The organism is Burkholderia sp. RF4-BP95, from assembly GCF_001521985.1.
Lineage (GTDB): Bacteria > Pseudomonadota > Gammaproteobacteria > Burkholderiales > Burkholderiaceae > Burkholderia > Burkholderia diffusa.
This window is the reverse complement of record NZ_LOSX01000049.1, coordinates 1-56,873: the sequence shown is the minus strand read 5'-3', so window position 1 is coordinate 56,873 and position 56,873 is coordinate 1. Positions and strand designations below refer to the sequence as shown.

Sequence of the window (56,873 nt, the reverse complement as noted above, 5' to 3'; positions counted from 1 at the left end):
GATCGTGATGGCGACATGGTCGGGGTTCTTGAATGCCGGTGCGCTTCGCTCGAAGGTGGCGTCGTCGAAGTTCCATTTCGGAGAGGCTTGTCTCCAGATGAGTTTGACGAAGTCGAGTGTGTATTTCTCGTAGCCCGCGCGCCCGCGATCCGTTGCGAAATAGAACTGATACCACCACTGCAACTCGCCCTCCGGTGGCAGCGGCTTCTTTCCCGCCTCCTGATTGCCGATCAGGTAGCCGCTCACCGATACCAGGCCTTTGCATCGCTGCGGCCATAGCACGGCGATGATGTCGGCGGTACGCGCGCCCCAGTCGAACGCGCCGAAGACGGCCTTCTGGATGTTGAGTGCATCCATCAGCGCGATGATGTCGAGCGCGACGGCCGTTGGCTGACCGTTGCGCATGGTCTGGTCCGACAGGAAGGACGTCGTGCCGTAACCGCGCAGATAAGGGACGATCACCCGGTATCCCTTCGCGCCGAGCGCCGGTGCAACGTCGACGAAGCTGTGTATGTCATACGGCCAGCCATGTAGCAGGATGACGGGTGGTCCGTCGGCCGGACCGACCTCGGCGTAGCCGATGTTTAGGAGCCCCGCATTCACCTGCTTGATCGACGTGAACGACGTACGAGCGCCCGGGTGGATTCGCGGAATCGATGGAGTTTTCGAAGATGGATTCTGGGCCTGCGCGGATCGCAGCACTTCGAATTGCGCCGCAACGAGCGCACCGGCCGCCATGCGCGCGAAGCCACGCCGACGTGAGTCAAACTCTTGTGGCATTTTCTTCTCCCTGGTCGATTCGGCTAACGGACGAACGGCTGGACGAGTGTGCCTTCGCAAAATCTTAGTCGATTGGAAAAAGGTTGCAAGCTCAATCGAAACGAACACAAACCCTTCACGATTGCAGGACGCAAGATGGCAATGCGGGTGTCTCATACAAGCGATGCAAGGTGAATTGCGCCATCACCGTCACTGTGCCTGTTCGGATGCTCTTGAATCATCTCAACAATCCGGTACGAGCCGTTACACGTACGACAAACACTCGATAATAGGCAGCTACGCCAAGGCGGCCCCGAACGCCAGAGCGCTAAGGGGCGGTGCGACGAACTGAACTCTGTCGACACGGCTTTGCCCCTGATTGAGAGGGTGTCCTAGTGACCGAGTGTAGCCATCATTCCGGACGAATAGCGCTCGCCAGCTGCAGCGCCGAACGGAGCGGCTGCATCCAGGGCGTTCATCTCGTCCTGGGTCAGCGTGATAGCGACTGCGGCGACGTTCTCTTCGAGATACCTGATGCGTCGCGTTCCCGGAATGGGCACCGTTCCGGTACTCGTCACCCATGCAAGGGCGAGCTGAGACGGCATGACGCCCTTTGCTTCAGCGATCTCGGCGATGCGGTCGACCAACAGTAGATTGGACTGGAGGTTATCTCCGAGGAAGCGTGGATCGAACCGGCGGAAGTCGGTCGGATGCAGGTTGTCCAGATGCTTCAGCGCACCGGTCAAGAAGCCCCGGCCGAGCGGCGAGTAGGAGACAAAACCGATTCCCAGCTCTCGGACGGTCGCCAGCACATCGTTGTGCTCGACGCTACGCTCGAACAGGGAATATTCCATTTGGACGGCCGTGAGCGGATGAACCGCGTGGGCTTTCCGGATCGTCTTTGCCGATGCCTCGGAAAGGCCGAGGTAGCGTATCTTGCCTTCGTGCACGAGGTCGGCCAGCGCGCCGATCGTCACTTCGATCGGCGTTGCTGGATCGATGCGATGCAGGTAGACGAGGTCGATGACGTCGGTCCTCAGGCGTCGCAGCGATCCTTCGACCGACTTTCGGATATCCGACGGATCGCCCGTGACCAAGGGCTTTTCACCTTCCATGGCGAGCTTGCCGTGCTCGGTGAAGCGAAATCCTGCCTTGGTCGACAGGATGACCTTGTCGCGCTTGCCCATAAAGGCCTTGCCGAGAAGCTCCTCGTTCATGAATGGGCCGTAGACCTCCGCCGTATCGAAGAACGTCACACCGAGGTCGAGGGCTCGCATGAGGGTTGCAAGGCCTTCCTGCTCGTCGCAGGGCCCGTAGGTCGTGCTCATTCCCATGCACCCAAGGCCTTGCGCGCTGACCGCCATGCCTTGGCTGCCGAGTGATACCGTTCGCATGTTCTTTTCTCCTGGCTATGTTGCCTCAGTGGTTAGTGACAAGGCGCGACTGGTTGTCCCGAGTCGCATCGAATTTGCTCAATCCAGCGTCGCGCCCGTCAGTTGTTCGCTGAGCTGCCACAAACGGCCGGCGGAGATGGGGTCGATGGCACGGGGCCTGACGCCGTGCATTTCAGCGCTCCCGTCGCTGGGAAGCGCGATGGCGATGTCGCAATCGGCGCAGTAGACGCCGCCCATGCCGGCCAGCTGAGGGCTCGTCGCGCACCACACGGAGGTGGCCGCCCCCTGCTCGGGCGTCTTCTTGTTGTTTTCCGGATCAATGACCGGCTTGCCCTCGGCATCGAAGATCTGGCTCGCCTCGATCTCGGCGGGCAGCATGTGGCGGGCTAGCGGAGTGGCAATGCCACCGGGATGGACGGCGAATGCGCGCACGTTCCGGTGGCGGCCAATTGAATCCAGCGCGACAGCGAACAAGGCGTTCGCGGTTTTGGCCTGGCCGTAGGCTATCCATCGGTCGTATTCACGCCGCTCGAAGTGAGGGTCGTGAAAATCGATACCGGCGCGGCGATGTCCGTAGGAGCTGAGCGCTACGACGCGAGCCCCCTCCGCGTGCACGAGTGCGGGCCATAGCCGGCAGGTGAGTTGGAAATGGCCGAGGTGGTTGGCCGCGAACTGCATTTCGTAGCCGCGCGCATCGCGTGTCAGCGGTGCGGCCATGACTCCAGCGTTGTTGACAAGAATGTCCAGCTTGTCCGTCAGCGACAGTACGCGACTGGCGAATCGGTCTATCGCTGCAGGCTCCAGCAGGTCCATCGCTTCCACGATGACGTCAGGCATGGTCGCGAGGGCTGCTTTAGCCTTGGCTGTATCGCGGGCCGGCACGATGACCCTGGCGCCTGCGGAACGGAATGCGCGGACGGTCTCGATTCCGATACCTGAAGCGCCGCCGGTTACCACGACGGTCTTGCCCGTAAGGTTGATGCCACGGATCACCTCGTCGGCGGTCGAGGCGGGGCCGAAGCCTGAACCGATCGGTTTTTGAGGCGTGTGCGTCATACGGTTTCCTCGTTCAATTCTGCGTTTGGGACGCTCCATTGAATCGCAGGGACCGTTCGCGGTGGTAGCGCAATGCCGCCAATTTCTTGCACAATCCTGTCAATTGGTGTTTCCGGAACGGGGGCAATGCCCTGAGGCGTTTGGAGGCAGGCTTGGACCACTTGTACGAACTTCGCGCGCTGGTCGAGCGCCATGGCCAGGAAAGCCCGACCGAAACCGCCGTTGGCGGGCTGACGCTTTATGTCGAGACGGATCCCTCCGTGGTCACCTACGTGGTCCACCGGCCGGTTTTGGCCCTAATCCTGGGCGGCGCAAAACGGACGGTGCTGGGAGGCCGGATATTCGACATCGTGCCGGGCGACTACGTAGCCGTGTCCGTGGACCTGCCAGCGACAGGGCAGGTCACCCAGGCGCCATACTCCGCCGTCACGCTGGACCTGGACTTAGGCATGCTCGCGAGCTTGATCGCCGAGCCCACGGCGCCTCAGGGGGGCGCCGCCGGCGTGGAGGTCAACCACGCTGGGCCCGATTTGCTTGATGCGATGTGGAGATTGGTCAGGTTGCTCGACCGGCCGGAGGACATTGCAGTCCTTGCGCCCATGATCCGGCGCGAGGTGTTCTGGCGGATTCTGCAAAGCCCGTGTGGCCCCATGGTCCGTCAGATTGCCATGGCGGACAGTCGCCTCTCGCAGGTGAGCCGTGCCATCACATGGCTGCGCACCAATTTTTCGGAGTCGGTGCGGGTCGAACGCTTGGCCGCGTTGGCAGGGATGAGCGCAGTTTCTTTCCACCGCCATTTCAAGGCGGCAACCGCCATGAGCCCGCTTCAATATCAAAAGCAAATCCGCCTCCAGACCGCTCGCGCCCGACTTTTGGCGCAACAAGGAGATGTCGCAGGCGTCGGCTTTAGCGTGGGCTATGAAAGCCCGAGTCAATTCAGCCGTGAATACGCACGCCAATTTGGAGTGTCTCCCGCGCGTGACATGGCCCGTTTCCACGGGGCAGGAGCGCGCTCCCAATGCGTTGCAGACTAGCGATGCCGTTTCTCTCGTTCGACGCTCCCCCAGGGGGCGTCTGGCCCGCAACGAACACCCATCGATAATCAAATTTGCAACGCGTGGAATGACGGTGACGATCTGATATCCGCCATTGGAACGCCAAGCGGTCGACCGGCAGCAAGGGCGCGCCAACCGACCACCACGCAAATCCACGAAGACCCAAATATTTCGTCCATCCCGCGACGGATTTCCCGCCAGCCACCGTTAAACACGGGTACGCATCGCGAGAGCCCCCGTCATGGACCATCCGAACGACATCTCACCGGCCGCCATCGCGCTGAACCGTTTCGGTCTCGGCGCGCGGCCTGACGAAGCACCGCCTGCCGATCCGAAGGCCGCGCTGGTCGCCCAGTTCGACCGCTACGACCCGAGGCCGGCCGCATGGGCCGGCGAACCCGACGCGGTCACGCTCGCCACGCGCTTTGCGACGACCCGCAACGCGATGACGAGCGACGACGCGGCGGCCAGGCGTGCGACCGAGCAGTCGATCCGCCGCGACGGCTACGACGCATATCGCAGCGCGGTCGCCGCACGACTGAACGGCGCGCTCGTCACGCCCGCGCCGTTCGTCGAGCGTCTGGTGCATTTCTGGGCGAACCATTTCGCGGTGTCGGTCGACAAGGGGCAGGTGGCCGCGTACGCGGGCGCATTCGAGCGCGATGCGATCCGCCCGCACGTGCTCGGCCGCTTCGAGGACATGCTCGTCGCAGTCGAGCAGCATCCCGCGATGCAGCTGTTCCTCGACCAGGCGCGCTCGGTCGGCCCCGACAGCCCGGCCGCGCTGCGCGCCGAAGCCCGCAATCCGGCGGCGCGACGCGGCCTCAACGAGAACCTCGCGCGCGAAATCATGGAACTGCATACGCTCGGCGTACGGACCGGCTACACCCAAGCGGACGTGACGGAATTCGCGCGCGCGCTGACCGGCTGGAGCATCGCGGGCGGACGCGGGCCGCAGCCCGGCGATGCGGCGCCGGGCGCTTTCGTGTTCCGTCCGAAGCTGCACGAACCGGGCGCCCGCACGGTGATGGGACGCACGTATGGCCAGCAGGGCGAAGCGCAGGCACGCGCGATCCTGGCCGACCTGGCACGTTCGCCGGCGACGGGCCGGCATATCGCGTTCCAGCTCGCCCGCCATTTCGTCGCCGACAATCCGCCGCCCGCGCTCACCGACCGGCTCGCCCGCGCATTCGAGACGAGCGGCGGCGATTTGCCGACCGTCTATCGTGCGCTGGTCGATGCGCCCGATGCGTGGTCGCCGGTCAATCGCAAGTTCAAGACGCCGTGGGAGTGGGCCGTGTCGTCGCTGCGCGGGCTCGGTTGGCGCGACACGGGCGACCTGAAGGCCGCGCCGCTGCTCGCGCAGCTCGGCCAGCCGGTATGGCGGCCCGGGTCGCCGGCAGGTTACGACGACGTTGCCGCGAGCTGGGCCGCGCCCGACGCGCTGGTGCGCCGCGTCGAGATCGCGCAGCGGCTGGCTGCACGCACGGGCGACCGGCTCGACCCGCGCACGCTCGGCAATACGCTGCTGGCCGGCTCGCTGAGCGCGCCGACGGCGACCGCGCTGTCGCGTGCCGAAAGCGCGACCACATCGCTCGCGCTGCTGCTCGTGTCGCCCGATTTCCAACGGAGATGAACATGGCCCGATCCTTGACCCGTCGACATTTCCTGAGTGTCGCCGCGGCCGGTGCGGGCGCGATCCTCGTCGCGCCGCGCATCGTGTTCGCGAACGTCGAAACCGACCGGCGCTTCGTATTCGTGATCCAGCGTGGCGCCGCCGACGGGCTGAACATCGTCGTCCCGTATGCGGAGCCGGCGTATGCGTCGCTGCGCGGCCCGCTGGCGATCGACGCCGCAGCGGCGACACGCATCGACGGCACGTTCGCGCTCCATCCGTCGCTCGTGCAGACGGCGCAGATGTTTCGCGACAAGCAGGCGCTGTTCGTCCACGCGATCGCGTCGCCGTATCGCGACCGCTCGCATTTCGACGGCCAGAACGTGCTGGAGACGGGCGGGCGCGCGCCGTACCAGGTGAGGGACGGCTGGCTGAACCGGCTCGCCGCGATGTTGCCGGCGACGCGCGACCGCGCGATCGCGTTCGCGCCGACGGTGCCGCTCGCGTTGCGCGGCAGCGTGCAGGCCGCGTCGTATGCGGCGTCCGGTCTGCCGGCCGCGCCGGACGACCTGCTCGCGCGCGTGTCGGCGCTTTACGAGGCCGACGCGCAGCTCGGGCCGCTGTGGCAGTCGGCGATGGCCGCGCGGGGCCTCGCCGGCGATGCGCATGCGCGCCAGGATCCGGCGGGCGTCGGCAAGCTTGCGGCGACGTTTCTCGCGCGCGACGACGGCCCGCGGATCGCGATGATCGAGACGGGCGGCTGGGACACGCACAGCGCGCAGAACGCGCGGCTCGCGAATCAGTTGAAGGCACTCGACACGATGCTCGCCGCGTTGCGCGACGGACTCGGGCCCGTGTGGCAGCAGACCACGGTGCTCGTCGCGACCGAGTTCGGCCGCACCGCCGCCGCGAACGGCACGGGCGGCACCGATCACGGGCAGGCGTCGGTCGCGATGCTGGCGGGCGGGGCGGTCGCGGGCGGGCGCGTGATCGCCGACTGGCCCGGCTTGCGGCCGGGCGACCTGTATGAAGGGCGCGACCTGAAGCCGACCGCGTCGCTCGATGCGCTGATCGCGGGCGCGGCCGCCGAAAGCCTGCGGCTCGATCCCGGCCATACCGCGGCCACGCTGTTCGCGCAAAGCGGCGCGACGCGGCCGATGACGGGCCTCGTTCGCGGAACCGCGTGACGCGCGGCAGGCGCGCGCCCGCATCCGCTAGCCGATGACATATGACACAACAGGGAGAATCGATGATGAAGATCCGATCCGTATCGCTTGCCGTGGTGGCGACGATGAGTGCCGTGCTGATGTCCGCCTGCGTGGTGGAACCGGCTCGGCCGCCGCAGCCCGCGCCGGTCGTCGAGGTGGCGCCGCCGCCGCCCGCGCCCGGTTATCGCTGGGCGAAGGGCCATTACCGCTGGGCCGGCAACCACTGGGCGTGGGTGCCCGGACATTGGGTGGCCGTGTATTGAAGCGCGCGCACGGCGCGTCGCTCACCAACCGATCCGATGCTTCTCCTCGGTTTCGCTGTGCCGCCAGTCGTCGTCCGCGTGCAGATACTGGCTCGTCGTCGTCAGCGACACGTGCCCGAGGTTGTCGCGCACGAGCCGCAGGTCGACGCGGCCATCGGCCATGTGCGAACCCGCACTGTGGCGCAGCCAGTGCGCGGATGCCTGTTCGAGCACGCGCGCCTGTTCCTCGCCTCCATTCCCTTGCGCACGCAACCGATCGGCCGCGAACCGGAACACCTGCTTCACGATCCGGTGCAGCGCCGCGCGCGTGAGCGGCTTGCGCGTGCGATTGGCCGGCAGCACGAGCGGCGTGGATTCGCCGTCGGCCGGCTGCGCGGGCAGGCCATGCGCGCGCCGGTAGCGCGCGAGCTCGGCCATCATCTCGGCGGTGGCCGGCACGAGCCGCTGCCGGCCGCCTTTGCCGGTCACGTCGAGCCACCAGCGGTCGCGCCCGTTCGCATCGCGCCGTGCAAAGAAGTGTCCCATCGTGGTGTCGGCTGCTTCGGTGATGCGCAGCCCGCCGAGATACAGCAGCGTGAACACCCAGCGCGCGCGATCCGCATGGAGGGCGGCGCGCGCGTCGTCGCGCGGCATCGCGGCGATCGCGTCCTTGACCGCCTGCCACAGCGGCGGCCCGAGATGGCGCGTGACGCGCGGCGCGGGCCGTCGTTGCCGCTGCCGGGACAGCGCGAGCGGATTGCCGGCGAGATAGCCGGCCTGCACGAGCCACGAGAACATCACGTTCAGGATCACCATCGCCTGCCGCTGGCTGGCCGCCGACAGCGGGCCGTAGAACGGCCGCCAGCGCGGGTCGCCGCGCGGATGCTTGCGGCCGCCGTTCGCGCACCAGAGTTCGGCCGGCGTGGGCGCGAGCAGGAACTGCCGGTAGCCGACGAGATCCTCGTGCGTGAGCGACGACAGCGGTTTGCCGCACGCGATCACGGCCCACAGCAGCAGGCGTTCGGCTTCCTTGCGGTAATTCTGGAACGTGGTGGGCGTATCGACGAAGCGTGCGAGCCACGCGCGCACGGCGTCGAGATCATGCGTCGCGGCGATCTGCGGATGCGCGCTGGTCGAGCGGTTGGTGCCCGCGCGTCCGTCGAGCGCGGCCGGCACGGTCAGCGTATCGATCGGCTGCGGCCGCAGCGCGACGCCGGACGGAACGGGTGAGGTCATGCGAAGAGGGGGCGCGGCTCGCCGATGACCGGGCGGGCGCACGCGGCGCGATGAAGCGTACGAGGAAGCGTCGATGGTAATACACGATCGTCATTTGGCGAAACGCAACGAGTGTCCAGTTGGCGCTTATACCGTCTACATCGGTCGTTCAGGCGCGAACCATTTCCTGCTTTCCGGTGTCAGCAGCAGTACTGCGGCGATGAGAAGCAGCGCATGGATCAATCCGAATCGATAGTGCTGATAGCCGTAGAAGAGCGATGACACGTTCAGCGTCAAAGTGACGATAAGCCGCCATGTTTCGCGCACCTCACCCCAGCGACAACACGCTGTTCAGCAACGTCCGCACCAGCGTCGCCTGCCGCGTGACGCCCGTCTTCGAAAAGATCGCGCGCAGATGCGAGCGCGCGGTGTTCTTGCTGATGTCGAGCTCGTCGGCGGCTTCCTCGAGCGTCGATCCGTTGACGAGCGCGAGCGCCAGGGCGGTCTCGGCCGGCGTGAGGTCGAACAGCTTGCGCACGATGTCGTGCGACGCCTGCGACTTGCGTTCGCCATCGCGGATGAAGATCGCGCACGCGGGCCGGCGCGGATTGTCCTCCGACCATTCGCTGAGCGGGACCGTGCGAATCAGCACGCCGAGCGGCGGCTTGCCGGACGGGCGCGGCACGGCGATCGCCTGCGCGACCGTCGGCGCGCCGCCCGCGCGCTCCGCGAGCACTTGCCGGATCAGCTTCTGCAGCTTGCGGTTCTCCAGCGGATACGCGGCCTCGAGCGTGCCGCCGCGCACGCGCAGGCCGTCGCATTCGGCGAAGATCTCGTCCGCGACGGAGTTGGTCTTCATGATCGTGCCGCGCTCGTCGAGGATCGCGGTCGCGACGAGCATGCGGTCGATCGTGCTCGCGTACAGCATGCGCTCCGATTCGACCATCCCGAACTTCGCATGCAGGCGCACCGCGCGCTTCAGGTGCGGCAGCAGCGCGTTGCAGACGGCCTTGTCGGTCACGGAGAACGCGCGGCCGTGATGCGAGCGGCACACGCGGAACCGGCATTCGATCCCGTCGGGCGTGCGCAGGTCCGCACCCATCAGGTAGCCGACGTCGAACGGCTCGAGAAACTCGCGATACATCGCGCTGCCGCGCCACACGCCGACGCCGAGCAGCTCGTCGACGGTGACGACGCGATCGCTCGGCAGGTTCACGAACGGATCGAGCGCGTAATAGTAGTTGTTGTACGAGGCGACGCCCGGCAGCGGCGCGCCGTGCCCGGACGCATTGATCATCAGCCCCGTGTGACCGCTGGCGGGCCAGCGCAGGATCATCGTCACGTAGTTCGCGTCCAGGTGCGCGCGGATCCGTTCGAGGGCACCGCCCCATGGCACGTCCTCCAGCGGGCCTTCGTAGATGGTCGCGAGCAGCGCGTCGAACTGCTCGAGCGTCAGGCTCGATCGGGCAAGGCTCGGGGGAAGGGCCGGGGGCGCCGTGGTCATCGGGGGTGTCTCCTGTTGCCGCCGCCGGGTCGCGGTGCGCCGGGCGTGCGGGTGCGTGCACGGGCGTATCCGGACCGCCGGCGGCGGCGCGCAGCGGCCTGCACCGGAATACGGTAGCGCGCCGGCGCACGCGCGACATCGCACGAATGAGGGTGGCGGCACGCCGTTGTAAGCAATTCGTGAACTTTCCCGAAACGCCGTTCGTCTAATCGGCCCGCCAACGCTTCCCGAGGAACACCCGATGATTCGCAAGACCAGAACGCTGCTCGGCGCGGCCATGATCGCAGGCAGCACGCTGCTCGCCGGATGCCAGACCGACGCGGCCGCGACGGACGCGCGCGCGGCCCGCCCGGCCGACGGCCGGCCCGTGACCCGGACCGTGTATGTCGCGCCGCAGGCGGCGCGCTGCACGGGCGTCGCGCCGATGGACTGCCTGCAGGTGCGCAGCAGCCCGGCGGAGCCGTGGAGCCTGTGGTACGCCGGTATCGAGGGCTTTGCGTACCAGCCCGGCTATCAATATGTGCTGGAAGTCGACGAATACCGCGTCGCGCAGCCGCCGGCCGACGGTTCGTCGATCCGCTGGGTGCTCAAGCGGGTCGTCGAGCGCCGTCAGGTGAACTGACGGCCGGCCGTGCCCGCCCGTGGCGCCGCTTACGCGGACGGGCGCGGCGCGACCGGCCTCGGCGGCGCGGCGGCATCGATCCGCCGGAACACGACGGACGACAGCAGCGTGACCGAGCCCATGCAGACGAACGAAAGCACGAAGCCGTTCGCCATCGAGCCCCAATGCGCGGCGAACAGGTTCACGAGCCCGCCGCCGATCGACACGCCGAGCCCCATCGCCAGCATCTGCATCATCGTGAACAGGCTGTTGCCGCTGCCGGCGTCGGCGTGCGACAGGCCCTTCAGCGTCACGGCGTTCATCGCGGCGAACTGCATCGAGTTCGCGGCGCCGAACACGATCAGCAACGCAATCTCCAGTGCCGGCGCGGGCCGTGCCGAGACCAGCGCGAACCCCGCGATCGCGCAGCCGACGATCCCCGTGTTCACGACCAGGAACGTCGCATAGCCGAAGCGTTTCGCGAGCGGCGCGATCCAGCGCTTCGCGATCACGCCGGCGATCGCGGCCGGCAGCATCATCATCCCCGACCGCAGCGGCGTATAGCCGAGCTGCACCTGCATCAGCAGCGGCAGCATGAACGGCACGGCGCTCGTCCCGATCCGGCACAGCAGGTTGCCGAGCAGCCCCGCACCGAAGTTCGGCTCGCGGAACAATCCGAGCCGGAACAGCGGCTGCGCACGGCGCCGCGCATGGGGCAGGTACGCGAGCGCGCTCGCCACGCCCAGCACGGCGAGCCCGATCGCCCAGCCGCTGCGGTGCGCGGGCATCGGCGGATCGATCGCGAGCGACAGCGCGATCATCGCGACCGACAGCAGCGCGCAGCCGACGAAGTCGAACGGCGGCGGCCGCATCGCCTGATCGTGCGGCAGGAAGCGCTGCACCGCGAGGAAGCCGACCATGCCGACCGGCACGTTGACGATGAACACCCAGTGCCAGGAAATCGCCTGCGTGAGCCAGCCGCCGAGCGTCGGCCCGACGATCGGGCCGAGCTGCGCGGCGATCGACACGAACGCGATCGCCGCGACGTACCGTTCTCCCGGCACGCGGCGCAACACCGCGAGCCGCCCGATCGGCAGCAGCATCGAGCCGCCGATGCCCTGCACGGCGCGCGCGACGACGAGCTGGCCGAGCGTGTGCGACGCCGCGCAGCCGATCGACGCGAGCGAGAACACCAGGATGGCAAGCGAGAACACGCGGCGCGTGCCGAACCGGTCGGCGAGCCAGCCGGACGCCGGCGTGAGCATCGCCATCGTCAGCGTGTAGACGACCACGACCGGCTGCATCGCGAGCGGCGACGCATGCAGGCTTTGCGCGATCGACGGCAGCGCGGTGTTGACGATCGTCGTGTCGAGCGACTGCATGAAGAACGCGGCGGCGACGATCCACAGCAGCGCGGAGTGTGAGGGTTCGCGGGACATGACGAAACGGCAAGTGCGGCGACCGGCGCGGAGGCGACGTGACGGGCGACGCGGCCCGGCAGGCTCGCGCCGGCGCACGGCCGGTCTTCAAGCGTTCGATGGTACCGATTCCGGTGGCCATCGGGAAGCTGCCCGAGGGCATTGACCGTCATCGAACGTGCCGATGAAGCGGCGGGACGCTCGATCCCGTCTGGCTCATGACCCGACACCGACCGTTCCCGCGGCATCCGGCCGGGTTCCCGCCGGCCGGATCGCGTGGCACGCGCGCCACACGTGGCCGCGTCACGCGGCGCGTTTCTGCGAAATCACCAGCAGCGCGCCGTTGCGGTCTTCCAGCACCGCGCGGTATTCGTGCGGCCCCGCCTGCACCGGCACGCGCACCGACGCGCCGGCCTTCACGACCCGCGCCATCGCCGCGTACAGGTCGTCGTCCTCGTCCACGCGCAGCGTAAGCGCCGCGCGTTCGACGATCTGCTCGTCGCCGGCCACCAGCGCGATCGTCAGCGGGCCGCCGTCGAGCGCGCAATAGCGGTCGCCGTCGCGGAACTTCACGTTCAGGCCGAGCCCGTCGACGAACAGCGGCAAGGCCGTGTCGATGTCGTCGACCGGGTACAGCAGCATCGATACCTTCATTCCCTCTCTCCCTCGTCGTGGTGTGTACGGCCGCACCGGGCCGTCGTTCGATGCTAGCGCGCGGTGCCGGCCGCGACGCAGTCTGTTCGGATGACGGTGAAACCCCTCTGTCCCCGCATGCATGCCGTTACTCCAAACAGACGATGCCCGTGCGGGCCCGCGCGCCGACACTCCCATCCGTGGACCGTCGCTATTCGTCCGTATCGTGCGGGCGGCTGCACGACCCCGACTCGTCCAACATACATGGAGACGCACGCAATGAAGTTTTCCCTCATCTACGAAGCCCAGACCACCGACGCATCGCGCGAGGGCGACCACCGGGTGTTCAAGGAGACGGTCGAGCAGGCGCTGCTGGCCGAGCAGGTCGGTTTCGACACGATCTGGTGCGTGGAGCACACGTCGCTGACCAACTATGCGCACATGAGCGCGCCGGAAACCTTCCTTGCGTACCTGGCCGGGCGCACGACGCGCATCGGCCTCGGTCACGGCGTCGTGTGCCTGCCGCCGGCGATGAACCATCCGATCAAGGTGGCCGAGCGCGTCGCGCTGCTCGACATCCTGTCGGGCGGCCGCGTGCATTTCGGCGTCGGCAAGGGCGGCAGCCAGCAGGAAGCGGGCGCGTTCGGCTACGACCTCAACGAACTGCAGCCGATGATCGACGAGTCGATGTACCTGGTGCCGAAGATGTTCGTGCAGGACGAGATCGAGCACGACGGCACGTACATCAAGATTCCGAAGCGTCCGATCCACCCGAAGCCGTTCCAGGATCCGCATCCGCCGATGTATCTCGCCTGCACGAACACCGACGCGCTGCTGCGTGCCGGCCAGCGCGGGATGGGCGCGCTGGTGCTCGGCTTCGGCGGCCCCGACGAAGTCGCGAAGAAGAACGCGATCTATCGCGAGGCATGGGCGAACCGCAAGCCGGAAGACCAGGTCGGCTTCCGCCCGACCCAGCACCTCGCGGCGCTGTGCCCGACGGTCGTGATGGCCGACGGCCAGAAGGCCCGCAAGATCGGCATCCGCGGCCAGCGCTACTTCATGGAATCGCTCGCGTACTGGTACACGGGCGGCGAGCGTCCGGACCCGGCGAAGTGGGGCGACGACCTCGTGCAGGCCGACACCGGCGAGATGGTGATCCGTTCGCGCTTCGCGTCGGAGGAAGTCGTCGTGAACTTCGCCGATCCGGCGCTCGCGATGATGAACCCGAACCACGCGTACGGCACGGTGGACGACTGCATCGGCTACGTGGGCCGCCTGCAGGAGGCGGGCGTCGACGAAGTGCTGTTCCTCTGCCAGATGGGCACGGTGCCGCACGACGCGCAGATGGAGACGATCCGCAACATCGGCGAGCACGTGATCCCGTTCTTCAACAAGGAGAAGGAGCGCGCCTGCGCGTAAGGCGGGCCGGGCCGCACCGCGCCCGTCGTCCCTTCGGACGATGCGGCGCGGCCGCGCGAGCCCGAGCATCGTCGGCAGGAGCCCTCGCTCGCGGCGCCGGCCGCGACGAACCACTTAGAGAGAGACCGGGATGAGCGCCGCCGCGCGCGCCCCGTATCACAGGAGACATTCGTGCACCGCGACAACGATTCGAACGCACTGGCCGCCACCCTGATCGCCCGGGCCGAGGCGCTGGCGCCGACGCTTGCCGGCCGGGCCGCGCAGGCGGAAGCGCAGGGCCGCATCCCGGCCGAGACGATCGCCGACATGCAGGCCGCCGGCTTCTTCAAGGTGCTGCAGCCGAAGCGCTACGGCGGCTACGAGCTCGATCCGCAGACCTTCTTCGACATCCAGATGGCGCTCGCGCGCGGCTGCATGTCGACGGCATGGGTGTACGGCGTCGTCGGCGTGCACAACTGGCAGCTCGCGCTGTTCGACGAACGCGCGCAGCAGGACGTGTGGGGCACGGATCCCGCGACGCTGATCGCGTCGACCTACATGCCGGTCGGCCGCGTGACGCCGGTCGAAGGCGGCTTCCGCCTGTCCGGCCACTGGAAGTTCTCGAGCGGCAGCGAACTGTGCGAATGGGTGTTCCTCGGTGCGCTGGTGCCGGCAGCCGAGGCCGGCCAGCCGCCGGAATACCGCACGTTCCTGCTGCCGAAATCCGACTACCGGATCCAGCAGGACTGGGACGTGCTCGGCCTGCGCGCGACCGGCAGCCACGACATCGTCGTCGACGACGCGTTCGTGCCCGCGTATCGCACGCACAAGGCGCTCGACGGGATGATGGGCACGAGCCCGGGCCTGGCCGTCAACGACGCGCCGCTGTTCAAGCTGCCGTTCGCGCAGATCTTCGTGCGCGCGGTGTGCACGTCGTGCATCGGCGCGCTGCAGGGCGCGCTCGACGATTTCACCGGCTACGCTGCCACGCGCGTGTCGGCCAACAGCGGCGCGAAGACGACCGACGATCCGGGCGCGCAGAACGCGTGCGCCAACGCGGCCGTCGCGATCGACGAGATGAAGGTGCTGCTCAAGCGCAATTTCGCAGAACTGATGGCGTCGGTGACGGGCGGGCCGGCCGTGTCGATCGAGCGCCGCGTGCATTTCCGCTACCAGTCCGCGCAGGTCGCCGAGCGCTGCGCGCAGGCCGCGAACGCGCTGCTGCGCTATGCGGGCGGCAACGGCATCTATCACCGCAATCCGCTGGTGCGCCGTTTCCTCGACCTGCACGCGGCCCGCGCGCACTACGCGAACAACGTGGACCGCTTCGGCCAGAACCTCGGCGCCGTGATGCTCGGCCGCGAGAACACGGACTACTTCATCTGACGAGGCCACGATGAACGACACGCAAGCGCAGCAATACGTGTTCGACGTCGTGGTCGTCGGCTCGGGCGCGGGCGCGCTGCTCGCGGCATGCCGCGCGACCGACCGCGGGCTGTCCGTCGTCGTGATCGAGAAGACGGCGCTGTACGGCGGCACGTCGGCGATCTCCGGCGGCGGCATCTGGATACCGTGCAACCACCACATCGCGGAACTCGGCGCGACCGATACGCGCGAGGCCGCGCGCCGCTATCTCGATGCGTGCACGGCCGGCGCATCGTCGCGCGAGCGGCTCGACGCGTATCTCGACCAGGCGCCCGCGATGTTGCGTTACCTCGAAACGAAGACGCCCGTGCGCTACCAGGCGCTGCCGAAGTACGCGGACTATTTCCAGAAGCTGCCGGGCGCGATGCCGGGCTATCGCGCGCTCGATCCGCTGCCGTTCGACGGTGCGCTGCTCGGCGACGAGCTCGACCGGCTGCGTCCGCCGTCGCCCGGCACGCTGATCGGCGGCCGCGTGGCCGTGACGTCCAAGGAAGCGCACACGCTGTTCTCGCGCGGGCCGGGCTTCATGAAGCTCGCGATCGCGCAATTCGGCCGCTACTGGCTCGATGTCGGCGTGCGTCGCCGCACGCGGCGCGACCGGCGCCTGACGCTCGGCAATGCGTTGATCGGCGGGCTGCGCCGCGCGCTGCTCGAGCGCAACGTGCCCGTCTGGCTCGACACGCCGATGCGCGACCTGCTCGACGTCGACGGCCGCGTGACGGGCGTGCGCGCGCAGCGCTTCGGACAGCCGGTGACGATCGTCGCGCGGCGCGGCGTGATCCTCGGCGCGGGCGGTTTCGAGCGCAACCAGCCGATGCGCGAACGCTACCTTCCGCAACCGACGCAGATGCATTGGAGCGCGACGCCGCCGGCCAACACCGGCGACGCGATCGCCGAAGGCCACCGGCTCGGCGGCGCGCTCGCGCTGATGGAACACGTCTGGGGCGCGCCGACGGTCGGCGTCGCGGGCGAGGAGAAGCAGCGCGCGCTGTTCGTCGAACGCAACCTGCCGGGCTGCGTGATCGTCAACGGCCTCGGCAAGCGCTTCGTCAACGAAGCCGCGCCGTATTCCGAATTCGTGCCGGCGATGTATCGCGACCATGCGCGCACCGGCGCGTGCGTGCCGGCGTGGATGGTGTTCGACGCGCGCTTTCGCCGCAAGTATCCGTGCGGTCCGATCATGCCGGCGCCGATGATGCCCGATTCGCGGATTCCGGACGCGTTTCGCGACGTGCTCGTGAAGGCCGACACGATCGATGCGCTCGCCGCGCGGATCGGCGTCGATGCGGCCGGGCTGCACGACACGCTGCGCGACATGGCGCGTTACGCGTCAACCGGTATCGACGAGGCGTTCGGCAAGGGCGACAACCTGTTCGACACGTATTACGGCGATCCGAGGAACCAGCCGAATCCGTGTCTCGGGCCGGTCGACGAGGCGCCGTTCTATGCGGTGAGGATCGACGCGGGCGACATCGGCACGAAGGGCGGGCTCGTTACCGACGCGCACGCGCGCGTGCTGCGCGCCGACGGCGCGCCGGTCGACGGCCTGTACGCGATCGGCAACACCAGTGCATCGGTGATGGGCGCGAGCTACCCCGGCGCGGGCTCGACGCTTGGTCCGGCGATGACCTTCGGGTTCATCGCCGCCGACCACCTGGCCGCGCAAGCGGCCGACGCCGGCGGCCGGTCGGACCGGCCGTCCACGACTGAACTTGACGGAGTCCAATGATGAGCGATCTCACTACCCATCCGCTGCGCACCGACATGCTGCTGGCGATGCGCCGCCTCGCGCGCTCCGTCACGGTCATCAGCAGCGCGCACGACGGCCGGCGCTACTCGATGTCCGCGACGGCGGTCGATTCGTTGTCGACCGAGCCGCCGTCGCTGCTGATCTGCATCAACCGCAATGCGTCGCTGTATCCGCCGCTCGACGCGGGCGCGCCGTTCTGCGTGAACGTGCTGTCGGCACGTCACGAAGGCATCGCGATCGACTGCAGCGGCCGCCTGAAGGGCGAGGCGCGCTTCACGACGGGCGAGTGGCGCACGTCGCCGCTCGGCGTCCCGTATCTGCACGATTCGCAGGCGAGCCTCGTGTGCGAGCAGGACGGCCGTTTCGAATACGGCACGCATACGGTGTTCATCGGGCGAATCCGCGAAGTGTTGATGAGCGGCGACGTCGATCCGCTCGTCTATCTCGACGGCGCATATACGACGCCGGGCGCGCCCGCGAACCGCGCGGCCGCGTGACGGCCGCGCGCTTTACCGCATCGGAAAGAGACGACTCATGACACGCAGACTGAACCGCAATATCGCAAACGATGCGAACACAACGATCATGCGAGCGCTTGCGCAGTTGATCGGCGCTGCGGCAACGCAAGTGCCGAACGCGTTCGCATGCATCGCGCCGGCGCTCGCGTCGAACCCGGCACGGATCCGCGCGGGCGAAACCGGCCGGGATGCGGCCGGTGCGGCATGAGGAGACGGCGATGAGCGATTCCCGTTTTCACCGGCTGACCGTTGCCGACGTCATTGCCGAAAGCGACGACGCATGCTCGTTCGTGTTCGACGTGCCCGCCGCGTTGCGCGATGCGTTCGCGTACCGGCCCGGCCAGTTCCTGACGCTGAACGTGCCGTGCGCCGATGCGACCGTCGCGCGCTGTTACTCGCTGTCGAGCGCGCCGGGCATCGACGCGGCACCGAAGATCACCGTCAAGCGCGTGCGCGACGGCCGTGCGTCGAACTGGCTGTGCGACCGCATCCGTGCGGGCGATGCGCTCGACGTGCTGCCGCCGGCCGGCGTGTTCACGCCGCGCACGCTCGACGGCGACCTGCTGCTGTTCGCGGGCGGCAGCGGCATCACGCCGGTGCTGTCGATCCTGAAATCGGCGCTCGTGCACGGCCGCGGGATGCTGACGCTGATCTATGCGAACCGCGACGAGCGCTCGGTGATTTTCCGCGACGAACTGCAGCAGCTCGCGCACCGCCATCCGGGCCGCCTGCGCGTGATCCACTGGCTCGACAGCGTGCAGGGCGTGCCGCAGCAGCGGCATCTCGAGGAACTCGCGCGGCCGTTCAGCCAGCAGGAAACGTTCATCTGCGGGCCGGCGATGTTCATGGAGAACGCGCTGGCCGCGATGCTCGGCCTCGGGCTGCCGCGCGCACGCGTGCATGTCGAGCGCTTCGCGTCGCTGCCCGACGCACCGGTGCAGGGCGACGCGGCGGCATCGTCCGCAGCGACTTCCGAGGCCGACTCCGGCGATGGCGCGGCGATCGAGACGGTGCTCGACGGCGAGGCGTTCGAATTCGACAGCGCGCCCGGCGAAACGCTGCTCGACGCGATGCTGCGCGCCGGCCTGCCCGCGCCGAATTCCTGCCGGATGGGGCAGTGCGGCGCGTGCATGTGCCGCGTCGAACGCGGGGAGGTGGCGCTCGACGATAACCACGTGCTCGACGACGACGAGATCGCGGCCGGCTGGACGCTCGCCTGCCGCGCGCGGCCCGCGAGCGACGCGCTGCGCGTGGTGTTCCCCGATTGAGCCGTGGCGCGCCGGCGGCGCGCGCGGCAACCCTGTTGCGATGCCTATGACGATGGACAACGAAATCCTCACCACGCCCGCGCTGATCGCGCGGGCTGCCGCGCGCCACGGCGCGCATCCGGCGATCGAGTCGGAGCATGGCCGGCTGACCTATGCGGAACTCGACGCGGCGCGTCTCGAGGCGGCGCGCGCGCTGCTCGCGAGCGGCATCGACGCGGGCGACCGGATCGCCGTATGGGCGCCGAACCTGCCGCAATGGATCGTCGCGGCGCTGGCGATCCATACCGTCGGCGCGATTCTCGTGCCGGTCAACACGCGGATGAAGGGCATGGAGGTGGGCGGCATCCTGCATGACGGCGGCGCGCGGCTGCTGTTCTGCTGCGGCACCTTCCTCGGCGAATCCTATCCGGCGATGCTCGCGCCGCATCGGCCCGCGACGCTCGAACGCGTCGTCGTGTTCGACGGCGAACCGCCGTCCGGCGCGCGCGACGAAACCTGGAACGCGTTCCTTGCGCGCGGCGCGGCGGTGTCGCTCGCCGCCGTGCACGAGCGGCAGGCGCAGGTGACACCGGATACCGTGATGGACCTGATGTTCACGTCCGGCACGACCGGCCGCCCGAAGGGCGTGATGACCGCGCACGGCCAGAACCTGCGGGCCGCGCAGGCGTGGGCCGCGATCGCCGGCGTGCGCCAGGACGACCGCTACCTGATCGTCAATCCGTTTTTCCATACGTTCGGTTACAAGGCGGGCTGGCTCGCCGCACTGTCGAGCGGTGCGACCGTGCTGCCGCATCTCGTGTTCCAGCCGGCCGACGTCTTGCGGCGCATCGCCGACGAACGCGTGTCGGTGCTGCCCGGCCCGCCGACGCTGTATTACGCGCTGCTCGATGCGCCCGATCGCGCGATGCGCGACCTGTCGTCGCTGCGGATCGCGGTGACGGGCGCGGCCGCGATCGCGCCGAGCCTGATCGAGCGGATGCGCGCGGAGCTCGGCTTCGAGACCGTGCTGACCGGCTACGGGCTGACCGAATCGTGCGGGTTCGCGACGCTGTGCCGGCATGGCGACGACGCGGAGACGGTCGCCTCCACCTCGGGCCGACCGATGCCGGGCGTCGAGCTACGCATCGCGGGGCAGGACGGCGCGGCGCTCGGGCCGGACGAGACCGGCGAGATCTGGGTGCGCGGCTACAACGTGATGCGCGGCTATTTCAACCAGCCGGACGCGACGCGCGAAACCGTCGACGCGGACGGCTGGCTGCATACCGGCGACCTCGGCTGCGTCGACGCGAACGGCAACCTGAAGATCACCGACCGGATCAAGGACATGTTCATCGTCGGCGGCTTCAACTGCTATCCGGCCGAGATCGAGCGGCTGCTGGCCGCGCACCCGGCGATCGCGCAGGTTGCGCTGGTCGGCGTGCCCGATACGCGGCTCGGCGAAGTCGGGCATGCATACGTCGTGCTGCGTCCGGGCGCGCATACCGACGCCACCGCGCTGAACGACTGGGCGCGCAGCAACATGGCGAACTACAAGGTGCCGCGGCATTTCACGTTCGTCGAGCAACTGCCGACGAGCGCGGCCGGCAAGGTGCTGAAGTACCGGCTGCGCGCGGGCACCGAAGCGGCGGCCTGACCGCCGGCGCGCGATACGTCACCAACGGGATGAACGCATGAACGACAACGGATTTCCGCAGGGCGCGGTGCTCGTGTTCGGCGGCAGCGGCGGGATCGGGCAGGGCGTCGCGCGCGAATTCGCGTGCGCCGGCGTGCCGGTCGCGCTCGGTTATCGCAGCAAGGCCGACGTGGCCGAGCGTGTCGCGCGCGACCTGCGCGGCACGGGTGTCGCGGCCACCACGCACCGCGTGGACGTGACCGATCCCGCGCAGATCGATGCGGCGCTCGCGGCCGCGATCGACGCGCACGGTCGCGTGCATACGATCGTGTGGGCGGCCGGCCCGTTCGTGAACCAGCGCCATATCGGCGACATGACGCACGACGACTGGCGGCGCGCGATCGAGGTCGAGACGGTCGGTTTCTTCAATGCGGCGAAGGCCGCGTTGCCGCATTTGCGCGCGTCGGGCGGCGGGTCGTTCGTGACGCTCGGCTCGGCCGGGCATCTGCGCTGGCCGGATCGCGATGGATTGTCGGTCGCGCCGAAGGCGGCGAACGAGGCGCTCGTGAGGGGGCTCGCGCGCGAGGAGGGCCGTCACGAGATTCGCGCGAATTCGATTCTGGTCGGCGTGATCGAGGCCGGGATGTTTCCGGTGCTGCTCGAACAAGGACAGTTCGACCAGGCGTGGATCGACGAGACGCAGAACATGCTCGCGCTCAAGCGCTGGGGGAAGGCGCACGATATCGGCCGCGCGGCGGTGTTTCTCGCGTCGGATCGCGCGAATTACATCACGGGGCAGCAGTTGAATGTGTCGGGCGGGTACGGGTTGTAGCGGATGCATGGGGCCCGCTCGGGCGAGCGGGCTTGGCAGACGAACGCGTCAGTTGTTCTCGGCGCCGAACTCGGCGAATCTGCACACCGCCGGCGAACGGGATCGTCGGCCCACATTGCATGCATCGACGCGCATGAACGGCCATCTCCCCAGCGACTGGTTGCGCACGCACCGTCCTCGGTATTCACCCTGACCCGCACCGCACGATCTCGCATCCCAGACCACGCACGGCTGGCGCGAAGTCTCGTCGATGAAACATTTTCTTCCGGGTGTGGCGACACACGCGCTTGCCGGCCGTCGCGACTTCGCGTTTGCCGACAGCCGCGCACGCTTGCACGGCGCGCTTCGCTCTGCCAGATGCGCTGCCTCCCGACATCGGGCACGACGCTGACGCCCCGAAAACAGATGCGTTCCTGAAACATTTCCGTCGATTCCCTCCCGCGTAACCCCGCACGTCAGGCCGCGACGCTTGTCCCGCGCCGGTCCGCGCCGCATGGCACACCCCTTGCGATTAGGCCGGGGCTGCTCGACATAACCGCGATCGATGGCAACCACGAATCGCGGGAGCGGCACGCAACGACATCGAAATATCGGGGATCGGATCGCGCCGCGGGATGACGGCCGGTCGTGTCGGACGCGCGATGCGTCGTATCGGCGACACGAACGGACACCGCACGTGCGATCCGTCAAACAGCAAGCTTGCTTGCAAGATGTCGTGCCGGGGGACCCGCTGCGCGTGGCGGCATGCGCTGCACGCGGCGGGTCGGCTCGCCCGGCACATGTCGGGGAGACGCCCGTGAAAACGACAGTGAACCAATGGGCAGCGCTGGCGATGGTGTTCACGGCTGGCGCGCACGCGCAGGAAATCTACCTGCAGGGCGGCACGCAAGGCGTCGGCATCGGCGCGGCCGTGAGCTTCAACTCGGTGCTGGGCGCACACGCGGATTTCAATGCGATCAATCTGACGCATGACTTCACCGTGGCCGGCAATCGCTATCAGGACGACATCAAGCTGCGGCAAGGCGGCCTGTATGCGGACATCTTTCCATGGCGCGGCAGCGGCTTTCGCGCGACGATCGGACTGCGCTTCAACGACGACGAAATCCGCGGCGTGTCGGTGCCGACCAACGGCACCTACGTGTTCGCCGGCAAGCGCTACCCGGCGCTGCCCGGCATGTACGCGGTCGCGGAGGCGCGCTATCCGACCGTGATGCCGTATGTCGGGATCGGTTATGGGCATCGGCCGGCGTCGAAAGGGCTCGGCTTCGTCGCCGACATCGGCGTCGCATACGGAATCCCGCGCTGCTCGTACACGCTGTCGCCGGAACTCGCCGCCGCGGCCGGACCGCAGAAGAGCCAGGTCCTGGCCTCCAGCGGCCTCGACGAACTGAACCGGATGATGTCGCGGTATCGCTGGTATCCGGTGCTGCAGATCGGGATCTCGTACCGGTTCTGAGCCGGACGTGCTACTGGATGCGAATCAGCGCGGCGCTCACCGGTGCCACCTTCACGGTCACCTGCCGATTCGCCACGGCAAGCGTCTGCTGCGGCGTGCCGTTCCATGCGCCATTCAGCGCGACCGCCTGCCCGCCGAACGTGATCGGTGTCCCGCCGTTGTAAATGCCCGGATTGGCGAGCTGGGCGCCCGTTGCGTCACCTGACGAAGCGAGCGTCATCACCGTCGCGCGCGACGCCTGCGAACCGAGCGTGACGGTAACGTTTGCGGTGCTGACCGTATCCTTGTTGTTGATGATGACGTAGGTCGCGCCTTGACTGGTCGCGACCGCGAATGCGCTCACGGCCGCCGTGCTCGCGCTCAGCGTCGTATTCAGGAATTCACCGGCGCCACCGCCCGCGAAGATTTGCGAAAAGAATAGCAGCGCGTAATAGAGCGGCTGCACGGCCGTGACTTCGCCTTGCGAATCGGCGATCGCGGTATAGCTCGCGACCGATCCGTTGTTGTGGAAATTCAGGCCGCTCGCGCCGTACTGCGCATGCGTGAAGATGAAATCGATCGCCCACAGCGCGCTCGCGAACACGTTGCTGACGCCGGCCGGCTTAGTGCTGTTGAAATACGAATTGGTCTCGTCCATCCGGAACGGCACGCCGGCCTTCAGCGCGGCGGACCGCATGTTTTGCAGGGCCGTCACGAGATTCGCATCGGGGTAGGCGAGCATCCCGGCGATCGAGGGCGCGTTTTCGTTGTAGTTGCTGATGTAGTAGTGCTCGGTCAGCAGTGCGATGTTCCTGCCCTGGCTCGCCGCGAACGACTCCGCCCAGCCCGGCGTGTCGCTGGCGGCGGCCGGCCCGCTGAACACGGCGCCGCTGACGGTGCCCGCGATCGCCTGCGCGAACTGGTTCCATCCCGCGATCGTGCCCTGGGCGACGGTGCCGCCGTTCAGGAAGATGCCGTAGGTGATCCCGGCCAGGTTCGGCGTCCTGCTGTCGCCGTATTGATCGGGCTCGTTACCGATCTCGAACGCGAGTAACTGCCCGCCGAGCTGCTGCGACACATACAGCGCTTCGTCGGCCGCTTGCGCCGGCGATGCCACCGAGCCGCGCGCACCGGCGAAATTGATCCCGTAGATCACTTTCCATGCGGGACATTGCTTGAGGCACGCGACGAATCGCGCCACGTCGATACGCGACACCTGCCCGCGGATCTGGCCCGGCCCGTTGGGCGCCCACGTCATGCGGTCGACGCTGTTCCCGCCGATGCGCAGCACGCCGCCGCCGAGCGCGTTGAGCAGCCCGATCAGGTTCGTGTTGTCGGCGCGGAAGTAGTTGTTGTTGATGTCGGCTTTTTCGAAGCTGAGGCTCGCGAAGTGGGCATCGAGCGCGGCGGTGCCGGAGGCGGGCTGCTGCACGGCGAGCGTCAGCGAGACGCCGTCAGGGTGCGGGTCCGGCGGCGGTGCGTCGGATCCGCCGCCGCCGCATGCGGCCAGCATCGATACGGCTGCATACGCGCCGAGGCGAATGAAGTCGCGCCGGTTCATCGCCGCCGACGCCTCGTACAGGTCGGACAGCGAAAGCGGGTTTTTTGTGGTTTTCAATTTGTGATCCTCGTAGGCCGTTATTGATATTTATGAAAGACATTAAACGCCGCCTGCGTAACATACCCGTTACAAGGATCGAAGTCCATGATGCGCGTGTCGAAGTTTGTCTCGGCGCTTCGCGACGCGTTTCCAGAAAACCGGCGGAAGGCCGCGGCGTTTGTCCAGACAGGGCAGACGCCATGACGCCGGGTTATCGACGACGATTCCCGGTGAGCGGGCAAATAGTTGATTTCTACGCAGAAGAAATAAGCATTCCGGCCGATTTTTTCAGGCATTCCTGATGTTTCGACCGTAAGAAAGATAATCCGCCGGACCGGTTATTCCGGCTGAGCCGCACGCATGTTGTCGCCGATGCCTGCGCGTCGTTGCGGCCACGCTCCGTCGACTGTCGTTTGCGGCGCCGCAGCAACGCGGCATCGTTTCGCTGCGCGCACCCGCCGCGCCACGCTCCCGCCCCCCGCCGGCTCTCGTCCCAACAGACGATGTGACGCCATCCCCGACCGGCCAGAATCCTTTCACGAACAACGGAATCTGAACCTGGAGGAGGCCGACATGATCGATGTCCGTGCGCTCGGCTACGTCGTCGTCGAGGCGACCCGCGTCGATGCGTGGCGCCGCTACGCGGAAGACGTGCTGGGCATGCAGGCGCTCGACGCACCCGACGGCGCGCTGTACCTGAAGATGGACGAGCGCGATTTCCGCTACGTGATCGTCCCCGGCGCGACCGACCGCTATTTCGCGTCGGGCTGGGAACTGCCCGACGGCGCCGCGTTCGACGCCGCGCTCGCGGCGTTGCAACGCGCGGGCGTCGAAGCCGTGCGCGCCACGCGCGACGAAGCCGCGCTGCGCCGCGTGCAGGCCATGGCGTGGTGCACCGACCCGTCCGGCAATCGTCACGAGCTGTACTGGGGCGCGCGCTGCGACTTCCGCCGCTTCGTGTCGCCGCTCGGCGTCGCGCGCTTCGTCACCGGCGACATGGGGCTCGGCCACGCGGTGCTGCCCGCGCCGCAGTTCGACGCGACCGACGCATTCGTGCGCGGCGTGCTCGGCTTCGAACTGTCCGACATCTACCGCGTGAAGTTCACGCCGGACCCCGCCGAACCCGAGAAGCGCATTCACTTCATGCACTGCCGCAACGCGCGCCATCACAGCCTCGCGCTGTTCGAGATGGCCGTGCCGTCGGGTTGCGTGCACGTGATGGCCGAAGTCGACTCGATGGACGAGGTCGGCCGCGCGCTCGATCGGGTCGCCGCGCACGACGTGAAGATGTCGGCGACGCTCGGCCGGCACTGCAACGACCAGATGATCTCGTTCTACATGAAGACCCCCGGCAGCTTCGATCTCGAATACGGCTTCGGCGGCCTCACGGTCGACTGGTCGAAGCATGCGGTGTTCGAGGCCACCAAGGTGAGCCAGTGGGGCCACGATTTCAGCATCGGATACCGGTAAGCCAGCACGATGACGATGAAACCTCTCGACAAGACGATGTCCGCGCGCGACGTGGTCGCGCAACTCGCCGACGGCATGACGATCGGCATCGGCGGATGGGGGCCGCGGCGCAAGCCGATGGCGTTGGTGCGCGAGATCGCGCGCTCGAACCTGAAGGACCTGACGGTCGTCGCCTACGGCGGCGCCGACGTCGGCCTGCTGTGCGCGGCGGGCAAGGTGCGCAAGGTGGTGTTCGGCTTCGTGTCGCTGGACGCGATCCCGCTCGAACCGCATTTCCGCCGCGCCCGCGAACAGGGCCGTGTCGACGTGCTCGAACTCGACGAAGGGATGCTGCAACTCGGCCTGCGCGCGGCCGCCGCGCGCCTGCCGTTCCTGCCGACGCGCGCCGGGCTCGGCACCGCGCTGCTCGATCACGCGCCGGAGCTGCGCACGGTCACGTCGCCGTACGACGACGGCGAGACGCTGCTCGCGATGCCGGCGCTCGAGCTCGACGTCGCGCTGCTGCACGTGAACGCGGCCGACCGGATGGGCAACACGCGCATCGACGGCCCCGATCCGTTTTTCGACGCGTGGATGGCGCGCGCCGCGCGGTGCTGCTACGTGTCGGCGGAAACGGTCGACGCGTCGCTCGCGACCGAAGACCTCGATGCCGCGAAACGCAACCCGTTCGAGCGTTCGCTCGTCACCGGCGTCGTGCCTGCGCCGGGCGGCGCGCACCCGACGTCGTGCGGGCCGGCCTACGGCTGGGACCTGCCGCACCTGCGCGCGTACTGCGCAAGCGCGGAAGACGATGCGAAGACGGCGGCGTACCTGCGCGACGTGGTCGGCCAGGACGAACGCCAGTATCTCGAAGGCGTCGGCGGCCTGCCGCATGTGACGACGCTGCCGTTGCCGATTCTGTAAAGGAGCGCCTGTGAGCGAATCTCTCGACCATTCCCTCGCGGAACTGATGATCGTCGCGTCCGCGCGACTCTGGCGCGACGACGGCGAAGTGCTGGCGACCGGCATCGGCACGGGCCCGCGGCTCGCGGCCGGCCTCGCACGGCTCGCCTACAACAACGGGCTGATGCTGACCGACGGCGAGGCGTATCTCGTCGAGGAGCCGGTCCCGCTCGGCCCCCGTCCCGACGGCTATCGCGTGAAGGCGAGCGGCTGGATGACCTACGAACGCGTGTTCGACTGCCTGTGGCACGGCCGCCGCCACGCGCTGGTGATGCCGACGCAGATCGACCGCTTCGGCCAGGCGAACATCTCGTGGCTCGGCGACGACTACGCGCGTCCGAAGACGCAGCTGCTCGGTGCGCGTGGTTTCCCCGGCAACTCGACGAATCACGCGAACTCGTTTTTCGTCAGCGGCCACGGCAAGCGCACGTTCGTCGAAGGCGAAGTCGACATGGTCTGCACGGTCGGCTACAACCCGGCGCGCCGGCTGCCCGGCATGAAGACCTTCGTCGACCTGCGCAGCATCGTCACCGACCTGTGCGTGATGGATTTCGGCGGCCCGGATCACGCGATTCGCGTGCGTTCGCTGCATCCGGGCGTGAGCTTCGACGAGGTGCAGGATGCGACCGGCTTCCCGCTGGTTGCCGCACCGGAACTCGGCACGACGGCCGCGCCGAGCGCGGAAGACCTGCGCATCGTGCGTGCGCTCGACCCTCACAATCTGCGCGCGACGATCGTGCGCAACAATCCGGCGCCGCGCCGCGGATGAGGTCCGACATGGAAGCGACCCAGATGACGTTCGGCGACGGTGTCGTCGACTACGCGGTCGAGGACGGCATCGCGACGATCACGATGAACCGTCCCGAGTATCACAACGCGCAGAACTCGAAGATGACGTATGCGCTCGACGCGGCGTTCCGGCGCGCGTCGCACGACGACGCGGTGAAGGCGATCGTGCTCGCGGGCGCCGGCAAGCATTTCTCGGCGGGCCACGACATCGGCACGCCGGGCCGCGACATTCATGAGTCGTTCGATCGCGCGTCGCTGTGGTACGACCACGTCGACAAGGAGGGCGGCGAATTCCTCTATGCGCGCGAACAGGAGGTGTACCTCGGGATGTGCCGACGCTGGCGCGACCTGCCGAAGCCGACCATCGCGATGGTGCACGGCGCATGCATCGCGGGCGGGCTGATGCTCGCGTGGGTATGCGACCTGATCGTCGCGTCGGAGGACGCGTTCTTCGCGGATCCGGTCGTGCGGATGGGCATTCCGGGCGTCGAGTATTTCGCGCATGCGTACGAGCTGAACCCACGCATCGCGAAGGAGTTCCTGTTCCTCGGCGAGCGGATGCCGGCCGAGCGCGCGTATCAGATGGGCATGGTCAACCGCGTCGTGCCGCGCGAGCGGCTGCGCGACGCGACCTACGCGATCGCCGCAAAGATCGCAACGATGCCGCGGCTCGGCCTCGCGCTGACCAAGCAGGCGCTGAACCACGTCGAGGAACTGCAGGGCAAGCGCGCGGCGATGGACGCGGCCTTCGCATGGCATCACTTCGCGCATGCGCACAACGAGCTCGTCAGCGGCGACCGCCTCGGCGGCTATGACGCGCGCAAGATGGCCAGCTCGCAGCGCAGGCCGGAGCAGGCGGAAGGCGAAGGGCGGACCGATGCGGCAGCGGCCGCCGTCAACGGAGCCGCCGCATGAGCACGACGCTGCATACCCCGTTGTGCGACCTGCTCGGCTGCCGTTACCCGATCGTGCAGACCGCGATGGGCTGGGTAGCCGACGCGCGGCTCGTCGCGGCCACCGCCAACGCCGGCGGCTTCGGCTTCCTGGCCGGCGCGACGCTCGAACCGGAGCAGGTCGAGGCCGAGATCCTGAAGGTGAAGGCGCTGACCGACAAGCCGTTCGGCATCAACTTCCACATGTTTCAGAAGAACGCCGCGCAGGTGGTCGATCTCGCGATCGAGCATCGGCTGCGCGCGGTCAGCTACGGGCGCGGGCCGGACGCGAAGACGATCCGCCGCTTCAAGGACGCCGGCATCGTCTGCATGCCGACCGTCGGCGCGCCGAAGCACGCGGCGAAGGCGGTCGAGCTCGGCGCGGACATCGTGACGGTGCAGGGCGCGGAAGGCGGCGGCCACACGGGCTCGGTGCCGACCACGCTGCTGTTGCCGAAGGTGCTCGACGCGGTGCGGGTGCCGGTCGTCGCGGCCGGCGGGTTCTTCGACGGGCGCGGGCTGGCTGCCGCGCTCGCATACGGCGCGGCCGGCATCGCGATGGGCACGCGCTTCCTGATGAGCGCCGAATCGCCGGTGCCGCGCGCGACGCTCGAGCGCTACGTGGCGGTGGGCGATCCGGCGCGGATCCGCGTGTCGGACGCGCTCGACGGATTGCCGCAACGCATGATCGACAACCCGTATCTGCTGAAGCTCGAACGCTTCGGCCCGCTGCGCCGCACGCTGTTCGCGCTGAAGACGGCCGAAGCGTGGCGCCGTCAGAACGGATTGCGCACGACCGACATGCTGGGCCTCGCGATCAAGGCGCTGCGCTCGCACGACTACACGGCGAGCCAGACGCTGATGGCCGCGAACGCACCGTTCCTGATTCAGCGCGCGATCGTCGAGGGGCGGCCGGACGAGGGCGTGCTGCCGAGCGGCCAGGCGGCCGCGATGATCGGCGCGATCGAATCGTGCGACGCGCTGATCGCGCGGATCGTCGCGGAGGCCGGCGAGCGGCTCGACGCGCTGGCCGCGTTGCGCGGCGTGGCGGCGGCCCACGCGGCTTGAAAGACATCACAGGGAGGCAGTGGAGATGACTACATCCAAACAACCGGGCGGCGCGATGCCGTTCCGGATCGAGCGCGCCGACGGCATCGCCGAACTGGTGATCGCCCATCCGCCCGTGAACGCACTCGATGCGCAGGGCTGGCACGCGCTCGCGCGGGCGCTCGATGCGCTCGGCGAGGACGACGACGTGCGCGTGATCGTCGTGCGCGGCGAAGGCCGCGGCTTCTGCGCGGGCGTCGACATCAAGGAGCTGGCCGCGCATCCGGAACGGATCGTGTCGGTCAACGCCGGCAACTACGAGACGTTCCGCGCGGTGCACCGCAACCCGAAGCCGGTGATCGCGGCCGTGCACGGCTTCGTGCTCGGCGGCGGGATCGGCATCTGCGGCGCGGCGGATATCGTCGTCGCGGCCGACTGCGCGCGCTTCGGCGTGCCGGAGATCGACCGTGGCGCAATGGGCGGCGGCGCGCATCTGCAACGACTGTTCGGTGTGCAGAAGGTCCGCGCGATGTACTTCACGGGCGAGATGATCGACGCGGCCGAGGCGTACCGGCTCGGTGCGGTCGAGCAGGTCGTCGCGCGCGATGCGCTGCGCGACGCGGCGCTCGCGATCGCCCGCAAGATCGCGGAAAAGAGCCCGGCGATGGTGCGGCTCGCGAAGGAGGCGCTGAACGGCGTCGAGGACGGCGATCTCGAGGACAAGTACCGCTGGGAGCAGGGCTTCACGCTGCAGGCGTACATGACCAACGACTCGACGGAGGCGCGTGCCGCGTTCGTCGAGAAGCGCGACGCGCATTTCGACGCACGGACCAGCGTCGAGGAGGCACGCGCATGAACCTGACCTATACGCCGCAACAGCAGGCGTTCCGCGCGGAAATCCGCGAATGGCTTGCCGCGCACGTGCCGCGCGAGCGGCTGCCGAGTTTCGACACCGAGGAAGGCTTCATCGCGCACCGCGAATGGGAGCGCACGCTGCATTCGGGCCGCTGGAGCATGGTCACGTGGCCGCGCGAGCTGGGCGGGCGCGGTTGCGACCTGATCGAGTGGCTGATCTTCGAGGAAGAGTACTGGCGCGCCGACGCGCCGATGCGCGTGAACCAGAACGGCATCTTCCTGCTCGGCCCGACGCTGATGGATTTCGGCACGGCGGAGCAGAAGGCGCGCTTTCTGCCGGCGATGGCCGCAGGCGAGCACGTGTGGGCGCAGGGCTGGTCGGAGCCGAACGCGGGCTCGGACATGGCCGCGATCCGCACGACGGCGATCCGCATCGGCGACGAATACGTGCTCAACGGCCAGAAGATCTGGTCGACCCGCGCGGTGTGGGCCGACTGGCTGTTCGGGCTGTTCCGCAGCGATCCCGAATCGTCGCGTCACCACGGGCTCACGTTCCTGATGGTGCCGCTGTCGACGCCGGGCATCACCGTGCGCCCGATTCGCCAGCTGAACGGGCAGACGGGCTTCGCGGAAATCTTCTTCGACGACGTGCGCGTGCCGGTCGAGAACCGCCTCGCGGCCGAAGGCGCGGGCTGGCAGGTCGCGATGGCGACGGCCGGCTTCGAGCGCGGGTTGATGCTGCGTTCGCCCGCCCGTTTCCAGCGCACCGCGCAGGCGCTGCGCGACCTGTATCTCGCGCACCGCGACAGCGCGGATCGCGACCCGACGCTGCGCGAACGCGTGGTCGCCGCGTGGATGGATGCGCAGGCGTACGCGCTGTCGACCTACGCGACCGCGAGCCGGCTGCTGAAGGGCGGCCATATCGGCGCGGAGTCGAGCACCAACAAGGTGTTCTGGTCGGAGCTCGACCTGCGGATGCACCAGACCGCGCTCGACATTCTCGGCGCGCACGGCGAGGTCGTCCCGCAGACGGCCGCGCAGCACGCGACGCTCGGCCACTGGCTCGACGGCTTCCTGTTCGCGCAGGCCGGCCCGATCTACGCGGGCACCAACGAGATCCAGCGCAACATCGTCGCCGAACGGATGCTCGGCATGCCGCGCGCGTAAGCGCGCTGGCGCCAACCTCACTGAACGGACATCGTATGGATTTCGTATTCGATGAAGACCAGGAGGCGCTCGCGGACAGCGTGAAGCGCCTGCTGATGACCGAGATGACCCCGGAGCTGATCCGCGAGCTGTGGGCCACGCCGACGGGCCGCTCCGACGCGCTGTGGTCGCTGTTCGCGTCGCAGGGGCTGACCGCCGTGTCGGTGCCCGAGGCGCACGGCGGTCTCGGCCTGACCGAAGTGGAATGGGCGCTGCTCGCGCAGACCTACGGCTACTTCGGCAGCCCCGAGCCGTTGCTCGACACCGCGCTCGTGTCGGCCGGCGTGCTCGCGCGGCTGCCCGCCGCCGACTGGCGCGACGCGCTGCTGCGCGACATCGCCGAAGGGCGCGCGCGCGTCGCGCTCGTGCATCCGGTGAACCCGTATGCGGCCGACGTGCACGTCGCGCAAGCGCTGCTGTGCGAGCACCGCGGCGAGCTGCACCGCGTGAATCCCGCGCAGTGCGCGTGGCGCGCGGTCGACAGCGTCGACCCGTCGCGGCGCCTGTTCACGCTCGACTGGGAGCCGTCGGCGGCCACGCGCATCGCGCGCGCCGACGAAGCCGCGCCGCTGCTCGATCGCGCGCTCGACCACGGCGCGTTCGCGGTCGCGGCGCAACTGCTCGGGCTCACGCAGCGCGTGCTCGACGTCGCGATCGACTACAGCGCGCAGCGCAAGCAGTTCGGCAAGGCGATCGGCTCATACCAGGCGCTCAAGCATCTGCTCGCCGACGTCGCGATTCGCTACGAGTTCGCGCGGCCGGTGGTGGCGCGCGCGGCCCGGGCGATCGCCGACGATCACCCGCAGCGCGCGGTGCTGGTGTCGCACGCGAAGCTCGCGGCGACCGCCGCCGCGCAACTGGCCGCGCGCCACACGATGCAGGTGCACGGCGCGATCGGCTACACGTGGGAGCTCGACCTGCAGATCTTCATGAAGCGGATCTGGGCGCTCTCCGGCAGCTGGGGCGACAACGCATTCCACAAGGCCCGCGTGGCCGACGCGATCCTCGGCGACGCATTGCCGATCGGCCCCGCGCAGACCTTCGACTTCGAGGAAACCCACCGATGAAACAAGCCTATATCGTCGACGCGCTGCGCACGCCGACCGGCCGCCGCAAGGGCGGGCTCGCGCACGTGCATGCGGCGGACCTCGGCGGCTTCGTGCTGAAAACGCTCGTCGAGCGCAACGCGATCCCGGCCGACGAATACGACGACGTGGTATTCGGCTGCGTCGACACGATCGGCCCGCTTGCCGGCAACATCGCGCGCACCTGCTGGCTCGCGGCCGGGCTGCCGCTCCAGGTGCCGGGCGTGACGGTCGACCGCCAGTGCGGCTCGTCGCAGCAGGCCGTTCACTTCGCCGCGCAGGCCGTGATGAGCGGCGTGCAGGACGTGGTGGTCGCGGGCGGCGTGCAGACGATGACGCAGATCCCGATCTCGTCCGCGATGACGAGCGCGGCGCCGCTCGGCTTCGACGACCCGTTCTCGGGCAGCGCCGGCTGGCGCGCGCGCTTCGGCGACGCGCCGGTGTCGCAGTTCGTCGCCGCGCAGCGGATCGCCGATCACTGGAACCTGTCGCGCGATGCGATGGAGCGCTACGCGCTGGAAAGCCACCGGCGCGCCGTGGCGGCGATCGAGGCCGGCCATTTCAAGCGGGAAATCGTGCCGCTCGAAGGCGTGCTGCACGACGAGACGCCGCGCCCCGACACGTCGCTCGAAAAGATGGCGACGCTCGAACCGCTGATGCCGGGCGGCTCGCTGACGGCCGCCGTCGCGAGCCAGACCTGCGATGCGGCCGCCGCGTTGCTGATCGTGTCGGAGGATGCGCTGAAGCGCTACGGGCTCACGCCGCGCGCACGCATTCACCACCTGAGCGTGCTCGGCGACGATCCGCTGTGGATGCTCACCGCGCCGATCCCGGCAACCCGGGCCGCATTGAAGAAGAGCGGGCTCGATTGGTCGCGGATCGATGTCGTCGAGATGAACGAGGCGTTCGCGTCGGTCGCGCAGGCGTGGCTTGCCGACACGCGCTTCCCGCACGAGAAGACGAATCCGAACGGCGGCGGCATCGCGCTCGGCCACCCGCTCGGCGCGACCGGCGCGCGGCTGATGACGACGCTGCTGCACGAACTGGAACGCACCGGCGGTCGTTACGGATTGCAGACGATGTGCGAAGGCGGCGGCCTCGCGAACGTCACGATCATCGAGCGCCTGTGAGCGCGGCACTTTCACGATCCCTCGATCCAGGAGGCACAAGCATGGGAATCTGTAACGGACGCACCGCCATCATCACCGGCGCGGGCGGCGGCCTCGGGCGCGAATACGCGCTGGCGTTCGCGGCCGAAGGCGCGGCGGTCGTCGTCAACGACATCCGTCGCGAGGCCGCGCAGGCCGTGTGCGACGAGATCGCACGACGCGGCGGCCGCGCGCTCGCGAATGCCGACGACATCACCCGGATCGACACCGCGCAGCGGATCGTCGATGCCGCGCGCGAAGCGTTCGGCGACGTCCACGTGCTGGTCAACAACGCCGGAATCTGCCGCGACAAGATGTTCACCAGCATGACCGAAACCGACTGGGACGACGTGATGCGCGTGCATCTGCGCGGCCACTTCTGCCTGTCGAGCGTGCTGGCGCGCGTGTGGCGCGACGCCGCGAAGGCCGGCCACGCGGTCGACGCGCGGATCGTCAACACGAGTTCCGGCGCCGGGCTGCAAGGGTCGATCGGCCAGTCGAACTATGGTGCGGCGAAGGCCGGCATCGCGGCGCTCACGCTGATGCAGGCGGCCGAGCTGCAGCGCTACGGCGTGCGCGTGAACGCGCTCGCGCCGGCCGCGCGCACGTCGATGACCGAAGGCGTATTCGCCGACATGATGAAGAAGCCCGAGGACGGCGGCTTCGACTATTTCGATCCGGCCAACGTCGCGCCGCTCGTCGTGTGGCTCGGCAGCGCGCTGTCGGCCGACGTGACGGGCCAGGTGTTCGAGGTCGCGGGCGGGATGATCGCGGTCGCCGAAGGCTGGCGCACCGGCCCGAGCGTCGACCGCGGCGCGCGCTGGGCGCCGGCCGAGGTCGGCCCGGCGGTCGCGCGGCTGATCGCCGACGCGCGTCCCGCGCAGCGCGTGTACGGGAGCTGACGCATGGATCTGGCGCTCACCGACGAACAGGCGATGATCCGCGACGCGGCGGCCGACGTGCTCGCCGAACGCAGCGCGTCCGCCGACGTGCGACGCGCGCTCGAGCAATCGGCCGGCCGCGACGACACACTGTGGTCCGCGCTCGCGGGCGAGCTCGGCTGGAACGCGCTGTCGCTGCCGGAGGCGGCAGGCGGGATGGGGCTCGGCGCGGTCGAGCAGACGTTGTTGATGGAGCAGCTCGGCCGGCGCGTCGCGTGCGTGCCGTATTTCTCGACCGCGTGCCTGGCCGCGACCGCGCTGGCGGGCTGCTCCGACGTGCCGCTCGCGACGGGCTGGCTCGCGAAGATCGCCGAAGGTGCGTGCAGCGCGACGCTGGCCTTGCCGTTCGAGTTTCCGGCCGGTGCCGGGCAGTTGCCGGTCGTCGCGGAAGAAGCAGCGGGCGGCTATGCGTTGTCCGGCACGATCGAACAGGTGATCGACGGCGCGCGCGCCGATCTGCTGCTCATCCCCGCGCGCATCGCGAACGAGGGGCAGTCGATCGGCTTGTTCGCGATCGACGTCGCGACTGCGCCCGGCCTGAGCATCGCGCCGCTCGACACGCTCGACGCGACGCGGCCGATCGCGCGCATCGTCCTCGACGACATCCGCGTGAACCGCGACGCGCTGTTCGCCGGCGGCACCGTCGCCGCGCAGGTGCTCGAGCGTGCCGCATGGTTCGCGGCGCTCGCGCTGGCCGCCGAACAGCTCGGCGGCGCACAGCACTGCCTCGACCTGACGCTCGACTACACGGGCCAGCGCGTGCAGTTCGGCCGCGCGATCGCGTCGTTCCAGGCCGTCAAGCATCGCTGCGCGCAGATGATGGTGCTGATCGAATCCGCACGCTCGGCGGTGCTCGGCGCGGCGCACGCATGGGATGCGGAAGCGGGCGGGGCGGCGCCGGGCGCGGCGTTGCGCGCCGACGTCGCGGCCGCGAAGGCCGCCGCGAACGACGCATATGCGTTCTGCGCGCAGGAAGCGATCCAGCTGCACGGCGGCGTTGGCTTCACGTGGGAATACGACCCGCATCTCTACTTCAAGCGCGCGCAGGCATCGCTCGCGCAGTTCGGCAGCACGCCGCAACTGCTCGAATGGATCGCCCGCCATGCGATCGACGGCGACACGTCGCGGCGCGAGGCGGCACTGGCGTCGCCGCAGGCGTCGATCGCCACGCGTCCGTCCGCCGCGCGCACCGGAGCACTCCAATGAACAGCGAAACGCGCGAACAGCAATTGCGGCACGAAGTCGCCGACTGGGTGCAGTCGCACCTGACCGGCGAATTCGCGTGCCTGAAATACCGCGGTGGCCCCGGCGACGAGGAAGCGTTTCCGGAACTGCGCAAGGCGTGGGAACGGGAACTGGCGCACGGCGGCTGGACCGGCCTCGGCTGGCCGACCGACGCGGGCGGCCGCGGCTTCACGGTCGCCGAGCAGGTGATCTTCCACGAGGAATATGCGCGTGCCGGCGGCCCGGGCCGGATGGGCCATATCGGCGAAGGGCTGCTCGGGCCGACGCTCGTCGCGTGCGGCACCGACGACCAGCGCGCGCGCTTCCTGCCCGGGATTCTCGCCGGCACGCAGTTCTGGTGCCAGGGCTACTCGGAACCGGGCGCGGGCTCCGATCTCGCGAATGTGCGCACGCGTGCCGAGCAGGACGCCGACGGCAGCTGGCGCGTGTTCGGCCAGAAGGTGTGGACGTCGCTCGCGCACGATTCCGACTGGATCTTCGTGCTCGCGCGTACCGATCCGGCATCGAAGGGCAACAAGGGGCTGTCGTTCCTGCTGCTGCCGCTCGACCAGCCGGGCATCGAAATCCGCCCGATCAGGCAGCTCAACGGCGGCGCCGAATTCAACGAAGTGTTCTTCGACGGCGCGCGCGCGGCAGCACGCGACCTGGTCGGCGCGCCGGGCGACGGCTGGCGCATCGCGATGACGCTGCTCGGCTTCGAGCGCGGGATGTCGACGCTCGGCCAGCAGATGCAGTTCGTCCGCGAGCTCGAATGGGTGATCGACGCCGCGCGCGAGTCGGGCGCCGATCGCGACCCGGTGCTGCGCCAGCGGATCGGCCGCGCGTGGGCCGGGCTGCGCGTGATGCGCTACAACGCGCTGCGGATGCTGTCGGGCGCGGACGACGCGAACGGCGCCACCGCGCCGCTGCGCCCCGAGGCGCTGATCTACAAGTATTTCTGGTCGAACTGGCACCGCGACCTCGGCCAGCTCGCGATGGACGCGCTCGGGCCCCGCGCGAACGTGATCGATCCGGCCGACGAGAAGCTCACCCATCTGCAGCGCGTATTCCTGTTCTCCCGTGCGGACACGATCTACGCCGGCACCAACGAAATCCAGCTCAACATCATGGCCGAGCGCGGGCTCGGCATGCCCAGGGAACCACGAGGCACAGCATGACCGAACCCCAGATCCAGAAAGCGCCGGCCTACGTGCCGGGCCACCAGCTGCTCGCCGGCAAATCGGTGCTGATCACGGCCGCCGCCGGCGCCGGCATCGGCTTCGCGGCCGCGCGCCGCTGCGCGGAGGAAGGCTGTCGCGCGCTGTTCATCTCCGACATCCACGAGAAGCGCCTCGAACAGGCCGTGGAGACGCTGCGCGCCGAAACGGGGCTGCAGCAGATCTACGGCCGCCTGTGCAACGTCGCGGTCGAGGACGACGTGCAGGCGCTCGTGGCCGATGCGCAGGACAGGCTCGACGGCGTCGACGTGCTGATCAACAACGCCGGGCTCGGCGGCGCCAAACGCATCGTCGAAATGGACGATGCCGAATGGTCGCGGGTGATCGACATTAGCCTCACCGGGACGTTCCGGATGACGCGCGCGATGCTGCCGCACATGCAGGCCCACGGCCGCGGCGCGATCGTCAACAACGCATCGGTGCTCGGCTGGCGTGCGCAGGCGGAACAGGCGCACTACGCGGCGGCGAAGGCGGGCGTGATGGCGCTCACGCGCTGCGCGGCGCTCGAGGCGTCGCCTTACGGCGTGCGCATCAACGCGGTCGCGCCGAGCATCGCGATGCACGATTTTCTGAAGAAGTCGGCCCCGGCCGACTTGCTGAATCAACTGGCGTCGCGCGAAGCCTTCGGGCGCGCCGCCGAAGTCTGGGAGGTCGCGAACGTGATGGTGTTCCTTGCAAGCGATTACGCGTCGTACATGACGGGCGAAGTGCTGTCGGTCAGCAGCCAGCACGCATGATGGAGACGACCCTCGACCCCGTGCGCGCGACGCCCCGCGTGTTCGCGCATCCCGCTGAGCTCGCGGCGGCCGTCGGCGACACGCTCGGCGCGAGCGCGTGGCTCGCGATCGACCAGATCCGCATCGACGGCTTCGCCGACGCGACGGGCGACCACCAGTGGGTGCACGTCGACCCGGTGCGCGCGAAGGACGGCCCGTTCGGCGCGTGCATCGCGCACGGCTACCTGACGCTGTCGCTCGTCAATCATTTCCTGCCGCAGATCGTGCGCATCGACGGTGCGCGGCTCGGCGTCAACTACGGCTGCGACGGGATTCGTTTCCCGGCGCCGGTGAAGGTCGGCGCGCGCGTGCGCGGCGTCGGCGAGCTGCTGCGCGTCGAGCCGCTCGACGGCGGCGTGCAGGCATGGATTCGCGTGACCGTCGAGATCGAAGGCGACGCGAAACCCGGCTGCGTGGCCGACACGATCAGCCGTTACTACTTCTAGATTCAGAGAGCCAGCTCATGGAAGACGCAGTCATCGTTTCCGTCGCACGCACGCCGATCGGCAAGGCGTTTCGCGGCATGTTCAACGACACCGAGGCGCCCGCGCTGGGCGGCCATGTCGTGCGCACCGCGCTCGAACGCGCGGGCGTCGCGCCGGCCGACGTCGACGACGTGCTGATCGGCTGTGCCGCGCAGCAGGGCACGCAGGGCTACAACATCGGCCGCCTGTCGGCCGCGGCGGCGGGGCTGCCGGCGTCGGTGCCCGGCATGTCGATCGACCGCATGTGTTCGTCGGGCCTGATGTCGATCGCGAGCGCCGCGCGCAGCATCGGCGCGGGCGACGCGCGGATCGTCGTCGCGGGCGGCGTCGAATCGATCTCGCTCACGCAGAACAAGCACAAGAACGGCTACCGCGCGCGTTCGCAGGCCGTGCTCGACCACCAGCCGGCCGCGTACATGGCGATGATGGAAACCGCCGAGATCGTGTCGCGCCGCTACGGGATCTCGCGGGCGGCGCAGGACGAATTCGCGTTGCAGAGCCACCGGCGCACGGCCGACGCGCAGGCGGCCGGCCGCTTCGACGCGGAAATCGCGCCGCTCGACGTGACGCGCGCGCTGTTCGACAAGGAAGGCAACCCGACCGGTCACGAGGCCGTGCGTGCGGCGCGCGACGAAGGCGTGCGCGCCGATACGACGGCCGAGCGGCTCGCGGGGCTCAAGCCGTCGTGGAGCGGCGGCAAGGTCGTCGAGCAGGGCGAGTTCGTGACGGCCGGCAACGCGTCGCAGCTGTCGGACGGCGCGGCGGCGGTGGTCGTGATGTCGCGCGACGAGGCCGCGCGTCGCGGGCTCGCGCCGCTCGGCACGTTCCGCGGGCTGGCCGTGGCCGGCTGCGAGCCGGACGAGATGGGCATCGGCCCGGTGTTCGCGATTCCGAAGCTGCTGGCGCGCTTCGGAATGACCGTGCGCGACATCGGGCTGTGGGAGCTGAACGAGGCGTTCGCGTGCCAGGCGCTGTATTGCCGCGACACGCTCGGCATCCCCGACGAGCGGCTGAACGTCGACGGCGGCGCGATCGCGCTGGGCCACCCGTTCGGGATGTCGGGCACGCGGATGACGATGCATGCGCTGCTCGAAGGCGCGCGCCGCGGCGTGCGGCATGCGGTCGTGACGATGTGCATCGGCGGCGGGATGGGTGCCGCCGCGCTGTTCGAAGTCGGCGCGTAACGACATGTAACCGCGTTCGACGCAGCCGCACCGGCGGCCGCACCGACAACGCGGTTCGGCCGCCATCCATTCGGAACCATGCGAGGCCGCGGCAACGACCGACGGCCCGGAGACTTGCAGCGGCAGGGCGAGCGCGTCGGCGCGGGCCCGGGCCGCTTGCCAGGACAGGAGACAACCGATGAAACGTACCTTGCCAGGACTCGCGATGTCGGCGCTCGTGCTCGGCGCCGCGCTTTTCGCGTTCTCGCCGCGCCCGCTGCCGGCGTTCCCGGTCACCGCGATCCATGCGGATCGCCTGCAGATCAACGGGCTCGCCCGCGCCGGCACGCGCATCGTCGCGGTCGGCGAACGCGGCGTGATTCTGCTCAGCGACGATGCGGGCCGCCGCTGGCGGCCGGCATCGGTCACGCCCGACCAGGGCTCGACGCTCACGCAGGTGAGCTTCGTCACGCCGACGCTCGGCATCGCGGTCGGCCACGACGGCCGGATCGTGCGCAGCGACGATGCGGGCGTGCACTGGCGCGCGGTCCACAGCGACAACGCGCATTCCGATCCGCTGCTGTCCGTCTGGGGCAGCGCGAACGGCGCGCTGTTCGCGGCCGGCAGTTTCGGCCAGTTGCTGCGCTCGGACGACGCCGGGCTCACGTGGCAGCCGCTAAAGACGCCGGCGGGCGACCGCCACCTGAACGCGATCGTCGGCGACGGCCACGGCAACCTGTTGATCGCGGGCGAGAGCGGCACGCTGCTGCGCTCGACCGACAACGGCGCGACGTGGGACAAGCGCCCGTCGCCGTACGCAGGCTCGCTGTTCGGCGCGCTGATGCTCGCGAACGGCGACTGGATCGCGTACGGCATGCGCGGCAACGTGCTGCGCAGCAGTGATCGCGGCATGACCTGGACGCACGTCGACAGCCACGTGCCGGTGTCGTACTTCGGCGCGACCCAGCTTGCCGACGGCGAGCTCGTGCTGGTCGGCCAGGGCGGCGCGATCGTCGCGTCGCGCGACGGCGGCCTGACCTTCGACGTGCGCAAGCTCGGCGGCGTGCAGAGCCTCGCGGCCGTGCTCGACATGGGCCGCGGCGCGCTGCTGCTCGGCGGCGAGGCCGGCGTCGCGCCGCTCGCCGCGTCGCCGTCCTGATGCGCGGCGGCGGCGCTTGCCGCCGCCCGCATCCGTTCGCGTCGCTGCGCCGACCCGTACCGCCCGCATCGTCCGTCCCGTCCGTTCCGACCCGAGAAATCCATGAACGACCTGTCACGCCCCACCGAAGCCGTTCCCGCATCGCGCCTCGCCGCGTTCGTCGAGCGCTGCGCCGACACGATCATCCGGCAGCGCCGGCTGCTGATGCTGCTGTGCATCGCGGCGACGCTCGCGCTCGGCCTGTCCGCGACGCGCCTGAAGCTCGATCCGGGCTTCAACAAGATGATTCCGATGCAGCACCCGTACATGCAGCTGTTCGAGCGCTACGCCGGTGCGTTCCCCGGCGCGAACACGATCCTCGTCAGCCTGCGCTGGAAGGGCGACGGCGACATCTACAACCAGACGTTCATGGACGCGCTGCGCCACGCGACCGACGACGTGTTCTTCATCCCCGGCGTGAACCGCTCGCGCGTGTTCTCGCTGTTCACGCCGAACGTCCACTACACCGAAGTGACCGAGGCCGGCTTTCGCGGCGACGTGGTCGTGCCCGGGCAGTTCTCGAGCGCGAACCCGGACGATCTCGCGAAGGTGCGCCGCAACGTCGCGCGCTCCGGGCAGATCGGCCGGCTGGTCGGCAACGACCTGAAGTCGGCGCTGATCCGCGCGGAACTGCGCGAGACCGATCCGGCCACCGGCAAGCGGCTCGACTACAGCGCGGTCGCGCGCCAGCTCGAGGAAATCCGCGCGCGCTACGCAAGGCAGGGCATCGACGTCAACATCATCGGCTTCGCGAAGCTGGTCGGCGACGTCGAGGCCGGAATCGCCGGCGTGATGGCGTTCTTCGCGCTGGCGTTCCTCGTGACGGCCGCGCTGCTGTTCGCCTATACGCGCTCGCTGAAGACCACCGTGCTCGCGCTCGTCGTCGCGCTGCTGCCCGTCGTCTGGCTGCTCGGCGCGCTGCCGCTGCTCGGGCTCGGCATCGACCCGATGTCGATCCTCGTGCCGTTCCTGATCTTCTCGATCGGCGTGTCGCACGCGGTGCAGATGACCAACGCGTGGAAGCAGGCGCTGGTGCGCGGCGCGTCGTCGGTCGAGGCCGCGCGCGACGCGTTCCGCAAGCTGTTCGTGCCGGGCACGGTCGCGCTGCTGACCAACGCGCTCGGCTTCATGGTGATCATGCGGATCAAGATCGACATCGTGCGCGAACTCGGCATCACCGCGTGCCTCGGCGTGCTGCTGATGATCGTCACCAACAAGGTGTTCCTGCCGATCCTGCTGTCGTACACGCGCCTCGAGCGCGGCACGCTCGCGCGTGCCCAGCGCACGGCGGCGGCCGGCGGCAGCGGGAAGTGGTCGCGCTTCGCGGTGTTCGCGCGGCCGGCGCCGGCGCTCGGCGTGTTCGCGGTGGCGCTCGCGCTGCTCGCGTACGGCACGCTCGAGTCGCGCAAGCTGGAGATCGGCGACATCGGCACCGGCGCGCCGGAACTGCGCGCGAACTCGCGCTACAACATCGACAACGCGGCCATCACGCACCAGTACAACATCGGCGTCGACGTGCTGTCGGTGATCGTCGAGACGACCGGTTTCGACGATGCGTGCCTGCATTACCCGGTGATGAGCGCGATCGAGAAGTTCGAGATGAACATGCGCGGCGTGGCCGGCGTGCAGTCGGTGACGAGCGTGTCGTCGCAGGGCAAGGTGTTCATCGCCGCGTTCAACGAAGGCAACCCGCGCTGGGCCGCGCTGCCGCGCTCCAGCGACGGGCTCACGCAGGGCTCCAATGCGTTCGATCCCGACAACGGGATGAACACCGCGAACTGCAAGGCGATCCAGGTGCTGATCTACACGCAGAACCACGAAGGCACGACCATCGCGCACATCGTCGACGAGATCAAGCGCTTCGCGGCCGAGAACCCGACGCCGAACGTCGCGTTCCGGCTCGCGGGCGGCAACGTCGGCGTGATGGCCGCGACCAACGAGGCAGTGGGCGACGCGGAGATCGCGATGCTGCTGTCGATCTTCGGCGCGATCGCGCTGCTCTGCGCGGTCACGTTCCGCTCGTGGCGCGCGGTGCTGTGCATCATCGTGCCGCTCACGCTGGTGTCGATCCTGTGCAACGCGGTGATGGCGCGGCTCGGCATCGGGCTGAAGGTCGCGACGCTGCCGGTGATCACGCTCGGCGTCGGGGTCGGCGTCGACTACGGGATCTACCTGTACGAACGCCTGCAGCACGACATCCGCCACGGCGCGACGCTGCCGGACGCGTTCGCCGACGCGATGCGCCAGCGCGGCACCGCGGCGCTGTTCACGGCCGTCACGATGTTCATCGGCGTCGGCACCTGGGCGTTCTCCGCGCTGAAGTTCCAGGTCGACATGGGCGTGCTGCTCGCGTTCATGTTCCTCGTGAACCTGTTCGGCGCGGTGTTCCTGCTGCCCGCGCTGGCCGCATGGCTCGGCGTCGAGCGGGCGGAGCGCCGCGTGTCGCGCGAGCCGCAGCCGGCATCGCCGCCGGCCGCGCCGGCCCCCGCGCTCAAGCCGACGCGCACGCTCGAACCCGGCAATCCGGTGCGCTGAGCGATGCAACCCCCGTTACCCCGGTGCGCGGCGGGCCGCCGCGCGTCCCTCAAAGAGGAGTCAACCCACATGTCCGCACGCCCTTACAAGATCGAAGCCCAGCCGCTCGCGCAGCGCTATGCGCGCGGCTGGCACTGCCTCGGGCTCGCCCGCGACTACAAGGACGGCAAGCCGCACACGCTGAACGTCTTCGGCCGCAAGCTCGCCGCGTTCGCCGATTCGACCGGCAAGATCAACGTCGTCGACGCGTATTGCCCGCACATGGGCGCCGACCTGAGCCTCGGCACGGTCGAAGGCGACAATCTCGTCTGCCCGTTCCACGGCTGGGCGTGGAACGGCGACGGGCAGTGCGCGTCGATCCCGTACTGCAAGCGGATTCCGCCGAAGGCGCGCATCGGCGCGTGGCCGACCTGCGAGGAAAACAACCTGCTGTTCGTGTGGAACGACCCGGAAGGCAATGCGCCGCCGCCGGAAGTCGCGATTCCGCGCCTCGACGTGTGCTTCTCCGGCGAATGGTCGGACTGGGTCGTCGACAAGATGGTGATCCAGGCGAACTGCCGCGAGCTGGTCGACAACATCTCGGACGTCGCGCACTTCGCGACCGTGCACCACGCGCCGATCGACTATTTCGCGAACCTGTTCGAGGATCACAAGGCGACGCAGCTGATGGTCGGCCGCAGCGAGAAGCTCGGCGGCGACAGCCTGACCGCGTTGTCGACGTATTTCGGGCCGGCCGTGCACATCACGCAGATGACGGGGCAGAGCGGCGGGCAGCCGATCCATTCGGTGCTGCTGAACTGCCACGTGCCGATCGACATGAACAGCTTCGAGCTGCGCTACGGCGTGATCGTGAAGAAGGTGGCCGGCCTGAGCGACGCGCAGAACATGGAGATCGCGAACGCATATGTGAAGGAAGCGCAGCGCGCGTTCTACGAGGACGTCGACATCTGGCACAGCAAGACGCGCATCGACAACCCGCTGCTGTGCGAAGGCGACGGCCCGCTGTACCAGATGCGCGACTGGTATTCGCAGTTCTACCTGGACGCGGCCGACGTGCGGCCGTCGAGCGTCGCGCGCAAGACGTTCGAAATCAAGATCCGCGACGGTGCGGCGCCGCCGCCGCTGCATCACGTGTTCGAGCCGCGGTGACGGGCAGTAACGGCGAAGCTCGGCGAAAATAAGGGGCGCATCGTTTCGTGTCCCGATCGCCGCCGACGCCCGCCAGGCAAGGCGCGCGCGCCGCCGCGCGCCTGCATCGCATCGAAAGAGCTTGACGGATCGGCCTGCACCGCGTAGTGTCCGAGACCGAAGTCTTCAAGAAGTTCGATTGCTCATCATTGGCCGCACGGCGTGCGGCAGTCGTTGGTCTCTCCCTCTTTTGATTCTTTCTGTGCCCGTCACGGGGCGCATGTTCAATTATTCGTATTAAGGAAGTATTTGTGGATACCGGTACCGTCAAGTGGTTCAACGAAACCAAGGGCTTTGGTTTCATTTCCCCGGACAACGGCGGCGACGATCTGTTCGCCCATTTCTCGGAAATTCGCGGCACGGGCTTCAAGACCCTGGCCGAAGGCCAGAAGGTCAGCTACGAAGTGAAGCGTGGCCCGAAGGGTCTGCAAGCGTCGAACATCACGCCGCAGTAAGCCGCTTCGGCACCGGCCGTCGAATGACGGCCGCTGCCGGTCGGATATCGCGCGGAGGCCGGCCCGAGCCGGCGTCCTGCGCGTTTCGACGCACACGACCGATGCATCGCGGAATTCACGATGCATCGGTCGTGTGCTTCCCTCATCCATCGCAGGTCCGTACGACGTGCGATCCAACGCCCTCGCGACGCGCTCGCCGCATCGCCAGCGGCCCATGCTTGAACCCGAGTAGACCGTCGCCATGCCGCACGCGGCGCGGTCCCGACTTTGCGCGGTGCCGATCGCATCGCCGCCACCGACCGCCCGACCGCCGCATTGCGCCGGGCTCCGATTGCAAGACTGGCGCGTCGCCCGTCTGAACGAATTGATCCCCGGCATCCCGCCGGCCGCCGTCCCGTTGCGGGGCACGGCGCCGGTGAGTTCGCCGCGGCCGCGGTCATCACCTTGTCTGGAGGAATTGGTTTGGCAAAAGAAGAACTGCTGGAACTGGACGGAATCGTCGACGAAGTGCTGCCGGACAGCAAATACCGTGTCACGCTGGAAAACGGCGTCGTGGTCGGCGCGTATGCGTCGGGCCGCATGCGCAAGAACCACATCCGCATTCTCGCGGGCGACCGTGTGACGCTGGAACTGTCGGTGTACGACCTGACGAAGGGCCGCATCAACTTCCGCCACAAGGACGCGAATTCGCCGCGTCCGCCGCGCACGGGGCAACCGCGTCGCTGAAGCAGTAGCGATCGGGCAGCGCAACGCCGCACCGATCGAAATCCGTCCGGCCCGTTCATGCGGCCGGGCACACCGGATGGACGGCGCGGTTCGCGCCGTTCGACGGTCGCCGGCGGCGGGGCAGTGCCGCGGCGGCCGAGGCCGCATTCTCTCCGGTCGAATCGCCCGATTCGTCTCGTTTTCCCCGCACTTGCCGATTCGCCGCGCATCGCTTTTCTCTCCCACGTTGATCGTCGGCTGAATGCACGCGTCTTGCCGCGCGCCGTAACCGGCTTTACGCGCGGGCCGGCGTAGCCGTACACTCGTCGGCAATTCGCGGCCCGCGCACGTTGCAGCGCCTTTCCTTTCGGTTTCTTTGCGTGCCGCCGCGATCGTGCCAGCCGGATATTCGTCGCGCGACGCCAGGAGGCGCCATGAGTGCAGACGCAACCCCCGCAGCTCCTTCCGTTCCCGCAGTTCAGTCGGTTCAGGACCGCATCCGGCACGTGTTCGTGCTGATGCTCGAGAACCGCTCGTTCGACCATCTGTTCGCGCTCTCGGGCATCGCCGGCATCACGGCCGCGACGCCGGGCGACAGCAACGCATACGGCGGCACCGTCTATCCGTTCGGCGGCGGCGCGCCGGACCGGATGCCGACCGATCCGTGCCACGAATTCACCGACGTGCTCGAACAGTTGTGCGGCGCGGGCGTGCCGTTCGTCAAAGGGCGGCCTTATCCGAGCGTCGACAATTCGGGATTCGTGTCGAATTACGCGACGTCGCATTCCGAAGGCACGCCGCCGCAACCGGGCAGCGTTGGCGCGATCATGCAGGGTGTGGATGTGCGCACGCAGGCGCCGTCGCTGTATGCGCTCGCGAACGCGTTCGTGCTGTGCGACCGCTGGCACGCGTCGATGCCGGGGCCGACCTGGCCGAACCGCTTCTTTCTGCACGGCGCGTCGTCCGCCGGCCTCGACCATTCGCCGACCCGCGAAGAAATGGGCGGATGGGATACGTTCGACGGCTTCCCCTATCCGAAAGGCTCGATCTTCGCCGCACTCGGCGACGACAACTGGCGCATCTACCAGGACCAGTCGGGCGATCCGCTCGGCCACGTGCCGCAGGTGGCCTCGCTGAAGGGCGTGAGCTTCTTCGACGTCGACGATCTGGCGCACTTCGAAGCCGATCTCGCGGCCGGCTATACCGCGCGCTACACGTTCATCGAGCCCGGTTACGGCGACATCGTGCACGGCACCTACCAGAACGGCAGCTCGCAACATCCAATGGACGGCCTTGCCGGCGGCGACCAACTCGCCGCGCGCGTGTACGACGCGATCCGCAATTCGCCGGTGTGGGAGCGCAGCCTGCTCGTGATCGTCTACGACGAGCACGGCGGCTTCTACGATTCGGTCCGGCCGGGCGCGGCGCCGCCGCCGAACGACGGCGCGGCCGCGACGCTGAACGCGAGCGGTTTCGGCTTCGACGTGTATGGCGTGCGGGTGCCCGCGATCGTCGTGTCGCCGTGGGTTGCGGCAGGGCACGTCGATCACACGCCGTACGATCACAGCTCGGTGGTCGCGACGCTCGGGCGCCTGTTCGGTCTCGCGCCGCTGACCGACCGCGATCGCGCCGCGAACGACCTGCTGTCGCTTGTGACCACGACCTGCCGCACCGACTGCCCGACGAGGATCGGCTCATGAACACGACTTCGGCGACGGACCCGCGCGATGCGCTGCCCGTGCGTGACGGCACCAGCCTGATCGCGTATCTGCACATCCTGAAGAAGGCGCATGCGGCGCTGGTCGGGCACGACCATGCGCATCGGCGGTTCAGCGAGATCGTCACGCGCGGACAGGCGCGGCAGTACATCGAGGAGCTGATGCCGACGCTGCTGCAGGCGCGCGCGGCGCATCGGCGACGCAGGCATGGCGGAAAGCACCGCTGACGCGGTGCGTGGTTGACGGCTGACGGCAACGGGGCGCATCGCGCTCCGTTCCGCAGATTCGCCGGCGTATCGGGCGATGGCGGCCCGATATCGTCGATCACGCCGGTTGCGCCGCCACCTCCCGCGCGCGAACCATCGTCAGCGCCGCATCCTCGATCATGTCCTCCTGCCCGCCGACGAGCCGCTGGCGCCCCAGTTCGACGAGGATGTCGCGCGCCGGAATCCCGTATTTCGCTTCCGCACGCTTCGCGAACAGCAGGAACGACGAGTAGACGCCCGCATAGCCGAGCGTCAGCGCATCGCGGTCGAGGCGGATCGGCGCGTCCATGATCGGCACGACGAGATCCTCGGCCACGTCGGAAATCGCGAACACGTCGACGCCCGTCTCGATCCCCATCCGGTCGCACACGGCGACGAACACTTCCATCGGCGTATTGCCCGCGCCCGCGCCGAGGCCGGCCGCGGCCGCGTCGATCCGGTTCGCGCCGGCGGCGACCGCCGCGACCGAGTTCGCGACGCCCATCGCGAGGTTGTGGTGGCCGTGGAAGCCGAGTTCCGTCTCCGGCTTCAGCGCGGCGCGCACCTGGCCGATCCGCGCGGTCACGTCGTCGGGCAGCATGTGGCCGGCCGAATCGGTGATGTAGATGCAGTTCGCGCCGTACGACTCCATCAGCTTCGCCTGCACGACGAGCTGCTCGGGCGACGACATGTGCGCCATCATCAGGAATCCGACCGTATCGAGTCCGAGCGTGCGCGCCAGGCCGATGTGCTGTTCCGACACGTCCGCTTCGGTGCAGTGCGTGGCCACGCGGATCGTGCCGACGCCGAGTTCGTGCGCCATGCGCAAGTGCTCGACGGTGCCGATGCCCGGCAGCAGCAGCGCCGACACCTTCGCCTGCTTCAGCTCCGGGATCACGGCGCTCAGGTACGCCTCGTCGGTATGCGCGGGAAAACCGTAGTTGACCGATGCGCCGCCGAGCCCGTCGCCGTGCGTGACCTCGATCAGCGGCACGCCGGCCGCATCGAGCCCGCGCGCGATGTTGCGCATCTGGTCGAGCGTGATCTGATGACGTTTCGGGTGCATCCCGTCGCGCAACGACATGTCGTGGACGGTAATCTTCTTGCCTGCAAGTGACATCGTGTGACTCCTCGACTCAAGCGGTGGCGGCCGTCGCGGCCAGCATCTGTTCGGCGAAACGCTCGGCCGTGGCGGCCGCGGCGGCGGTCATGATGTCGAGGTTGCCCGCGTACTTCGGCAGGTAGTCGCCGAGCCCCTCGACTTCCATGAAGACCGACACGCGGTTGCCGTCGAACACCGGGCCGTTCTTCAGCGTGTAGCCGGGCACGTAGCGCTGCACTTCGTTGACCATCGCGTGCACCGACGCGGTGATCGCATCGACGTCGGGCGGCCCGTCGGTCAGGCAGTGGATCGTGTCGCGCATGATCAACGGCGGTTCGGCCGGATTGATCACGATGATCGCCTTGCCCTTGCGTGCGCCGCCGACCTGTTCGATCGCGCCGGCCGTCGTGCGCGTGAATTCGTCGATGTTCTTGCGCGTGCCGGGGCCGACCGAGCGCGACGATACCGTTGCGACGATCTCGCCGTACGCGACCGGCTGCACGCGCGACACCGCGTACACCATCGGGATGGTCGCCTGGCCGCCGCAGGTCACCATGTTCACGTTCATCTGCGCGCTGTCGAGGTGCGCGTCGAGGTTCACCGGCGGCACGCAATACGGCCCGATCGCGGCGGGCGTCAGGTCGATCATCTTCACGCCGAGCGCGGTGAGCTTGTCGGAGTTGTCGCGATGCACGTAGGCGGAGGTCGCGTCGAACGCGATGCGGATGTCGTCGCCGGCGACGTGCGGCAGCAGCCCGTCGACACCCTGGTCGGTGGTCTTCAGGCCGAATTCGCGGGCACGCGCGAGGCCGTCGGATGCCGGATCGACGCCGACCATCCATACGGGCTCGAGCACCGTCGAGCGGCGCAGCTTGTACAGCAGGTCGGTGCCGATGTTGCCGGGCCCGATCAGTGCGCATTTGATTTTCTTCATCAGGTTCGTTCCTTTAGATAAAGCGGACGTCGCAACTGCCGATGCCGGAAATGTGCATCGACAGCGCATCGCCGGCCGTGACCGGAATCAGTTTCGCGAGCGAGCCGGACAGCACGATCTCGTCGGCAAGCAGCGGCACGTCGTATTCGGCGAGGGTGTTCGCGAGCCACGCGACGGCGTCGGCGGGATGGCCGAGCGCCGCGTCGCCGCGGCCTTGCGCGACGCGCTCGCCGTTCTTCTCGATCGTCATCTCGCACGCGGCGAGGTCGAGCGTGCGCGGGTCGACGCGCGCATCGCCGAGCACGTACACGCCGCACGACGCGTTGTCGGCGACGGTGTCCTCGATACGGATCGCCCAGTCGCGGATGCGCGAATCGACGATCTCGAAGCAGGGCGCGACGGCGGCCGTCGCGGCGATCACGTCGGTGCGGTCGATGCCGGGGCCGCGCAGGTCGCGCGCGAGGATGAACGCGATTTCGCCTTCGGCGCGCGGCGCGATCAGCGATTCGGTGGCGATCGCCTCGCCGGCCGCGTAGTGCATGCCCGACAGCAGGATGCCGAAATCGGGCTGGCGCACGTTCAGCATGTCCTGCACGGCCTGGCTCGTCACGCCGATCTTCTTGCCGACTACCGATTCGCCGCACTCGACGCGGCGTTCGATGAAGCGTTGCTGGATGCGGTACGCATCGTCGAGGGACAGCCGGCGCGGGCGGCTCGACAGCGGCGCGACCGGTGCGCGTGCGTGCCACGCGGCGTACAGCTCGTCGCCGAGCGTCGTATGCAAGCGGGAAGACATGAAAGGGCCCTCGAATGGAAAAGGCCGCCGTCCCGGGCGGCGTCGGGCGCCGGAGCGCGGCTCCGGCGCGTGGGGCGCGGGCGTGCCGCGCCGGATGCTTAGTTACCCGAACTGCGGATCGCGTCCGGCGAGAAGTACGCCTCGCTGAACTGTGGGCTGCTGTCGAGTTTCGGCATCGGCCCTTCGTTGGTCAGGCGGTCGGCCATGTATGCGCCGGAGATCAGGTCGTGGAAGAACACGACGCCGGGGTAGAACGTCTTCGCGTCGTACGCGTACAGCGTCGTCGCGACGTTGGTGCGCCACAGCTGGCCGCGTGCGTCGTAGTTGTCGGCGAGAAGCGTCATCCACGAATCCTCGTCGATGTACAGCACGCGCTTCGCGTACTGATGGCGATAGCCGCTCTTCAGCGTGGCCTGCAGCACCCATACGCGATGCAACTCGTAGCGGATGTACGACGGGTTCTCGTGGCCCTTGGTCAGCAGGTCCGCATACTTGACCGAGCTGTCCATCGCCTTGTAGTTGTCGTACGGCACGTAGATTTCGCGCTTGCCGACGATCTTCCAGTCGTAGCGGTCGCCGGGGCCGTTGTACAGGCGGTCGTCGTCGACGGTGCGGAAGCCGCCGGGGCCCTGAGGCTGGTCATAGCCGTATTCGGGCGCCTGGCGCACGCGCCGCGTGCCGGGGTTGTACATCCACGTGCGCGACGAGTTGTCGGCGCCGGCCTTGTCCCAGTTCGTGAAGCCGACGATCAGCGAGCCGCGGTCCGACAGCGGCAGCTCCGTCGCGTTGCGGTAGAACGTGCGGTTGTTGAGGTCGCTCTTCACGTCGTACTTGCCGACGTTGCGCGGCGAGTAGATGTCGTAGCGCACCTTGCCCCACGCGATGTTGCCGTCGGAGTACACGACCGCCTGATCGTAGGTCGCCTGCTCGGTGCCGATCGCCGACGAGAAGCGCTGGTTCCACAGCAGCTCGGCGGCCGTCTTCGGAATCGGGTAGGGCACTTGCGGCGGCGCGTTGGTCAGCCCGTTCGCGTCGGACGTCATCGTCGAGTCGGGCGCGTACGTGCGGATGTCCTTGTAGACGGAATCCGCGTAGCGGAAGTCGCGATGGCTCGGGTAGACGTTGATCTTGAACGTGGCCGGGTAGCGCTTGAACATCGCCTTCTGGCCGTCGGTCAGGTGCTCCGCGTACTGGGCCATGTTCTCCGCGGTGATCGTCGCGACCGGCTTCTCGCTCGCGAACGGATCGGGGTAGCGGCCGCCGCGCTTGTACTGCACGTCGGGCGGCGTGCCGAGCCACTTGCCCGACCACTCCGGCACGCCGCTGTCCTTGCTCGCGGCGCGCACCGCGCCCATCGGCGTGAGCGGGCCGTCGAGCGCCTTCAGGTCGTCCGGCGTGACCTTCGGGAACGACGCCGTCGCGACGAGTGCGCACGCGGCCATCACCGACGCGCGCAGGAGGGGGAGACGAGTTCGTTTCATGACAAATCCTCTTCTTGCTGAGTGACGAGCGGCCGGGCCGCTCAGAAGTGGTAGGTCGCCGTGGCCAGCACGTAGTCCCGATCGGCGAGCGGACGCGTGACGGGATTCGGCGAACCGAGGAACTTCGCGTAGACGAGCGACAGCGACAGGTTGCTCAGGCGCGTGAACGTGACGCCGGCGGTCACGCGGTGGTCGCCCTGGCCCGTCAGCGAGCCGAGCGCGCCGGCCAGCGGCGACGTACCCGCCAGGTCGTGCGTGTACGTGAGCGGCACGTCGAGATCCCAGCCGTTGAACACGTTCTTGTAGCTGAGCGTCCAGGCCAGCTCGAGGGCGAGCGCGTTGCGCGAGTTCGTGAGGGTGGTCGAGCCGTCGACGGCCGAGATGCCGCCCGCGTGCACGTACGTGATTTCGCCGACCAGCGACTGCGAATTCGCGAGGAAGCTCGGCCCGATCGAGTAGATGCCGGACAGGTTGAGCTGCGTGACGTTCGCGCGCGTCGCCTGCGCGCCGGTCGGCGTGTTGACGAGCACGGCGGCGCCCTGGCGGTATGACGCCTCGCCCGCGACGTTGACCGGACCGACTTGCGTCGAGAAGCTCGCGCCGGTCAGCTTGATGTTGTTGAAATAGGTCTGCCGGTACTGGAGCACGGGATAGAACGACGTGACGACGCTCGGGTTCATGTCGTTGTAATGCAGGTGATACACGCCGAGCTCGGTATCGCCGAACACGCGCAGGCGTGCGCCGATACCCCACTGGTTGTGCGCGCTCGGCTTTTCGTCTGCGCCGCGCGGAATGATCATCCCGCCCGGGCCGATGATGAACTGCGCGCCCGGGCCGACCACGTCCGAATAGCTCCAGTACGTGCCGGGCGCGGTCAGGCGGTTCTGCTGGAACGAGAACTGGTAGTAGCCGAGCAGGCTGAAGTTCGGCGTGATCTGCCACTGCGTCGAGATCTGCGGCACGGGCAGCAGGATGTCCTTCACCTGAGCGCCCGCGACATAGGACTTGGTGGCGTCGGCAGGGCCTTGCGCGCCCGCGATGTTCGGGAAGAACAGGCTTTCGCCCCAGGCGACCACCTGGTCGCCGACCTTCACGTTCAGGCTCGTCGCGCCGATCTTGAAGGTGTTGTACGCGTAGGCGGCGAGCAGCGTCGTGTGGCCGCCCGACCAGTAGCGGGCATCGCTCGTGAAGTTGTTGTACTGGCCCGAATGGTTCACGGTGCCCGGCGCGTCGTTGTAGTTCGGACGGTGATAGGCCTGATCGTAGAACGTGCTCGCGCGGACGAACACACCCCAGTCGTCGTGCTTCAGGTTCACTTCGCCGAGCAGGCTGACCTGATTCTCGATCAGCTTGTTCTTCGCGAAGTTGCGATCGCCGTCGTCGCCATTGATGTTCGCGGGCGTCAGCAGATTGCCGCTCGGCGCACGCGTGCGCATGCCGAGGCCGTAACTCAGCGTGAACGTGTAGTCCAGCGTCGTGTCGGCGCCAAGCTCGATCGTGCTGCCTGCGTGCGCGCTGGGAACGGCGCACGTCAGCAGCGCGGCGGCCAGCGTCGACAGCGTGGCGGTGGCCCGCTTGTCGGTACGGCGCGAAATCCGTTGATGCATGGTGTCTCCTCTGGGGTATCGACGACGGTCGACTGTGGTTGTCGTGAGAGGCAGAGTAGGGAGATCGCGGTAGCAGGGAATCGTCGAAATGAACTAGATGACTTCCCTAGGACTGGAAACGATCGGGGCGCGCCGGTCGCGTTCGCGCGTCAGCGTGGTTCCGTTCGTGCCGCCGCGAGGAACGCCGGCCGTTCGCCGCCCCCGTCGAGCCGCAGGTTCGCGCCCGACGCGTACGACGCATCGGGCGACGCGAGGAACAGGCACGCCGACGCGACGTCGTCGGGCGTCGCGAGCCGTCCGGCGGGAATCGTCGCGCGGATCGCGTCGAGCGCGGCGTCGTCGCCGTAGTGGCCTTCGGTTGCGGATTCCGTCTGCACGAGGCTCGGGCTGATCGCGCACACGCGCACGCGCGGCGCCCATTCGACCGCGAGCGACGTGACCGCGTTGACGAGGCCCGCCTTCGCGGCGCCATAGGCGGCGGTGCCGGGGGAGGGACGCGATGCGCTGACGCTCGCGATGAACAGCATCACGCCGCCGTGCGGTTGCGGCTGCATGATCGCATTCACGCGCTGCGCGAGCTGCAGCGGCGCGATCAGGTTCAGCCGCACGATCGATTCGGTGAAGCGCGGCGACGCGTCGGCCGCGAGCACGAACGGCGAGCCGCCCGCGTTGTTGACCAGCACGTCGAGGCAGCCGGTGGCGTCGCGGATCGTCGCGAGCATCGCGTCGACCTGCTCGATGTCGCGCAGGTCGGCCGCAATGAAGGTGGCCGTGCGGCCGCCGCCCGAGGGCGGCGTGTCGGGCGCGCTGCGCCCGCACACGAACACGCGCGCGCCCGCCGCGAGAAACCGCTCGGCGATGCGCCGCCCGATGCCCTTGGTGCCGCCCGTCACGAGCACCGTCCTGCCGCTGTAGTCGAATCCGTTCATCGTCTGCCTCCGTTTCGGTGGCCCGATGATAGGAACAAGCGCGCGCGGTTTCGTAGTCTGAAAGGATGATGCCGGCCGGCGCCGGCGGCGCAATCATCGTGGCAGGCATCCATCGACCGACGAAGGAGACAACCCGCGATGACGACCCCCACGACGCCGCCGGCCGGCATCTTCACCGACGTACCGGGCGGCCTGCGCCTGCATCACTTCGAGGCGGGCGACGGCCGCCCGGTGGTGTTCATCCACGGCAGCGGCACGGGCGCCAGCGGTTTCAGCAACTTCAAGCACAACTACCCGGCATTCGCGGCTGCCGGCCATCGCGCGATCGTCGTCGACCTGCCCGGTTACGGGCAGTCGTCGAAGCCGTCCGACGTCGCCTACACGCTCGATTTCTTCGTCGATGCGCTGCACGCGCAGCTGTCCGCGCTCGGCATCGGGCCGGCCGTGCTGCTCGGCAATTCGCTGGGCGGCGCGATCGCGCTGAAATACGCGCTCGATTATCCCGACGAAGTCGACGGGCTGATCATGATGGCGCCGGGCGGCGTCGAGGATCGCGACACCTATTTCCGGATGGAAGGGATCCAGCGAATGGTGAAGCTGTTCACCAATCGCCAGATGAATGACGACACCATGCGCGAGCTGCTCACGCTGCTGGTGCACGATCCGGCGATCGTCACCGACGCGCTCGTCGCCGAGCGGATGAAGGTGTGCGTCGAGCAGCCGACCGAAGTGCTGTCGACGATGAGCGTGCCGAATCTGACGGGGGCGCTCGGCGACCTGCGCTGCCCGGTGCTCGGCTTCTGGGGCACGGACGATCGCTTCAATCCGGTCGGCGGCGCGCTGACGTTCCTCGAACGCTGCCGCGACGCACGATTCGTACTGCTGAACCGTTGCGGCCACTGGGTCATGGTGGAACACGCGGCGTATTTCAACCGCGAATGCCTCGATTTCCTGGCAGCGCCTGCCGTTGCCGCCTCACGATAACGCCCGATGCCCCTGATGACCGGCCCGTCCGAGGCCGGTTCGCTGACTACACGGAGACACAATGAAACTCATCGAAGACCTGTTCGACCTGCGCGGCAAGGTGGCCGCGATCACCGGCGGCGCACGTGGCATCGGCGCGGAAACGGCACGCACGCTGGCCGCGGCCGGCGCGAGCGTCGCGATCCTCGACGTGCTGTCGCAACCGGCGGAAGCGCTCGTCGAGGAGATCCGCGCGCAGGGCGGCCAGGCCGCGTTCTGGTCGCTCGACGTGACGCGCGAGGCCGACGTGGCGCGCGTGTTCGACGAGATCGTCGCGCGCTTCGGGCGCCTCGACGTGCTCGTGAACAACGCGGGCATCGAAGGGCACAACGTGCCGACGCACGAACTCACGCTCGCGCAATGGCAGCGCGTGCAGGACGTGAACGTCAACGGCGTGTTCCTGTGCACGCGCGCCGCGATTCCGCACCTCGAGGCGGCCGGCGGCGGCTCGATCGTGAACCTGTCGTCGATGTACGGGATCGTCGGCGGTCCCGACGTGCCCGCGTATCACGCGTCGAAGGCGGCGGTGCGGATGATGGCGAAGGTCGACGCGATGCTGTATGCGGCGAAGAACATCCGCGCGAACTCGGTGCATCCGGGCTATATCCGCACGCCGATGCTCGAGGACGCATTCCGCCAGATGGGCCAGGATCCGGACCGCGCGTTCGAATACATGCAGACGCACGTGCCGATGGCGAAAATCGGCAGCCCGCGCGACATCGCGGCCGGCATCCTGTATCTCGTGTCGCCGGCGGGGCGCTACGTGACGGGTGCCGAGCTGGTGATCGACGGCGGATACACCGCGCGCTGACGCGCCGCGGCGGTCGAAACGAAACAGGAGACACGCAGTTGAAAGCGCTCGTGGCAGTGAAGCGCGTGGTCGACGCGAACGTGAAGGTCGGCGTGAAGTCCGACCGCACCGGCGTCGACATCGCGAACGTGAAGATGTCGATGAATCCGTTCGACGAAATCGCGGTGGAAGAGGCCGTGCGATTGAAGGAGGCCGGGGTCGTGGCGGAGGTGATCGCGGTGTCGGTCGGTGTGACGCAAGCGCAGGAAACGCTGCGCACGGCGCTGGCGATCGGTGCCGATCGCGCGATCCTCGTCGAGTCGAACGA

The 56,873-nt window shown here is 68.5% G+C and carries 53 protein-coding genes and 1 pseudogene (1 of these 54 running past the window's edge); 39 read left to right on the top strand and 15 right to left on the bottom strand.

Translation table 11 applies throughout. The features are described 5' to 3' along the window. The 3 genes from WS46_RS18265 to WS46_RS18255 form a co-directional block, all read right to left on the bottom strand. Positions 1–780, bottom strand: the 5' portion of a protein-coding gene (locus WS46_RS18265) for an alpha/beta fold hydrolase (protein WP_059691364.1). 273 nt of this gene lie to the left of the window's left edge; the window shows 780 of its 1,053 coding nt (coding positions 1–780); it begins with the start codon at positions 778–780; its stop codon lies beyond the left edge, outside the window. A gap of 371 nt (positions 781–1,151) precedes the next feature. Next, entirely contained in the window at positions 1,152–2,123 is a 972-nt protein-coding gene (locus WS46_RS18260; RefSeq protein WP_257130007.1) for an aldo/keto reductase, read from the bottom strand. A gap of 108 nt (positions 2,124–2,231) precedes the next feature. After that, positions 2,232–3,209, bottom strand: coding sequence for an oxidoreductase (locus tag WS46_RS18255; protein ID WP_059691362.1), 978 nt, complete (start codon positions 3,207–3,209; stop codon positions 2,232–2,234). A gap of 152 nt (positions 3,210–3,361) precedes the next feature. Between WS46_RS18255 and WS46_RS18250 the strand changes: the two genes are divergently transcribed. The 4 genes from WS46_RS18250 (at position 3,362) to WS46_RS18235 (ending at position 7,350) form a co-directional block, all read left to right on the top strand. Then, entirely contained in the window at positions 3,362–4,243 is an 882-nt protein-coding gene (locus WS46_RS18250) for an AraC family transcriptional regulator (protein WP_059691367.1), read from the top strand. A 262-nt stretch (positions 4,244–4,505) separates the two neighbouring features. Continuing rightward, positions 4,506–5,900, top strand: a complete 1,395-nt coding sequence (locus WS46_RS18245; protein ID WP_059691361.1) for a DUF1800 family protein — start codon at positions 4,506–4,508, stop codon at positions 5,898–5,900. Between the two features lie 2 nt (positions 5,901–5,902). Then, positions 5,903–7,066, top strand: a complete 1,164-nt coding sequence (locus WS46_RS18240; RefSeq protein WP_059691360.1) for a DUF1501 domain-containing protein — start codon at positions 5,903–5,905, stop codon at positions 7,064–7,066. Positions 7,067–7,131: 65 nt separating this feature from the next. Next, positions 7,132–7,350, top strand: a complete 219-nt coding sequence (locus WS46_RS18235) for a YXWGXW repeat-containing protein (protein ID WP_059537645.1) — start codon at positions 7,132–7,134, stop codon at positions 7,348–7,350. A 21-nt stretch (positions 7,351–7,371) separates the two neighbouring features. Here WS46_RS18235 and WS46_RS18230 read toward each other — a convergent pair whose 3' ends face one another. Both WS46_RS18230 and WS46_RS18225 read right to left on the bottom strand, forming a co-directional pair. Beyond that, complete coding sequence (locus WS46_RS18230; RefSeq protein ID WP_059691359.1) at positions 7,372–8,565, bottom strand: tyrosine-type recombinase/integrase; 1,194 nt, start codon at positions 8,563–8,565, stop codon at positions 7,372–7,374. Between the two features lie 307 nt (positions 8,566–8,872). Beyond that, the gene (locus WS46_RS18225) at positions 8,873–10,048 is read right to left on the bottom strand and encodes a helix-turn-helix transcriptional regulator (protein WP_059691358.1); all 1,176 of its coding nucleotides are present in this window, start codon (positions 10,046–10,048) and stop codon (positions 8,873–8,875) included. Positions 10,049–10,289: 241 nt separating this feature from the next. Between WS46_RS18225 and WS46_RS18220 the strand changes: the two genes are divergently transcribed. Then, positions 10,290–10,670 carry a DUF4377 domain-containing protein gene (locus WS46_RS18220; protein ID WP_059691357.1) on the top strand — a complete coding sequence of 127 codons (381 nt, stop codon included), beginning with the start codon at positions 10,290–10,292 and terminating at the stop codon, positions 10,668–10,670. A gap of 29 nt (positions 10,671–10,699) precedes the next feature. On the opposite strand, the gene WS46_RS18215 is transcribed toward WS46_RS18220, so the two are convergent. Continuing rightward, positions 10,700–12,088, bottom strand: a complete 1,389-nt coding sequence (locus tag WS46_RS18215) for a DHA2 family efflux MFS transporter permease subunit (protein WP_059691356.1) — start codon at positions 12,086–12,088, stop codon at positions 10,700–10,702. A gap of 282 nt (positions 12,089–12,370) precedes the next feature. Continuing rightward, on the bottom strand, positions 12,371–12,721 hold the full coding sequence (locus tag WS46_RS18210; protein WP_057925050.1) for a VOC family protein: 351 nt from the start codon (positions 12,719–12,721) through the stop codon (positions 12,371–12,373). 258 nt (positions 12,722–12,979) lie between these two features. Here WS46_RS18210 and WS46_RS18205 point away from each other — a divergent pair, with 258 nt between their 5' ends. The 9 genes from WS46_RS18205 to WS46_RS18165 all read left to right on the top strand — a co-directional run bounded on the left by WS46_RS18205 (position 12,980) and on the right by WS46_RS18165 (position 22,959). Next, positions 12,980–14,119, top strand: coding sequence for an LLM class flavin-dependent oxidoreductase (locus tag WS46_RS18205; protein ID WP_059537661.1), 1,140 nt, complete (start codon positions 12,980–12,982; stop codon positions 14,117–14,119). Positions 14,120–14,290: 171 nt separating this feature from the next. After that, a complete protein-coding gene (locus WS46_RS18200; protein WP_059691355.1) occupies positions 14,291–15,484 on the top strand; it encodes an acyl-CoA dehydrogenase family protein in 1,194 nt (397 codons plus the stop codon). A 10-nt stretch (positions 15,485–15,494) separates the two neighbouring features. Then, positions 15,495–17,252, top strand: a complete 1,758-nt coding sequence (locus tag WS46_RS18195) for an FAD-binding protein (RefSeq protein WP_059691354.1) — start codon at positions 15,495–15,497, stop codon at positions 17,250–17,252. After that, entirely contained in the window at positions 17,252–17,770 is a 519-nt protein-coding gene (locus tag WS46_RS18190; protein ID WP_059951051.1) for a flavin reductase family protein, read from the top strand. The genes WS46_RS18195 and WS46_RS18190 overlap by 1 nt, the downstream gene beginning before the upstream one ends. A gap of 37 nt (positions 17,771–17,807) precedes the next feature. Beyond that, on the top strand, positions 17,808–17,999 hold the full coding sequence (locus WS46_RS18185) for a hypothetical protein (RefSeq protein WP_059691353.1): 192 nt from the start codon (positions 17,808–17,810) through the stop codon (positions 17,997–17,999). A gap of 10 nt (positions 18,000–18,009) precedes the next feature. After that, a complete protein-coding gene (locus tag WS46_RS18180; RefSeq protein ID WP_059691366.1) occupies positions 18,010–19,059 on the top strand; it encodes a ferredoxin--NADP reductase in 1,050 nt (349 codons plus the stop codon). 46 nt (positions 19,060–19,105) lie between these two features. Continuing rightward, complete coding sequence (locus WS46_RS18175; protein WP_059691352.1) at positions 19,106–20,692, top strand: FadD3 family acyl-CoA ligase; 1,587 nt, start codon at positions 19,106–19,108, stop codon at positions 20,690–20,692. A 37-nt stretch (positions 20,693–20,729) separates the two neighbouring features. Continuing rightward, on the top strand, positions 20,730–21,503 hold the full coding sequence (locus tag WS46_RS18170) for an SDR family NAD(P)-dependent oxidoreductase (RefSeq protein WP_059691351.1): 774 nt from the start codon (positions 20,730–20,732) through the stop codon (positions 21,501–21,503). 832 nt (positions 21,504–22,335) lie between these two features. Continuing rightward, entirely contained in the window at positions 22,336–22,959 is a 624-nt protein-coding gene (locus tag WS46_RS18165) for a hypothetical protein (RefSeq protein ID WP_373558365.1), read from the top strand. A gap of 10 nt (positions 22,960–22,969) precedes the next feature. On the opposite strand, the gene WS46_RS18160 is transcribed toward WS46_RS18165, so the two are convergent. Together WS46_RS18160 and WS46_RS35435 are read right to left on the bottom strand one after the other, a co-directional pair. Beyond that, positions 22,970–24,556: a hypothetical protein gene (locus tag WS46_RS18160; protein WP_059691349.1), complete on the bottom strand. Its 1,587-nt coding sequence runs from the start codon at positions 24,554–24,556 to the stop codon at positions 22,970–22,972. Positions 24,557–24,576: 20 nt separating this feature from the next. After that, the gene (locus WS46_RS35435) at positions 24,577–24,834 is read right to left on the bottom strand and encodes a hypothetical protein (RefSeq protein WP_156443150.1); all 258 of its coding nucleotides are present in this window, start codon (positions 24,832–24,834) and stop codon (positions 24,577–24,579) included. Positions 24,835–25,111: 277 nt separating this feature from the next. On the opposite strand from WS46_RS35435, the gene WS46_RS18155 reads away from it, so the two are divergent. The 22 genes from WS46_RS18155 to WS46_RS18050 all read left to right on the top strand — a co-directional run bounded on the left by WS46_RS18155 (position 25,112) and on the right by WS46_RS18050 (position 47,865). Then, the gene (locus WS46_RS18155; RefSeq protein ID WP_059691348.1) at positions 25,112–26,008 is read left to right on the top strand and encodes a VOC family protein; all 897 of its coding nucleotides are present in this window, start codon (positions 25,112–25,114) and stop codon (positions 26,006–26,008) included. A gap of 9 nt (positions 26,009–26,017) precedes the next feature. After that, on the top strand, positions 26,018–26,911 hold the full coding sequence (locus WS46_RS18150; RefSeq protein ID WP_059691347.1) for a CoA transferase subunit A: 894 nt from the start codon (positions 26,018–26,020) through the stop codon (positions 26,909–26,911). A gap of 10 nt (positions 26,912–26,921) precedes the next feature. Next, positions 26,922–27,719, top strand: coding sequence for a CoA-transferase subunit beta (locus tag WS46_RS18145; protein ID WP_059691346.1), 798 nt, complete (start codon positions 26,922–26,924; stop codon positions 27,717–27,719). 8 nt (positions 27,720–27,727) lie between these two features. After that, positions 27,728–28,654 carry an enoyl-CoA hydratase gene (locus tag WS46_RS18140; protein ID WP_059691345.1) on the top strand — a complete coding sequence of 309 codons (927 nt, stop codon included), beginning with the start codon at positions 27,728–27,730 and terminating at the stop codon, positions 28,652–28,654. After that, the gene (locus WS46_RS18135) at positions 28,651–29,739 is read left to right on the top strand and encodes a nitronate monooxygenase family protein (RefSeq protein ID WP_059691344.1); all 1,089 of its coding nucleotides are present in this window, start codon (positions 28,651–28,653) and stop codon (positions 29,737–29,739) included. The genes WS46_RS18140 and WS46_RS18135 overlap by 4 nt, the downstream gene beginning before the upstream one ends. 25 nt (positions 29,740–29,764) lie before the next feature. Then, a complete protein-coding gene (locus WS46_RS18130) occupies positions 29,765–30,574 on the top strand; it encodes an enoyl-CoA hydratase family protein (protein WP_059537705.1) in 810 nt (269 codons plus the stop codon). Beyond that, positions 30,571–31,740: an acyl-CoA dehydrogenase family protein gene (locus WS46_RS18125; RefSeq protein ID WP_059691343.1), complete on the top strand. Its 1,170-nt coding sequence runs from the start codon at positions 30,571–30,573 to the stop codon at positions 31,738–31,740. Before WS46_RS18130 ends, WS46_RS18125 begins: the two co-directional genes overlap by 4 nt. Before the next feature lie 35 nt (positions 31,741–31,775). Continuing rightward, positions 31,776–32,846: an acyl-CoA dehydrogenase family protein gene (locus WS46_RS18120; RefSeq protein WP_059691342.1), complete on the top strand. Its 1,071-nt coding sequence runs from the start codon at positions 31,776–31,778 to the stop codon at positions 32,844–32,846. Next, positions 32,843–33,994 carry an acetyl-CoA C-acetyltransferase gene (locus WS46_RS18115; protein WP_059691341.1) on the top strand — a complete coding sequence of 384 codons (1,152 nt, stop codon included), beginning with the start codon at positions 32,843–32,845 and terminating at the stop codon, positions 33,992–33,994. Before WS46_RS18120 ends, WS46_RS18115 begins: the two co-directional genes overlap by 4 nt. A 41-nt stretch (positions 33,995–34,035) precedes the next feature. Continuing rightward, complete coding sequence (locus tag WS46_RS18110) at positions 34,036–34,914, top strand: SDR family oxidoreductase (RefSeq protein WP_059691340.1); 879 nt, start codon at positions 34,036–34,038, stop codon at positions 34,912–34,914. Positions 34,915–34,917: 3 nt separating this feature from the next. Next, on the top strand, positions 34,918–36,159 hold the full coding sequence (locus tag WS46_RS18105; RefSeq protein ID WP_059691339.1) for an acyl-CoA dehydrogenase family protein: 1,242 nt from the start codon (positions 34,918–34,920) through the stop codon (positions 36,157–36,159). Beyond that, on the top strand, positions 36,156–37,355 hold the full coding sequence (locus WS46_RS18100) for an acyl-CoA dehydrogenase family protein (protein ID WP_059691338.1): 1,200 nt from the start codon (positions 36,156–36,158) through the stop codon (positions 37,353–37,355). Before WS46_RS18105 ends, WS46_RS18100 begins: the two co-directional genes overlap by 4 nt. After that, positions 37,352–38,152, top strand: a complete 801-nt coding sequence (locus tag WS46_RS18095) for an SDR family oxidoreductase (protein WP_059691337.1) — start codon at positions 37,352–37,354, stop codon at positions 38,150–38,152. Before WS46_RS18100 ends, WS46_RS18095 begins: the two co-directional genes overlap by 4 nt. After that, on the top strand, positions 38,152–38,637 hold the full coding sequence (locus WS46_RS18090) for a MaoC family dehydratase (protein ID WP_059691336.1): 486 nt from the start codon (positions 38,152–38,154) through the stop codon (positions 38,635–38,637). Before WS46_RS18095 ends, WS46_RS18090 begins: the two co-directional genes overlap by 1 nt. Positions 38,638–38,654: 17 nt before the next feature. Further along, positions 38,655–39,860, top strand: coding sequence for an acetyl-CoA C-acyltransferase (locus WS46_RS18085; RefSeq protein ID WP_059691335.1), 1,206 nt, complete (start codon positions 38,655–38,657; stop codon positions 39,858–39,860). A 178-nt stretch (positions 39,861–40,038) separates the two neighbouring features. After that, entirely contained in the window at positions 40,039–40,998 is a 960-nt protein-coding gene (locus WS46_RS18080; RefSeq protein WP_059691334.1) for a sialidase, read from the top strand. A 102-nt stretch (positions 40,999–41,100) separates the two neighbouring features. Next, positions 41,101–43,572, top strand: a complete 2,472-nt coding sequence (locus WS46_RS18075) for an RND family transporter (RefSeq protein ID WP_059691333.1) — start codon at positions 41,101–41,103, stop codon at positions 43,570–43,572. A gap of 69 nt (positions 43,573–43,641) precedes the next feature. Further along, the gene (locus tag WS46_RS18070) at positions 43,642–44,721 is read left to right on the top strand and encodes a Rieske 2Fe-2S domain-containing protein (protein WP_059537749.1); all 1,080 of its coding nucleotides are present in this window, start codon (positions 43,642–43,644) and stop codon (positions 44,719–44,721) included. A gap of 290 nt (positions 44,722–45,011) precedes the next feature. After that, complete coding sequence (locus tag WS46_RS18065; protein ID WP_006751843.1) at positions 45,012–45,215, top strand: cold-shock protein; 204 nt, start codon at positions 45,012–45,014, stop codon at positions 45,213–45,215. A gap of 462 nt (positions 45,216–45,677) precedes the next feature. Continuing rightward, positions 45,678–45,941, top strand: a complete 264-nt coding sequence (infA, locus tag WS46_RS18060) for a translation initiation factor IF-1 (RefSeq protein ID WP_011355053.1) — start codon at positions 45,678–45,680, stop codon at positions 45,939–45,941. A 413-nt stretch (positions 45,942–46,354) separates the two neighbouring features. Beyond that, positions 46,355–47,620, top strand: a complete 1,266-nt coding sequence (locus WS46_RS18055; protein WP_059691332.1) for an alkaline phosphatase family protein — start codon at positions 46,355–46,357, stop codon at positions 47,618–47,620. Next, on the top strand, positions 47,617–47,865 hold the full coding sequence (locus WS46_RS18050; RefSeq protein WP_059691331.1) for a hypothetical protein: 249 nt from the start codon (positions 47,617–47,619) through the stop codon (positions 47,863–47,865). The genes WS46_RS18055 and WS46_RS18050 overlap by 4 nt, the downstream gene beginning before the upstream one ends. Before the next feature lie 97 nt (positions 47,866–47,962). On the opposite strand, the gene dmpG is transcribed toward WS46_RS18050, so the two are convergent. The 6 genes from dmpG to WS46_RS18020 form a co-directional block, all read right to left on the bottom strand. Continuing rightward, on the bottom strand, positions 47,963–49,003 hold the full coding sequence (dmpG, locus tag WS46_RS18045; RefSeq protein WP_059691330.1) for a 4-hydroxy-2-oxovalerate aldolase: 1,041 nt from the start codon (positions 49,001–49,003) through the stop codon (positions 47,963–47,965). 16 nt (positions 49,004–49,019) lie between these two features. Beyond that, positions 49,020–49,919 carry an acetaldehyde dehydrogenase (acetylating) gene (locus tag WS46_RS18040; RefSeq protein ID WP_059691329.1) on the bottom strand — a complete coding sequence of 300 codons (900 nt, stop codon included), beginning with the start codon at positions 49,917–49,919 and terminating at the stop codon, positions 49,020–49,022. A 13-nt stretch (positions 49,920–49,932) separates the two neighbouring features. Next, positions 49,933–50,715, bottom strand: a complete 783-nt coding sequence (gene dmpE / locus WS46_RS18035) for a 2-oxopent-4-enoate hydratase (protein ID WP_059691328.1) — start codon at positions 50,713–50,715, stop codon at positions 49,933–49,935. Between the two features lie 98 nt (positions 50,716–50,813). After that, positions 50,814–52,196: a DUF1329 domain-containing protein gene (locus tag WS46_RS18030; protein WP_059691327.1), complete on the bottom strand. Its 1,383-nt coding sequence runs from the start codon at positions 52,194–52,196 to the stop codon at positions 50,814–50,816. A 41-nt stretch (positions 52,197–52,237) separates the two neighbouring features. Further along, positions 52,238–53,803 (bottom strand): DUF1302 domain-containing protein, encoded by a 1,566-nt coding sequence (locus WS46_RS18025; RefSeq protein WP_059537773.1) that lies wholly within the window; start codon positions 53,801–53,803, stop codon positions 52,238–52,240. A 149-nt stretch (positions 53,804–53,952) separates the two neighbouring features. Continuing rightward, on the bottom strand, positions 53,953–54,732 hold the full coding sequence (locus WS46_RS18020; RefSeq protein ID WP_059691326.1) for an SDR family oxidoreductase: 780 nt from the start codon (positions 54,730–54,732) through the stop codon (positions 53,953–53,955). A gap of 138 nt (positions 54,733–54,870) precedes the next feature. On the opposite strand from WS46_RS18020, the gene WS46_RS18015 reads away from it, so the two are divergent. From WS46_RS18015 to WS46_RS18005, 3 genes and pseudogenes are all read left to right on the top strand, one after another. After that, a complete protein-coding gene (locus tag WS46_RS18015) occupies positions 54,871–55,716 on the top strand; it encodes an alpha/beta fold hydrolase (RefSeq protein ID WP_059691325.1) in 846 nt (281 codons plus the stop codon). A 61-nt stretch (positions 55,717–55,777) separates the two neighbouring features. After that, on the top strand, positions 55,778–56,566 hold the full coding sequence (locus WS46_RS18010; protein ID WP_059537782.1) for an SDR family NAD(P)-dependent oxidoreductase: 789 nt from the start codon (positions 55,778–55,780) through the stop codon (positions 56,564–56,566). Positions 56,567–56,604: 38 nt separating this feature from the next. Further along, positions 56,605–56,873: pseudogene (locus WS46_RS18005) on the top strand (electron transfer flavoprotein subunit beta/FixA family protein); the annotation flags it as partial.

Excerpts from the sequence above, each read along its gene's own strand:
- WS46_RS18260 (WP_257130007.1), bottom strand. The coding sequence starts at position 2,123 with ATGGCGGTCAGCGCGCAAGGCCTTGGGTGCATGGGAATGAGCACGACC.
- WS46_RS18255 (WP_059691362.1), bottom strand. The coding sequence starts at position 3,209 with ATGACGCACACGCCTCAAAAACCGATCGGTTCAGGCTTCGGCCCCGCC.
- WS46_RS18245 (WP_059691361.1), top strand. The coding sequence starts at position 4,506 with ATGGACCATCCGAACGACATCTCACCGGCCGCCATCGCGCTGAACCGT.
- WS46_RS18240 (WP_059691360.1), top strand. The coding sequence starts at position 5,903 with ATGGCCCGATCCTTGACCCGTCGACATTTCCTGAGTGTCGCCGCGGCC.
- WS46_RS18235 (WP_059537645.1), top strand. The coding sequence starts at position 7,132 with ATGAAGATCCGATCCGTATCGCTTGCCGTGGTGGCGACGATGAGTGCC.
- WS46_RS18230 (WP_059691359.1), bottom strand. The coding sequence starts at position 8,565 with ATGACCTCACCCGTTCCGTCCGGCGTCGCGCTGCGGCCGCAGCCGATC.
- WS46_RS18225 (WP_059691358.1), bottom strand. The coding sequence starts at position 10,048 with ATGACCACGGCGCCCCCGGCCCTTCCCCCGAGCCTTGCCCGATCGAGC.
- WS46_RS18220 (WP_059691357.1), top strand. The coding sequence starts at position 10,290 with ATGATTCGCAAGACCAGAACGCTGCTCGGCGCGGCCATGATCGCAGGC.
- WS46_RS18215 (WP_059691356.1), bottom strand. The coding sequence starts at position 12,088 with ATGTCCCGCGAACCCTCACACTCCGCGCTGCTGTGGATCGTCGCCGCC.
- WS46_RS18210 (WP_057925050.1), bottom strand. The coding sequence starts at position 12,721 with ATGAAGGTATCGATGCTGCTGTACCCGGTCGACGACATCGACACGGCC.
- WS46_RS18205 (WP_059537661.1), top strand. The coding sequence starts at position 12,980 with ATGAAGTTTTCCCTCATCTACGAAGCCCAGACCACCGACGCATCGCGC.
- WS46_RS18195 (WP_059691354.1), top strand. The coding sequence starts at position 15,495 with ATGAACGACACGCAAGCGCAGCAATACGTGTTCGACGTCGTGGTCGTC.
- WS46_RS18190 (WP_059951051.1), top strand. The coding sequence starts at position 17,252 with ATGAGCGATCTCACTACCCATCCGCTGCGCACCGACATGCTGCTGGCG.
- WS46_RS18185 (WP_059691353.1), top strand. The coding sequence starts at position 17,808 with ATGACACGCAGACTGAACCGCAATATCGCAAACGATGCGAACACAACG.
- WS46_RS18180 (WP_059691366.1), top strand. The coding sequence starts at position 18,010 with ATGAGCGATTCCCGTTTTCACCGGCTGACCGTTGCCGACGTCATTGCC.
- WS46_RS18175 (WP_059691352.1), top strand. The coding sequence starts at position 19,106 with ATGACGATGGACAACGAAATCCTCACCACGCCCGCGCTGATCGCGCGG.
- WS46_RS18170 (WP_059691351.1), top strand. The coding sequence starts at position 20,730 with ATGAACGACAACGGATTTCCGCAGGGCGCGGTGCTCGTGTTCGGCGGC.
- WS46_RS18165 (WP_373558365.1), top strand. The coding sequence starts at position 22,336 with ATGGTGTTCACGGCTGGCGCGCACGCGCAGGAAATCTACCTGCAGGGC.
- WS46_RS35435 (WP_156443150.1), bottom strand. The coding sequence starts at position 24,834 with ATGCCTGAAAAAATCGGCCGGAATGCTTATTTCTTCTGCGTAGAAATC.
- WS46_RS18155 (WP_059691348.1), top strand. The coding sequence starts at position 25,112 with ATGATCGATGTCCGTGCGCTCGGCTACGTCGTCGTCGAGGCGACCCGC.
- WS46_RS18150 (WP_059691347.1), top strand. The coding sequence starts at position 26,018 with ATGACGATGAAACCTCTCGACAAGACGATGTCCGCGCGCGACGTGGTC.
- WS46_RS18140 (WP_059691345.1), top strand. The coding sequence starts at position 27,728 with ATGGAAGCGACCCAGATGACGTTCGGCGACGGTGTCGTCGACTACGCG.
- WS46_RS18135 (WP_059691344.1), top strand. The coding sequence starts at position 28,651 with ATGAGCACGACGCTGCATACCCCGTTGTGCGACCTGCTCGGCTGCCGT.
- WS46_RS18130 (WP_059537705.1), top strand. The coding sequence starts at position 29,765 with ATGACTACATCCAAACAACCGGGCGGCGCGATGCCGTTCCGGATCGAG.
- WS46_RS18125 (WP_059691343.1), top strand. The coding sequence starts at position 30,571 with ATGAACCTGACCTATACGCCGCAACAGCAGGCGTTCCGCGCGGAAATC.
- WS46_RS18120 (WP_059691342.1), top strand. The coding sequence starts at position 31,776 with ATGGATTTCGTATTCGATGAAGACCAGGAGGCGCTCGCGGACAGCGTG.
- WS46_RS18115 (WP_059691341.1), top strand. The coding sequence starts at position 32,843 with ATGAAACAAGCCTATATCGTCGACGCGCTGCGCACGCCGACCGGCCGC.
- WS46_RS18110 (WP_059691340.1), top strand. The coding sequence starts at position 34,036 with ATGGGAATCTGTAACGGACGCACCGCCATCATCACCGGCGCGGGCGGC.
- WS46_RS18105 (WP_059691339.1), top strand. The coding sequence starts at position 34,918 with ATGGATCTGGCGCTCACCGACGAACAGGCGATGATCCGCGACGCGGCG.
- WS46_RS18100 (WP_059691338.1), top strand. The coding sequence starts at position 36,156 with ATGAACAGCGAAACGCGCGAACAGCAATTGCGGCACGAAGTCGCCGAC.
- WS46_RS18095 (WP_059691337.1), top strand. The coding sequence starts at position 37,352 with ATGACCGAACCCCAGATCCAGAAAGCGCCGGCCTACGTGCCGGGCCAC.
- WS46_RS18090 (WP_059691336.1), top strand. The coding sequence starts at position 38,152 with ATGGAGACGACCCTCGACCCCGTGCGCGCGACGCCCCGCGTGTTCGCG.
- WS46_RS18085 (WP_059691335.1), top strand. The coding sequence starts at position 38,655 with ATGGAAGACGCAGTCATCGTTTCCGTCGCACGCACGCCGATCGGCAAG.
- WS46_RS18080 (WP_059691334.1), top strand. The coding sequence starts at position 40,039 with ATGAAACGTACCTTGCCAGGACTCGCGATGTCGGCGCTCGTGCTCGGC.
- WS46_RS18075 (WP_059691333.1), top strand. The coding sequence starts at position 41,101 with ATGAACGACCTGTCACGCCCCACCGAAGCCGTTCCCGCATCGCGCCTC.
- WS46_RS18070 (WP_059537749.1), top strand. The coding sequence starts at position 43,642 with ATGTCCGCACGCCCTTACAAGATCGAAGCCCAGCCGCTCGCGCAGCGC.
- WS46_RS18055 (WP_059691332.1), top strand. The coding sequence starts at position 46,355 with ATGAGTGCAGACGCAACCCCCGCAGCTCCTTCCGTTCCCGCAGTTCAG.
- WS46_RS18050 (WP_059691331.1), top strand. The coding sequence starts at position 47,617 with ATGAACACGACTTCGGCGACGGACCCGCGCGATGCGCTGCCCGTGCGT.
- dmpG (WP_059691330.1), bottom strand. The coding sequence starts at position 49,003 with ATGTCACTTGCAGGCAAGAAGATTACCGTCCACGACATGTCGTTGCGC.
- WS46_RS18040 (WP_059691329.1), bottom strand. The coding sequence starts at position 49,919 with ATGAAGAAAATCAAATGCGCACTGATCGGGCCCGGCAACATCGGCACC.
- dmpE (WP_059691328.1), bottom strand. The coding sequence starts at position 50,715 with ATGTCTTCCCGCTTGCATACGACGCTCGGCGACGAGCTGTACGCCGCG.
- WS46_RS18030 (WP_059691327.1), bottom strand. The coding sequence starts at position 52,196 with ATGAAACGAACTCGTCTCCCCCTCCTGCGCGCGTCGGTGATGGCCGCG.
- WS46_RS18025 (WP_059537773.1), bottom strand. The coding sequence starts at position 53,803 with ATGCATCAACGGATTTCGCGCCGTACCGACAAGCGGGCCACCGCCACG.
- WS46_RS18020 (WP_059691326.1), bottom strand. The coding sequence starts at position 54,732 with ATGAACGGATTCGACTACAGCGGCAGGACGGTGCTCGTGACGGGCGGC.
- WS46_RS18015 (WP_059691325.1), top strand. The coding sequence starts at position 54,871 with ATGACGACCCCCACGACGCCGCCGGCCGGCATCTTCACCGACGTACCG.
- WS46_RS18010 (WP_059537782.1), top strand. The coding sequence starts at position 55,778 with ATGAAACTCATCGAAGACCTGTTCGACCTGCGCGGCAAGGTGGCCGCG.